A 40452-nucleotide genomic window follows, 5' to 3' on the forward strand; every position below is an offset into this window, starting at 1 on the left:
ACGAGCCCTGGGAGGGGCTGGACGCCGGCGCCCGCGAGCTGGTCCCGGCGGTGATCGACGAGGTGCTGGCCACCGGCGGCTCGGTGCTGGTCAGCGACCACCGCGGCGAGACCGTCCGGCTGCCCGGCGCGCGGCACTGGACGGTGGCCGACGGCACGGTCACCGAGGAGGCGTCGGTCGGCTCGGCGATGGCCGTGGTCGAGGTCGCGGTGCCCGCCGCGCGGGTCGCCGGCGCCGTCGCCCGGTTGCGCGCCGAGGGCCACCACGTCCTGCGGGTACGTCCCGCCGAGCCCGCGTCGTCCGGCCCCGGTGTCGACCAGCCCGCCGAGCCCACGTCGTCCGGCCCTGGTGTCGACCCGGCCGTCGAGCCCGGTACCGGGCCCGCGTCGCCCGGTTCGGGTGGCCCGGTCGGCTCCGGGCCGACGTCGTCCGGTCCGGCCGCGGGCCGGGCGGCGGAGCCGGCGCCCGCCGCGGGGGTGGCTGCCGAGGCCGGGCCGATCACCGGGGCGCCCCGATGATCGCGCTGGTCCGGCTGCGGCTGGCTGGCTTCCTGCGTACCGGCCGGGCGCTCGCCCCGGTGCTGGCCGGCCTGGTTGCGCTCGGCGTCCTGTACGGCGGCGGCCGCGCCCAGCCGGGGGAGGCGTACGGCGTCTCGGCGGCGGTGCTCTTCCCGGTGCTCGCCTGGCAGACCAAGGTGCTGCTGGACGTCGAGCCGGACGGCCAGCGCCGGCTGGCCCGGGTGGTGGCCGGGGTCCGGGGCGAGCAGGTGGCCGGGCTGTTGGCGGCCGGCGTGGCGGGGCTCGGCACGGTGGCCGTCGCGCTGGTCTTTCCGTGGCTGGTCGGCGGCGTCACCGGTCCGGTCGAGCCGGGGGACCACGCCGTGGTGATCGGCGTCACCCTCGGCGCTTGGGCGCACCTGCTGGTCGTACCGGCCGCGGTGGCGCTCGGCGCGCTGGCCAGCCGGGCCAGTACGGGCAGCGCGGGGTACGGCGTCGCGGTGCTGGCGGTCGGCGGGGTCGGCGCGGTTGTCCTCGGCCTGAGCGGCTCGGTCGCCCCTTGGCTGGCGCCGCCGGTGATGGCGACCGCCCGGGCGGTCGCCGGCGACCCGACCCTGCCGAGCGGCGCGCTGCTCACCGCGTGGGCGGCCGGCTGGAGCGCGGTCGCCCTCGCCGGCTACTCCTGGCGCCGCCGTTCCCGCCCCTGAGTGCCGGGCCCGCCGGCGCCGGGGCAGCCGGCCGGCCGGGGGAGTGAGCCGGGCCACCCGGGGGGCGATTTGGCGGCTGCCGGAGGCGTCGCGTAACCTTGGCCGCGAAGTTCCACCCAGAGACCGCTGGTCACCGTGCTCCGGCACGGTCGAAGGTCCCGCGACGACGGGCGACCCGCGCAGGGCGGCAAGCGAAAATCGGCAGTTCAGCATGGTCCGCCGACCGTGCCTGCGGCTGCCGGCCCTCGCCCCGTGCGCCCTGCGCCGGGGCTTTCCTCGTTGTCGTGTCGCCTCCGCCACCGTCGACAGCTCCGCTGCCCGACGGTGACCAGCCTCGAGCAACGAGAGAGGAGGGACATGGCGGACAAGCCGATCCGGGCCGACAAGGCCACGGCCGTCGCTGAGCTGACCGAGAGCTTCCGCACCGCGGGCGCCACGGTGCTGACCGAGTACCGCGGTCTGACGGTTTCCCAGCTCACCCAGCTGCGGCGCTCGCTCGGCAAGGAGACCACCTACACCGTCGCGAAGAACACGCTGGCCAAGCGTGCCGCGACGGACGCGGGCATCGCCGGCCTCGACGAGCTGTTCACCGGTCCTACCGCGCTGACTTTCGTTTCGGGCGACGTCGTCGAGGCGGCGAAGGGCCTTCGCGACTTCGCGAAGGCCAACCCGAAGCTCGTCATCAAGGGCGGTGTCTTCGAGGGCAAGGCCATTTCCGCGGCCGAGGTCACGAAGCTCGCCGACCTGGAGTCCCGTGAGGTGCTGCTGGCCAAGCTGGCCGGCGCGATGAAGGGCAACCTGAGCAAGGCCGCGGCCCTGTTCCAGGCTCCGCTCTCCAAGGCCGCCCGTGCGGCGGCCGCCCTGGCGGACAAGCGCGAGAAGGAGGGCGCCGAGGCGGCCTGAGGCCTCCCGGCGTACCCAGTTCAGTCTTAGTAGATCCAGTTGGAAAGGACGCCAGACATGGCGAAGCTCAGCACCGACGAGCTGCTCGACGCGTTCAAGGAGATGACGCTGATCGAGCTCTCCGAGTTCGTGAAGCAGTTCGAGGAGACCTTCGAGGTCACCGCCGCCGCCCCGGTCGCCGTGGCCGCGGGTGCCCCGGCCGCCGGTGGCGCCGCTGCCCCGGCCGAGGAGGAGAAGGACGAGTTCGACGTCATCCTCGAGGCTGACGGCGGCAAGAAGATCCAGGTCATCAAGGTCGTGCGCGAGCTGACCGGCCTGGGCCTCAAGGAGGCCAAGGACCTGGTCGAGGCCGCGCCGAAGCCGGTCCTGGAGAAGGCCAACAAGGAGACCGCCGAGAAGGCGAAGGCCAAGCTCGAGGGCGAGGGCGCCAAGGTCACCCTCAAGTGACCTGAGGTACGACCAGGCGCGCGTCCGGCTCACGTGAGCCGGGGCACACCGCGTCGCGGCGGGCGGTGATCCGGGACCGGATCGCCGCCCGCCGTGTTGGTGGACCCGGCCGGCAGCGGCGTGAGCAGGGCGTCCGTCGCCCGGTGCGGAGCGTGCGGCGACCCGGTGTCGGTAGTCCGTCGGTGGGAAAGACGCGCGACCCGGTTACCGGCCCTTGACGCGGCACCGGCCTGCCAGGCACGCTGACACCAGCAAGACCTTCCGCGCTTGCAACGGCCACCACTTGGGTAATGGCAGCGGCAGCACCACCGGCCGCGGCATCCCGAGCGGCCCGGCGGGAACGTCGCGTTCCGAGCGGCCCGGTCGACCCGGTTTCCAGGGTCCCGAGGCACGTTCCGCGACGACCTGCGGGGTGGGCTGGACAGCGGTTAGCCTCTCGGCTACACTGCTAGTTTGCGCTGCCTTCCGACTTGACCCCTGCTCGGAAATGTCCGTTTCCGGATATTTCTGGTGGGGTCATTGGAGTGCACGCGTACCAGCCGTTCTGCAGCACCGGTCCTCGGAAGGACGCATCTTGGCAGCTTCCCGCCCTGCGAAGACCAGTCGTACGTCGAGCGCTTTCGCTCCCCGCCGAGTTTCATTCGGCAGGATCACCGAACACCTCGAGGTCCCCAACCTCCTCGCCATCCAGAACGAGTCCTTCGACTGGCTCGTCGGCAACGAGGCTTGGCAGGGCCGGTCGGCGGACGACCCGCACGCACGCTCGGGTCTCGCGGAGATCCTCGACGAGATCAGTCCCATTGAGGACTTCTCCGGCACCATGTCGCTCTCCTTCTCGGCTCCGCGCTTCGACGAGGTGAAGGCCTCGATCGAGGAGTGCAAGGAGAAGGACCTCACCTACTGCGCGCCGCTCTTCGTGACCGCGGAGTTCACCAACAACACCACCGGCGAGATCAAGAGCCAGACGGTGTTCATGGGTGACTTCCCGATGATGACGCCGAAGGGCACCTTCATCATCAACGGCACCGAGCGCGTCGTGGTCAGCCAGCTCGTCCGGTCCCCGGGCGTCTACTTCGACAAGCAGCCGGACAAGACCTCCGACCGCGACCTCTCCAGCGTCAAGGTCATCCCGAGCCGGGGTGCCTGGCTGGAGTTCGACATCGACAAGCGCGACACGGTCGGCGTCCGCATCGACCGCAAGCGCCGGCAGGCCGTCACGGTCCTGCTCAAGGCCATCGGATGGTCGGCCGAGCAGATCCGTGAGCGGTTCGGCTGGTCCGAGCTGATGATGACCACGCTCGAGAAGGACCACATCGCCGGCCAGGACGAGGCGCTCCTCGACATCTACCGCAAGCTGCGCCCCGGCGAGCCGCCGACGCGCGAGAACGCCCAGACCCTGCTCGACAACCTCTTCTTCAACCCGAAGCGGTACGACGTCGCCAAGGTCGGTCGGTACAAGTTCAACAAGAAGCTCCAGCTGGACGTGCCGATCACCACCGGCACGCTGACCGAGGACGACATCGTCGCCACCGTGGAGTACCTCTGCCGGCTGCACGCCGGTGAGGAGGGCTACGAGGCCGACGACATCGACCACTTCGGCAACCGGCGCCTGCGTACCGTGGGCGAGCTCATCCAGAACCAGGTCCGGGTGGGCCTGTCCCGGATGGAGCGGGTCGTCCGGGAGCGGATGACCACCCAGGACGTCGAGGCGATCACGCCGCAGACCCTGATCAACATCCGCCCGGTGGTGGCGGCGATCAAGGAGTTCTTCGGCACCTCGCAGCTGTCCCAGTTCATGGACCAGACCAACCCGCTGGCGGGCCTGACCCACCGGCGCCGGCTGAGCGCGCTCGGCCCGGGTGGTCTGTCCCGGGAGCGGGCCGGCTTCGAGGTCCGTGACGTGCACCCGTCCCACTACGGCCGGATGTGCCCGATCGAGACGCCGGAAGGCCCGAACATCGGTCTGATCGGCGCGCTGTCCACCTTCGCCCGGGTCAACCCGTTCGGCTTCATCGAGACGCCGTACCGGAAGGTCGTCGACGGTCGGGTCACCGACCAGATCGACTACCTGACCGCGGACGAGGAGGACCGGTTCGTCAAGGCGCAGGCCAACGCGCCGCTGAAGGCGGACGGCTCGTTCGCCGAGGACCGCGTCCTGGTCCGCCGTAAGGGCGGCGAGACCGAGGACGTCCCGCCGGCGGCCGTGGACTACATGGACGTGTCGCCGCGGCAGATGACCTCGGTCGCGACCGCGATGATCCCGTTCCTCGAGCACGACGACGCCAACCGGGCGCTGATGGGCGCGAACATGCAGCGCCAGGCGGTGCCGCTGGTCAAGGCCGAGTCGCCGCTGGTCGGCACCGGCATGGAGTACCGGGCCGCGGTCGACGCCGGCGACGTGGTGGTCGCCGAGGTCGGCGGTGTGGTCGAGGACCTCTGCGCCGACTACATCACCGTGCACCAGGACGACGGCCACCGTCGTACCTACCTGCTGCACAAGTTCCGCCGCTCCAACGCCGGCTCCTGCGTCAACCAGAAGCCGGTGGTCTTCGAGGGCGACCGCGTCGAGGCCGGCCAGGTCATCGCCGACGGTCCGTGCACCGACGAGGGCGAGATGGCGCTCGGGCGCAACCTGCTCGTGGCGTTCATGACCTGGGAGGGGCACAACTACGAGGACGCGATCATCCTGTCGCAGCGCCTCGTGCAGCAGGACGTGCTCACCTCGATCCACATCGAGGAGCACGAGGTCGACGCCCGGGACACCAAGCTCGGCCCGGAGGAGATCACCCGCGACATCCCGAACGTCAGCGAGGAGATGCTCGCCGACCTCGACGAGCGCGGCATCATCCGGATCGGCGCCGAGGTCGTCCCCGGCGACATCCTGGTCGGCAAGGTCACGCCCAAGGGCGAGACCGAGCTGACCCCGGAGGAGCGGCTGCTCCGCGCGATCTTCGGTGAGAAGGCGCGCGAGGTCCGGGACACCTCGCTGAAGGTGCCGCACGGTGAGACCGGCACGGTCATCGGCGTGCGTACCTTCTCCCGGGAGGACGGCGACGAGCTGCCCCCGGGCGTCAACGAGCTGGTCCGGGTCTACGTCGCCCAGAAGCGGAAGATCCAGGACGGCGACAAGCTCGCCGGCCGGCACGGCAACAAGGGCGTCATCTCCAAGATCCTGCCGATCGAGGACATGCCGTTCCTGGAGGACGGCACCCCGGTCGACATCGTGCTCAACCCGCTCGGTGTGCCGAGCCGGATGAACATCGGCCAGGTGCTGGAGACGCACCTCGGCTGGGTGGCCAAGACCGGCTGGAGCGTCGACGGTGACGACGCCGAGTGGAAGCGCCAGCTCCGCTCGATCGAGGCGCACGAGTCCGAGCCGGACACCAACGTGGCCACGCCGGTCTTCGACGGTGCCCGCGAGGAGGAGATCTCCGGTCTGCTCGCGTCGACCCTGCCCAACCGGGACGGCAAGCAGCTGATCGGCTCCAGCGGCAAGGCGCAGCTGTTCGACGGTCGCTCCGGCGAGCCGCTGCCGGACCCGATCGCGGTCGGCTACATCTACATCCTGAAGCTCAACCACCTGGTCGACGACAAGATCCACGCCCGGTCGACCGGCCCGTACTCGATGATCACGCAGCAGCCGCTGGGTGGTAAGGCGCAGTTCGGTGGCCAGCGCTTCGGTGAGATGGAGTGCTGGGCGATGCAGGCCTACGGCGCCGCGTACGCGCTGCAGGAGCTGCTGACCATCAAGTCCGACGACGTCCTCGGCCGGGTCAAGGTCTACGAGGCCATCGTCAAGGGCGAGAACATCCCCGAGCCGGGCATCCCGGAGTCGTTCAAGGTGCTGCTCAAGGAGCTGCAGTCGCTGTGCCTCAACGTCGAGGTGCTCTCCAGCGACGGTGTGGCCCTGGAGATGCGCGAGACCGACGACGAGGTGTTCCGGGCCGCGGAGGAGCTGGGCATCGACCTGTCCCGGCGCGAGCCGAGCTCGGTCGAAGAGGTCTGAGGTGAGCGGTCGGGAGCCGGCTGGCCGGCTCCCGACCCCACCCACTAGCTAAGCAGTACAGACGACGACATAGGGGACATAGTGCTCGACGTCAACTTCTTCGACGAGCTGCGTATCGGCCTCGCCACCGCTGACGACATCCGTCAGTGGTCCCACGGCGAGGTCAAGAAGCCTGAGACGATCAACTACCGCACCCTGAAGCCGGAAAAGGACGGGCTCTTCTGCGAGAAGATCTTCGGTCCGCAGCGGGACTGGGAGTGCTACTGCGGTAAGTACAAGCGGGTCCGGTTCAAGGGCATCATCTGCGAGCGCTGCGGCGTCGAGGTGACCCGGTCCAAGGTCCGTCGTGAGCGGATGGGGCACATCGAGCTGGCCGCTCCGGTGACCCACATCTGGTACTTCAAGGGCGTGCCGAGCCGGCTGGGCTACCTGCTGGACCTCGCCCCCAAGGACCTCGAGAAGATCATCTACTTCGCCTCGTACGTCGTGACGAGCGTGGACGCCGAGGCGCGTCACCGCGACCTCTCGACCATCGAGAACGAGATCCTGGCCGAGAAGCGGCAGGCCGAGAACAGCCGCGATTCGGAGATCGAGAAGCGGGCCGCCAAGCTCGAGGCCGACCTGGCCGAGCTGGAGGCCGAGGGTGCCAAGGCGGACGTCCGGCGCAAGGTCAAGGAGGGCGGAGAGCGCGAGATGCGCCAGATCCGCGACCGGGCCCAGCGCGAGATCGACCGCCTGGACGAGGTGCTGGACACCTTCCGCAAGCTGGAGCCGAAGCAGCTGGTCACCGACGAGCTGCTCTACCGCGAGCTGCGGGACCGGTTCGGTGAGTACTTCACCGGCGGCATGGGCGCCGAGGCGATCAAGGCGCTGGTCCAGAACATGGACCTCGACGCCGAGGCCGAGAGCCTGCGGGAGACCATCCGCTCCGGCAAGGGCCAGCGGAAGATCCGTGCGCTCAAGCGGCTGAAGGTCGTGGCGGCGTTCCTCAACACCCGCAACTCGCCGCTCGGCATGGTGCTGGACTGCGTCCCGGTCATCCCGCCGGACCTGCGCCCGATGGTGCAGCTCGACGGTGGCCGCTTCGCGACCTCCGACCTGAACGACCTGTACCGCCGCGTGATCAACCGGAACAACCGGCTCAAGCGGCTGATCGACCTCGGCGCGCCCGAGATCATCGTGAACAACGAGAAGCGGATGCTGCAGGAGGCCGTTGACGCGCTGTTCGACAACGGCCGCCGCGGCCGGCCGGTCACCGGCCCGGGCAACCGTCCGCTGAAGTCGCTGTCCGACATGCTCAAGGGCAAGCAGGGCCGGTTCCGGCAGAACCTGCTGGGCAAGCGCGTCGACTACTCCGGCCGTTCGGTCATCGTGGTCGGCCCGAAGCTCAAGCTGCACCAGTGCGGCCTGCCCAAGCAGATGGCGCTGGAGCTGTTCAAGCCGTTCGTGATGAAGCGGCTGGTCGACCTCAACCACGCGCAGAACATCAAGTCCGCCAAGCGGATGGTCGAGCGGCAGCGGCCGGTCGTGTGGGACGTGCTGGAAGAGGTCATCGGCGAGCACCCGGTGCTGCTCAACCGGGCGCCGACCCTGCACCGTCTGGGCATCCAGGCCTTCGAGCCGCAGCTGGTCGAGGGCAAGGCCATCCAGATCCACCCGCTGGTCTGCACCGCGTTCAACGCCGACTTCGACGGTGACCAGATGGCGGTGCACGTGCCGCTGTCCGCCGAGGCCCAGGCCGAGGCGCGGATCCTGATGCTGTCGTCGAACAACATCCTCAAGCCGGCCGACGGCAAGCCGGTCACCATGCCCACCCAGGACATGGTCATCGGTCTCTACCACCTCACCCACCTCACGCCCGACGAGAAGGGTGCGGGCCGGGCGTTCAGCTCGGACGCCGAGGCGCGGATGGCGTACGACAACGGCGAGCTGCACCTGCAGGCTCCGGTGAAGATCCGGCTGCGCGGCGTGGTCGGGGTCGACAACGGCGCCGGCGCCGAGCCGTGGACCGCCCCGGAGGGCTGGGTCGAGGGTGACCCGCTGACCGTGGAGACCACCCTCGGCCGGGTGCTGTTCAACGAGACGCTGCCCCCGGGCTACCGCTTCGTGAACTACGAGATCCGCAAGGGTCAGCTCTCCGCGATCGTCAACGACCTCGCCGAGCGCTTCCCGAAGGTGGCCCTGGCGGCCACCCTGGACGGGCTCAAGGAGGCCGGCTTCCACTGGGCCACCTGGTCCGGCGTGACGATCGGCATGGAGGACGTCATTGCTCCGCCGCGCAAGGCGGAGATCCTGGAGCGGTACGAGAAGGAAGCCGACCGGATCGACAAGCAGTACCAGCGTGGTCTGATGACCGCCGAGGAGCGTCGCGGCGAGCTCATCGAGATCTGGACCAAGGCGACCAACGAGGTCGCCAAGGAGATGGACACCGCGCTGCCGCAGGAGAACCCGCTGTGGAAGATGATCAACTCGGGTGCCCGCGGTAACCTGCTCCAGCTCCGGCAGATCGCGGCGATCCGTGGTCTGGTGGCCAACCCGAAGGGTGAGATCATCCCGCGGCCGATCAAGGCCAGCTACCGGGAGGGTCTGTCCGTGCTGGAGTACTTCATCTCCACGCACGGTGCCCGTAAGGGTCTCGCCGACACCGCGCTGCGTACCGCCGACTCGGGTTACCTGACCCGTCGTCTGGTGGACGTCTCGCAGGACGTCATCATCCGCGAGGAGGACTGCGGCACCGACCGGGCGATCCCGATGCAGATTGGGCAGCGCACCGAGGACGGCCGGCTCGTCGTGCACGAGCACGCGGAGACCAGCGTGCACGCCCGTACCCTGGCCGACGACATCAAGGGGCCGGACGGCACCGTCGTCGCCGAGCGGGGCGCGGACATCAACTCGATCCTGGTCGACAAGATCGTCGCCGCCGGGGTGGAGTCGGTGCGGGTGCGCAGCGTGCTCACCTGCGAGTCGAAGCTGGGCGTCTGCGGTGCGTGCTACGGCCGCTCGCTGCCGACCGGCAAGACCGTGGACGTCGGCGAGGCGGTCGGCATCATCGCCGCCCAGTCGATCGGTGAGCCGGGTACGCAGCTGACGATGCGTACCTTCCACACCGGTGGTGTCGCGGGTGAGGACATCACCCAGGGTCTGCCGCGTGTCCAGGAGATCTTCGAGGCCCGGGTGCCGAAGGGTAAGGCGCCCATCGCCGACACCCCCGGCCGGATCCGGATCGAGGACGGCGAGCGGTCGCGGAAGATCATCGTGGTGCCGGACGACGGCAGCGACGAGATCGTCTACGACAAGATCTCCAAGCGGGTCCGGCTGCGGGCCCACGACGGCGATCACGTCGAGGTCGGCGAGAAGCTCACCGAGGGCACCATCGACCCGCACGAGCTGCTGCGCATCCTCGGCCCGCGCGCGGTCCAGGTCCACCTGACCCAGGAGGTCCAGGAGGTCTACCGCTCGCAGGGTGTGCTCATCCACGACAAGCACATCGAGATCATCATCCGCCAGATGCTCAAGCGGGTGACGGTCATCGACTCCGGCTCGACCGAGTTCCTGCCGGGCGTGCTGGTCGACCGGGCGCTGTTCGAGTCGGAGAACCGCCGGCTCGTCTCGGAGGGCGGCGAGCCCGCCGCCGGTCGCCCGGTGCTGATGGGTATCACCAAGGCCTCGCTGGCCACGGACTCCTGGCTGTCGGCGGCCTCCTTCCAGGAGACCACCCGGGTGCTGACGGACGCGGCGATCCACGCCCGCAGCGACTCGCTGATCGGCCTCAAGGAGAACGTGATCATCGGTAAGCTCATCCCGGCCGGTACCGGTATCAGCAAGTACCGCAACGTCCGGGTCGAGCCGACCGAGGAGGCGAAGGCCAAGGTCTACTCGATGACCGGCTACCCGGAGACCGACTACGGCTTCGGGCCGGCCAGCGGCCAGGCGGTGCCGCTGGACGACTTCGACTTCGGGTCGTACCGCTAATCGCACCAACGCACGAGGCCCCCGGCAGCCGCCGGGGGCCTCGTCGTGTCCGGGCCGGGAGTGCCTGCCGGTGGCGCGGGGCCGGGGCATGATGGTGGGCATGACGACAGCACCCGGGCAGGTGCCCGTCGCCCCGCAGCCGCTGCGCCACCCGCTCGACCCGGACCCGGCCCGGGCCACCAAGGCCAGGGCGGTCTTCGCGCTGGGGCTGATCGGCGCGCTCACCGGCCTGTTCCTGGGCGGGGTGGTGCCCGCCACGGTGGCGCTCCAACTGGCCCGGCAGGCGCGCCGGGAGGCGTACGCCTCGGGTGGTTTCCTGACCGGCGCGGCCTGGCTGCGGCGGGGTGAGCAGCTGGCCTGGACGGGCCTGGTGCTGGCAGCGGTCAGCCTGGTGGTCGCCGTGGTGGTCGGCGTGGTCCGGCTGGCCGACGCGCCCTTCGGCCAGGACTTCGCGCCGAACGTGGACTGACGCCGGCGAGGGACCCCGTCCCCGCCGGGCACGGCCGCCGTGCGTCGCGGCGGTAGCCTGGCCGGTGTCCGTCGCGCGGCGGTGGACGCCGACGGCCGACAGGAGGAGTTCGTGACGGATCCGGCGCGCCCCACGGGCGGTGACCCCGGGCAGCCCGCGTCTCCGGCGTCCCCCGCGTCTCCGGCGTCCCCGACGTCCGGTCCGTCCGAGTCGCGGGTCGGGGGACCGGGGGTGGCGCAGTCCGCAGCCGAGGGGGCCGGCAACCGGTCCGACCAGCCTCCCGCGAGCCCCTGGGGATCCCCGTCGGGCCAGCCGCCGGCGAGCCCGTGGAGTGCCTCGCCCAGCCAGGCGTCCGGAAACTCCTGGGGGGTGCCGTCCGGCCAGCCAGCAGCCAGCCCGTGGAGTGCTCCCCACGGTCAGCCGTCCGGGAGCCCGCCGGGCCACCAGCCGGCGAATCCGTGGGGAGCGCCGTCGGGCCAGCCGCCGGCGCACCCGTCGGGGCAGCCTGCGGTGGGTCCGTGGGGTGGCCCGGCCGGCCAGCCGGCGGGGGGCCAGCCGGCGCCGGGTGCGTGGGGGCCGCCCGCGCCCGGCTGGGGTGGGCCCCCGCCCGGCGGACCGGGGCTGCCCCCGCCACCCCGGGAGACGGCCCGCCCGAGCCGGGTAGACCCGGTGCCCGGTACGCCGTTCGCCGTGGTGCACCTCGACGTGCCGCCGGTCACCTCGGGCCTGGCGGTGGGCTCGCTGGTGGCCGGGGTGGCCGCGATCCTGGTCTCGGTGCTGGTCTTCTGCTTCGGGGCGACCGGGGCGTCCGCCGGCGGCGTCTGGGCCGCTGGCGCGTTCACCGTGCTGGGCGTGCTGGCCGGGGCCGGCGCCGTGGTGGCCGGCCTGCTCGCCCGGCGGCAGATCCGCCGCCCGGCGCCGCCGCCCGGGGTCCGGTTCACCGGTCGGGGCCTGGCCGTGGCGGGGATCAGCTGCGGCGGGGCGGGGCTGGGGCTCAGCCTGCTCGGGTTGGCGCTGGCGGTGCTGCTCTCGCTGAGCTGAGCGGCCGGGTCGCCGGCTGCCCGGGCCGACGTCCAGCAGGTGGGACCGGTCGGTCGGGGCCGACGGGCCGCGCCGCCGAGAAGCCGGTACACTTGTGTCTGTAGGTGCCCATCACGGCGGTCGGGTGCGATGGAGCGATCAACGGGCGGTCACACGTCCGGGTGAGCCACTCCGTTTTGACCTGCACGGCTGTGGTAGGTACTCTTTCCCCTTGTGCCCGGGCCAGCCCGGGCAACTCGTGCGTGCGCTGGTTCCGGTGAGTCCGGGCAGCGGCCGACAGGCACGACAGAGCCAGAAGACCCGGCGCGCGGAGAGTCGTGTGCCGGCGACAGACCCCGGTACGTGCGCGAGCGTCCGCACCGGGACCGTGATCTGGGCGACACGCCCGACCGCGGGTGCCGGGACTCCGCGAGGGGACCTGGTCGGAATGTAAGAGGGTCGATCACCAGATCGGCTACGGCAGACGGCGCGGCCGCACCACCTGCGGCCGAAGGGAGCGGAGAAACCCGGTGCCCACGATCCAGCAGCTGGTCCGAAAGGGCCGCCAGGCGAAGACGAGCAAGACCAAGACCCCGGCGCTGAAGGGTTCCCCTCAGCGGCGCGGCGTGTGCACCCGCGTGTACACCACCACCCCGAAGAAGCCGAACTCGGCGCTGCGCAAGGTCGCTCGTGTCAAGCTCAGCAGCCAGATCGAGGTGACCGCCTACATCCCGGGTGTCGGCCACAACCTGCAGGAGCACTCGATCGTGCTCGTCCGCGGCGGCCGGGTGAAGGACCTCCCCGGCGTGCGGTACAAGATCGTCCGCGGCTCGCTGGACACCCAGGGTGTCCGCAACCGCAAGCAGGCGCGCAGCCGTTACGGCGCGAAGAAGGAGAAGAGCTGACATGCCGCGTAAGGGACCCGCTCCGCGGCGGCCGCTGGTCGCTGACCCGGTGTACAACTCGCCGCTGGTCACCCAGTTGGTCAACAAGATCCTGCTGCGCGGCAAGCGCCAGCTCGCCGAGCGCATCGTGTACGCGGCCCTCGAGGGCTGCCGGGAGAAGTCCGGCACCGACCCGGTCGTCACCCTGAAGCGGGCGATGGACAACGTCAAGCCGACCCTCGAGGTGCGCAGCCGCCGGGTCGGTGGCGCCACCTACCAGGTGCCGGTCGAGGTCCGTCCGGCCCGGGCGACCACCCTGGGCCTGCGCTGGCTGGTCACCTACTCCCGCGCCCGGCGCGAGAAGACCATGGTCGAGCGGCTGATGAACGAGCTGCTGGACGCGAGCAACGGCCTCGGTGCCGCCGTCAAGCGGCGCGAGGACACGCACAAGATGGCCGAGTCCAACAAGGCCTTCGCGCACTACCGCTGGTAACACCCTGGTTCCGGCGCTCACGAGGCGCCGGAACCGCCACCAGTTGTGTCGAGACGACGATAAGTAGGGATTGAAGTGGCCGCCGCAGACGCGCTCGCCAACGTACGCAACATCGGCATCATGGCGCACATCGATGCCGGTAAGACCACTACCACCGAGCGGATCCTGTTCTACACCGGTATCACCTACAAGATCGGTGAGGTCCACGAGGGCGCTGCCGTCATGGACTGGATGGAGCAGGAGCAGGAGCGCGGTATCACCATCACTTCCGCCGCCACCAAGTGCGAGTGGAAGGGCCACACGATCCAGATCATCGACACGCCCGGCCACGTCGACTTCACGGTCGAGGTCGAGCGGTCGCTGCGGGTCCTGGACGGTGCGGTCGCGGTATACGACGGTGTCGCCGGCGTGGAGCCCCAGACGGAGAACGTCTGGCGGCAGGCGGACAAGTACAACGTGCCCCGGATGTGCTTCGTCAACAAGCTCGACCGGACCGGCGCGGACTTCTTCCGCTGCGTGCAGATGATGATCGACCGGCTCAACGCGACCCCGCTCGTCCTGCAGGTGCCGATCGGCGCCGAGTCCGACTTCGTCGGTGTCGTGGACCTCGTCGGCATGCGTGCCCTCACCTGGCGCGGGGAGACCCAGAAGGGTGAGGACTACGCGATCGAGGAGATCCCGGCCGAGCTGGCGGACACCGCCGCCGAGTGGCGCGAGAAGCTCCTGGAGACCCTGGCCGACGTCGACGACTCGGTGATGGAGAAGTACCTCGAGGGCGAGGAGATCTCCGTCGAGGACATCCAGACCGGTATCCGCCGCGCCACCATCGCGGGCAAGGCCAACCCGGTGCTGTGCGGCACCGCGTTCAAGAACAAGGGCATCCAGCCCATGCTCGACGCGGTCGTCGCCTACCTGCCGTCGCCGCTGGACATCCCGGCGATCGAGGGCACCGCGACCGACGGCGAGACCCCGATGCAGCGGAAGCCGTCGACCTCGGAGCCGTTCTCGGGCCTGGCCTTCAAGATCCAGACCGACAAGCACCTCGGCAAGCTCACCTACGTCCGGGTCTACTCCGGCGTGGTCGAGTCCGGGTCCCAGGTGGTCAACTCCACCAAGGACCGCAAGGAGCGGATCGGCAAGATCTACCAGATGCACGCCAACAAGCGGGAGGAGCGCAGCTCCGCCAAGGCTGGCGACATCATCGCGGTGCAGGGTCTCAAGCAGACCACCACCGGTGACACCCTGTGCGACCCGGCGAACCCGGTCATCCTGGAGTCGATGACCTTCCCGGAGCCGGTCATCGAGGTCGCCATCGAGCCGAAGACCAAGGCTGACCAGGAGAAGCTCAGCACCGCCATCCAGCGGCTGGCCGAGGAGGACCCGACCTTCCGCGTCAAGCTGGACGAGGAGACCGGCCAGACGGTCATCTCCGGCATGGGCGAGCTGCACCTGGACATCCTGGTCGACCGGATGCGCCGCGAGTTCAACGTCGAGGCGAACATCGGTAAGCCGCAGGTGGCGTACCGCGAGACCATCCGCCGCACGGTGGAGAAGGTCGAGTACACCCACAAGAAGCAGACCGGTGGTTCCGGCCAGTACGCCCGGGTGATCATCAGCCTGGAGCCGCTGCCGCTGGACAACGACTCGCCGACCTACGAGTTCGCCAACGCCGTCACCGGTGGCCGGATCCCCCGGGAGTTCATCCCGTCGGTGGACGCCGGCGCCCAGGACGCCATGCAGTACGGCATCCTCGCCGGCTTCCCGCTGGTGGGTGTCAAGCTGACCCTGGTGGACGGCCAGTACCACGAGGTCGACTCGTCCGAGATGGCGTTCAAGATCGCCGGCTCGATGGCGCTGAAGGAGGCGGCCCGCAAGGCCGACCCGGCGCTGCTCGAGCCGATGATGGCCGTTGAGGTCACCACTCCGGAGGAGAACATGGGTGACGTCATCGGCGACCTCAACTCCCGCCGTGGCATCATCCAGGCGATGGAGGAGCGCGGCGGTGCCCGCGTCGTCCGCGCCCTGGTGCCGTTGTCGGAGATGTTCGGCTACGTCGGCGACCTGCGGTCGAAGACCCAGGGCCGGGCTAGCTACAGCATGCAGTTCGACTCCTACGCCGAGGTTCCGGCCTCGGTGGCCAAGGAGATCATCGCCAAGGCGACTGGTGAGTGACGCTCGCCTGAGCTGATCCGATGAGCCGGGTCTGGTCGCGGGAGGGTTCTCCCGCCCGCGGCCACCTCGGTCGGAATGTGTGAATCCGGGCCTGTAGGCTTCATCGCCGCAGAACCCACAAAGGCTCTCCGGCCGTCAGGTCGGAAAGGCTGTCGACAGAGTCCTAAGCGCCGACCGGCGCACCGGGGCGAACGAACCAAGAAAGTCCACAGGAGGACACCAGTGGCGAAGGCGAAGTTCGAGCGGACTAAGCCGCACGTCAACATCGGCACCATTGGTCACATCGACCACGGTAAGACGACGCTGACGGCGGCCATCACCAAGGTCCTGCACGACCAGTACCCGGACCTGAACCCGTACACGCCGTTCGACGAGATCGACAAGGCGCCCGAGGAGAAGGCCCGCGGCATCACGATCTCGATCGCGCACGTCGAGTACCAGACCGAGGCGCGGCACTACGCGCACGTCGACTGCCCCGGTCACGCCGACTACATCAAGAACATGATCACCGGTGCCGCGCAGATGGACGGCGCGATCCTGGTGGTCGCGGCGACCGACGGCCCGATGCCGCAGACCCGCGAGCACGTGCTGCTGGCCCGCCAGGTCGGCGTGCCGTACATCGTCGTGGCGCTCAACAAGAGCGACATGGTCGACGACGAGGAGCTCCTGGAGCTCGTCGAGCTCGAGGTCCGTGAGCTGCTCTCGTCGCAGGAGTACCCGGGTGACGACCTGCCGGTCGTGCGGGTCTCGGCGCTGAAGGCCCTCGAGGGTGACCCCGAGTGGACCGGCAAGCTGATGGACCTGATGACCGCTGTCGACACCGCGATCCCGCAGCCGGAGCGCGAGACCGACAAGCCGTTCCTGATGCCGATCGAGGACGTCTTCACGATCACCGGTCGTGGCACCGTCGTCACCGGTCGCGCGGAGCGCGGCGTGCTCAAGCCGAACGAGGAGGTGGAGATCGTCGGCATTCGCGAGAAGTCGATCAAGACCACCTGCACCGGCATCGAGATGTTCCGCAAGCTGCTCGACGAGGCCCGCGCGGGTGAGAACGTCGGTCTGCTGCTGCGTGGCATCAAGCGCGAGGACGTCGAGCGCGGCATGGTCGTCATCAAGCCGGGCACCACGACCCCGCACACGGAGTTCGAGGCGACGGTCTACATCCTCTCCAAGGAGGAGGGCGGCCGGCACACCCCGTTCTTCCAGAACTACCGTCCGCAGTTCTACTTCCGGACCACGGACGTCACCGGTGTCGTCACGCTCCCCGAGGGCACCGAGATGGTCATGCCGGGTGACAACACCACCATGACGGTGAAGCTGATCCAGCCCATCGCCATGGAGGAGAACCTCAAGTTCGCGATCCGCGAGGGTGGCCGCACCGTCGGCGCCGGGTTCGTCACCAAGATCATCAAGTGAGCTGGGTAACCCCGATTAGACCCGCCGCCGGTCGTGCGGCATACTAGTCAGGTTGCGTAACGACAGTTCGTCGCTCGCGTTCGGCTTTCGCCGAACCTCCGGGCGGTAGGACAGTCGAGCGTAGGGTGGTTGGCGGCCCGTCCGCCAACCACCCTCGCGCGGCGTTCAGGTCGCGGTAGTGCGATCGGCGCCTTGACCCACCGCGCGGTCAGAATCGCTCCGGAGTCCCGGGGCGGAGCCTGGCCCGAGGGCGCGACACGCCCGACCGCGGGGGTCGGCGAAGTGGGCCTGTGCCAGCCGGTACAGGCGCCCGCAACACAGCGGCATCGAGAGAAGGAACAGAAGCCACCATGGCGGGACAGAAGATCCGCATCCGGCTCAAGGCCTATGACCACGAGGTCGTCGACTCCTCGGCTCGGAAGATCGTCGAGACGGTGACGCGCACCGGGGCGCAGGTCGCAGGCCCGGTGCCGCTGCCCACGGAGATCAACCGTTTCTGCGTTATCCGCTCGCCGCACAAGTACAAGGACTCGCGCGAGCACTTCGAGATGCGCACGCACAAGCGGCTGATCGACATCATCGACCCGACCCCGAAGACGGTCGACTCGCTCATGCGCCTCGACCTGCCGGCTGGCGTCGACATCGAGATCAAGCTGTAGGGACCGGACAAATGGACAGGCAAGTTAAGGGGATCCTGGGCGCGAAGCTCGGCATGACCCAGGTCTGGGACAACAACCGTGTTGTCCCGGTGACCGTGGTTCAGGCCGGCCCCTGCGTCATCAGCCAGGTTCGTGACGCCGACAAGGACGGTTACTCCGCGGTCCAGCTGGCGTACGGCACGATCGACCCGCGCAAGGTCAAGAAGCCGATCAGCGGGCACTACGCGAAGGCGGACGTGGCGCCGCGCCGGCACATCGTCGAGCTGCGCACCAGCGACGCCGGCGACTACTCGCTGGGCCAGGAGGTCACGGTCGAGCAGTTCCCGGCCGGCATGTCGGTCGACGTGACCGGCAAGACCAAGGGCAAGGGCTACGCCGGCCCGATGAAGCGGCACGGCTTCCACGGTCTGCGCGCCAGCCACGGTGTCGAGCGCAAGCACCGCTCGCCCGGCTCGATCGGCGCCTGCGCCACCCCGGGTCGCGTCTTCAAGGGCACCCGGATGGCGGGCCGGATGGGTGGCGTGCGCTTCACCGTCCAGAACCTGACCGTCCAGGCGGTCGACACCGAGAACAACCTCCTGCTCGTCCGTGGCGCCATCCCCGGCCCCAAGGGCGCGCTGGTCCTGGTCCGCAGCGCGGCCAAGACCAAGGCGAAGAAGGGCGGTGTGGCCAAGTGACCACCGTTGACGTCCTCACCGTCGAAGGCAACAAGGCGGGCTCCGTCGAGCTGCCGGCCGACATCTTCGACGCTCAGGCCAACGTCGCGCTGATGCACCAGGTCGTGGTGGCCCAGCTCGCGGCGGCCCGGCAGGGCACGCACAAGACCAAGACCCGCGGCGAGGTCGCCGGCGGCGGCAAGAAGCCGTACAAGCAGAAGGGCACCGGTCGCGCCCGGCAGGGCTCGATCCGCGCGCCGCAGTTCGCCGGCGGTGGCGTGGTGCACGGTCCCGTGCCGCGCGACTACAGCCAGCGGACCCCGAAGAAGATGAAGGCCGCCGCGCTGCGGGGCGCCCTCTCGGACCGGGCCCGCGCCGGGCAGGTGCACGTCGTCGAGGCGTTCGTCTCGGGCGAGAAGCCGTCGACCAAGGCGGCCCTGGCCACGCTGGCCAAGCTGACCGACGCCCGCCGGGTGCTGGTCGTGCTGAGCAGCACCGACGAGCTGAACTGGGTGTCGCTGCGCAACGAGCCGCGGGTGCACCTGATCGAGGCCGGCCAGCTCAACACGTACGACGTGCTGGTGGCCGACGACGTGGTCTTCACCAAGGACGCCCTGGACGAGTTCCTCGGTGTTCCCGCCGAGACCACCGAGGAGGGTGGCAAGTGAGCACGATCGCCGACCCGCGCGACATCATCGTGGCGCCGGTCGTCTCGGAGAAGAGCTACAGCGAGCTGAACCGCAACTGGTACACCTTCCTGGTGCACCCGGACGCGAACAAGACGGAGATCAAGATCGCTATCCAGCAGATCTTCAACGTCCGCGTCCTGACGGTCAACACGCTCAACCGCGAGGGCAAGCGCAAGCGGACCCGTACCGGGTTCGGCCAGCGCAAGGCCACCAAGCGGGCGATGGTGAAGCTGGCTGACGGTGACCGTATCGAGGCCTTCGGCGGCCCGGTCAGCTGAGGGGTGTAGACAATGGCTATCCGTAAGTACAAGCCGACGACGCCGGGCCGGCGTGGCTCGAGCGTCGCCGACTTCGCCGAGATCACCCGGTCGACGCCCGAGAAGTCGCTGCTGGCTCCGCTGCCCAAGAAGGGCGGTCGCAACGCCCACGGCCGGATCACCACGCGGCACCACGGCGGCGGCCACAAGCGGCAGTACCGTCTGATCGACTTCAAGCGGGTCGACAAGGACGGCGTGCCGGCGAAGGTCGCGCACATCGAGTACGACCCGAACCGCACCGCGCGGATCGCGCTGCTGCACTACGCCGACGGCGAGAAGCGGTACATCATCGCGCCGAAGGACCTGAAGCAGGGCGACACCGTCGAGTCGGGTCCGGGCGCGGACATCAAGCCGGGCAACAACCTGCCGCTGCGCAACATCCCGGTCGGTACCACGATCCACAACGTGGAGCTCCGTCCCGGTGGTGGCGCCAAGCTGGCCCGCTCGGCCGGCGTCGGCATCCAGCTGCTCGGCCGCGAGGGCGCGTACGCGACCCTGCGCATGCCGTCCGGCGAGATCCGGCGGGTCGACGTCCGCTGCCGCGCGAGCGTCGGCGAGATCGGCAACGCCGACCAGTCGAACATCAACTGGGGTAAGGCCGGCCGGATGCGGTGGAAGGGCAAGCGCCCGACCGTCCGTGGTGTCGCGATGAACCCGGTCGACCACCCGCACGGTGGTGGTGAGGGTAAGACCTCCGGTGGTCGCCACCCGGTCAACCCGCAGGGTAAGCCCGAGGGCCGCACCCGTCGTAAGGGCCAGCCGAGTGACCGGCTGATCGTCCGCCGCCGCTACGCCACGCGTAAGCGCGGCTGAGGGAGATAAGACATGCCTCGCAGCCTGAAGAAGGGCCCGTTCATCGACGACCACCTGCTCAAGAAGGTGGAGACGCAGAACGACAAGGGCTCGAAGAACGTCATCAAGACCTGGTCGCGGCGCTCGACGATCATCCCGGAGATGCTGGGTCACACGATCGCGGTGCACGACGGACGCAAGCACGTCCCGGTGTTCGTGACCGAGGCGATGGTCGGGCACAAGCTCGGCGAGTTCGCGCTGACCCGCACGTTCAAGGGTCACGAGAAGGACGACCGGAAGAGCCGTCGGCGCTGACGCCGCGGGCATACGGATAGAGGAACAAGGGGTTACAGCGATGCCAGGAAAGGGCGACGCTCCGGTGCTTCCGGGCGCGCGGGCGGTTGCGCGGCACGTGCGCATCTCGCCGATGAAGGCGCGCCGGGTGGTCAACCTCGTCCGCGGTTTGCCCGCGAAGGAGGCGCTCACGGTGCTGCAGTTCGCGCCGCAGGCCGCGAGCGAGCAGGTGTACAAGGTGCTCGCGAGCGCGATCGCCAACGCGGAGAACAACGAGCGGCTGGACCCCGACGCGCTGCTCGTCAGCGAGGCGTACGTGGACGAGGGCCCGACCATGAAGCGGTTCCAGCCGCGGGCGCAGGGCCGGGCGTACCGGATCCGGAAGCGCACCTGCCACATCACGGTGGCGGTCGAGGCCGTCGCGCCGGCCGCCCCGCGTAAGGCCGCGAAGAAGACGGCCCCGGCGAAGCAGGCCGCGCCGGCCGAGACGCAGAGCAACACGGAGGGCGCGGAGTAATGGGTCAGAAGGTTCACCCGCACGGGTTCCGGCTCGGTATCTCGACCGACTGGAAGTCCCGCTGGTTCGCGGACAAGCTCTACAAGGACTACATCGGCGAGGACGTCAAGATCCGCCGGATGATGTCCAAGGGCCTGGAGCGTGCCGGCATTTCCAAGGTCGACATCGAGCGCACCCGGGACCGGGTCCGGGTCGACATCCACACCGCCCGGCCGGGCATCGTCATCGGCCGTAAGGGTGCGGAGGCCGACCGGATCCGCGGCGAGCTGGAGAAGCTGACCGGCAAGCAGGTGCAGCTCAACATCATCGAGGTGAAGAGCCCCGAGTCGGACGCTCAGCTGGTCGCGCAGGGCGTGGCCGAGCAGCTGTCCAGCCGGGTCAGCTTCCGTCGGGCGATGCGCAAGGCCATGCAGTCGGCGATGAAGAACCCGGTCTGCAAGGGCATCCGGGTGCAGGTCTCGGGCCGCCTCGGCGGCGCCGAGATGAGCCGGACCGAGTTCTACCGCGAGGGCCGGGTCCCGCTGCACACGCTGCGGGCCAACATCGAGTACGGCTTCTTCGAGGCCCGTACCACCTTCGGCCGGATCGGCGTGAAGGTCTGGATCTACAAGGGCGACGCGGTGCCGGGTCGGGAGACCCCGGCCGAGGCTCCGTCGCGCCCGCGCCGTGAGCGCGGCGACCGCCCCGAGCGGCCGCGCCGTGGTCGGTCCGGCTCGTCCGGCACGACCGCCGGCGGCACCGAGGCCGGCCGGGCCGCCGCGACCACGCTCGCGCAGCAGGCCGAGACGCCGAGTGGTGACGCGGTGGACCCCGCCGCCGTCGCCGCCGCGGCAGAAACGCAGCAGGAGGGCTGACAGATGCTGATGCCGCGCAAGCCCCCGAAGGGCTTCCGCAAGCCGCACCACCCGGACCGCAGCGGCGCGTCCAAGGGCGGCAACCGGGTGGTGTTCGGCGAGTTCGGGATCCAGGCTCTCGAGCCGGCGTACGTGACGAACCGCCAGATCGAGTCGGCGCGTATCGCGATGACCCGCCACATCAAGCGTGGTGGCAAGGTCTGGATCACCATCTTCCCGGACCAGGCCCTCACCAAGAAGCCGGCCGAAACCCGGATGGGTTCCGGTAAGGGCTCGCCCGAGTGGTGGGTCGCCAACGTGAAGCCGGGGCGGGTGCTCTTCGAGATGTCCTTCCCCAACGAGCAGATCGCGCGAGAGGCGATGCGTCGCGCGATCCACAAGCTCCCGATGAAGTGCCGCATTGTGACGCGCGAAGTGGGTGAATCCTGATGGCAGCGGGCGTTAAGGCCGCCGAGCTGCGTGAGCTCTCCGAGGAGGAGCTGGTCACGCGGCTGCGCGAGGCCAAGGCGGAGCTGTTCAACCTCCGCGTGCAGGCCGCAACCGGGCAGCTGGACAACAACCGGCGGCTGCAGGTCATCCGTCGGGAGATCGCCCGGATCTACACGATCATGCGTGAGCGCGAGCTGGGGCTCTCGGCCGCGCCGACTGAGGTGACTGCATCATGAGCGAGAACACCACCGCCACCGCGCGGGCCCGCCGCAAGGTGCGTGAGGGCCTCGTGGTCAGCGACAAGATGGAAAAGACCGTCGTGGTCGAGGTCGAGGACCGGGTCAAGCACGCGCTGTACGGCAAGATCATGCGCCGGACCAGCAAGCTGAAGGTGCACGACGAGCAGAACTCGGCCGGCATCGGCGACCGGGTCCTGATCATGGAGACCCGGCCGCTCTCCGCGACCAAGCGGTGGCGGCTCGTGGAGATCCTCGAGAAGGCCAAGTAGCGAAGGCTCGAGCTCGGCCGGTCTCGGTCGGGCGCAGGTTCCGCCAGGCTCCGGCCGCCGCGGTGCGGCCGGAGAACCGGCAGACATAGGAGATAGACGTGATTCAGCAGGAGTCGCGACTGCGCGTCGCCGACAACACGGGTGCCCGGGAGATCCTGTGCATCCGGGTTCTCGGTGGCTCCGGTCGGCGCTACGCGAGCATCGGCGACGTCATCGTGGCCACCGTCAAGGACGCGATCCCGGGTGCCGGTGTGAAGAAGGGCGACGTCGTCAAGGCGGTCGTCGTTCGCACCGCCAAGGAGAAGCGGCGCCCGGACGGCTCGTACATCCGCTTCGACGAGAACGCCGCCGTCATCATCAAGGACGGCGGGGACCCGCGCGGCACCCGTATCTTCGGCCCGGTGGGCCGGGAGCTGCGGGACAAGCGGTTCATGAAGATCATTTCTCTCGCGCCGGAGGTGTTGTGACCGTGAAGGTCAAGAAGGGCGACACGGTCGTCGTCATCGCCGGCAAGGACAAGGGTGCCAAGGGCAAGGTCATCGCGGCCTACCCGCGGCAGGACAAGGTCCTGGTCGAGGGCGTGAACCGGGTCAAGAAGCACACCCGCATCAGCACCACTCAGCGTGGCGCCAAGACCGGTGGCATCGTCACCCAGGAGGCCCCGATCCACGTCTCGAACGTGCAGGTCCTGGACTCCGACGGGAAGCCGACCCGCGTCGGCTACCGGATCGACGAGAACGGCCAGAAGGTCCGCATCGCGCGTAGCACCGGTAAGGACCTGTGATGAGCACGGCTACCGAAACCAAGACCATGCCGCGTCTCAAGGAGCGGTACCGCAACGAGATCGTGGCCCAGCTGCGCGAGCAGTACAACTACGGCAACCCGATGCAGGTGCCGCGGCTGGTCAAGATCGTCGTCAACATGGGTGTCGGCGAGGCCGCCCGGGACGCCAAGCTGATCGACGGCGCCGTCCGCGACCTGGCCACGATCACCGGTCAGAAGCCGCAGGTGCGGCGGGCGACCAAGTCCATCGCGCAGTTCAAGCTGCGGGAGGGCATGCCGATCGGCGCGAAGGTGACCCTGCGCGGCGACCGGATGTGGGAGTTCCTGGACCGGCTGCTGTCCATCGCGCTGCCGCGTATCCGTGACTTCCGCGGTCTGGACGGGCGCAAGCTCGACGGGCACGGCAACTACACGTTCGGTCTGACCGAGCAGTCGGTGTTCCACGAGATCGACCAGGACAAGATCGATCGACAGCGGGGCATGGACATCACGGTGGTCACCACCGCCACGACCGACGACGAGGGCCGGGCGCTGCTCAAGCTCCTGGGCTTCCCGTTCAAGGAGAACTGAGATGGCCAAGAAGGCGCTGATCCTCAAGGCGGCCGCGAAGCCGAAGTTCTCGGTTCGCGCGTACACCCGCTGCCAGCGGTGCGGGCGTCCGAAGGCGGTCTACCGCAAGTTCGGTCTCTGCCGGGTGTGCATCCGGGAGATGGCCCACCGCGGTGAGCTGCCCGGCGTGTCCAAGGCTTCCTGGTAATAGCCCGGCGCGCTTCGCGCGTCAGCTGAACTGTCTCTTCGCCGTAGGCCCCGGGCCGTGCCCGGGGAACCCCGGCGAGAAAGGTTGACGAATTTCATGACGATGACCGACCCGATCGCAGACATGCTCACGCGTCTGCGTAACGCCAACCAGGCGTACCACGACCGGGTGACGATGCCGTACTCCAAGATCAAGGCGAACATCGCCGAGGTCCTGAAGTCCGAGGGCTACATCTCCACCTGGTCGGTCGAGGAGCCCGAGGAGGGCGCCGTCGGCAAGCGACTGGTCGTCGAGCTGAAGTACGGCCAGAACCGGGAGCGGAGCCTGGCCGGCATCAAGCGTGTGTCCAAGCCCGGTCTCCGGGTGTACGCCAAGTCGGACGGGCTCCCGCGGGTGCTCGGCGGGCTGGGCGTGGCGATCATTTCGACGTCCCAGGGGCTGCTCACCGACCGGCAGGCCCGCAAGCGGAGCGTTGGCGGGGAAGTCCTCGCCTTCGTCTGGTAACGGGAGACAGGTAGAAATGTCGCGTATTGGACGTAAGTCGATCCCGGTACCGTCCGGTGTCGATATCACCATCGACGGCCAGACCGTCAAGGTCAAGGGCCCGAAGGGCGAGCTGTCGCACACCCTGGCCGAGCCGATCACCATCGAGCGGGCCGAGGACGGGCAGCTGAACGTCAACCGCCCGAACGACGAGCGCAAGGCCAAGGAACTGCACGGCCTGAGCCGGACCCTGGTCGCCAACATGATCGTCGGCGTCACCGAGGGCTACCGTAAGAGCCTGGAGATCGCCGGCACCGGTTACCGGGTCACGGCCAAGGGCAAGGACCTCGAGTTCGCGCTCGGGTTCTCGCACCCGGTCACCGTGCAGGCGCCGGACGGCATCACCTTCACGGTGGAGAAGCCGACCCTGTTCCACGTGGCCGGCATCGACAAGCAGCTGGTCGGCGAGGTCGCCGCCAACATCCGGAAGATCCGTCCGCCGGAGCCCTACAAGGGCAAGGGTGTCAAGTACCAGGGCGAGGTCATCCGCCGCAAGGCTGGAAAGGCAGGTAAGAAGTGAGCGCCACGCTGCTCAAGCGCCGCCGCGGCGTTGCCGCCAAGCGCGCCGTCGGGCGTGCGCGTCGGCACTTCCGGGTCCGCAAGAACATCAGCGGCACCGCCGAGCGTCCCCGCCTCGTGGTCACCCGTTCGCTGCGGCACATCGTCGCCCAGATCGTCGACGACACCAAGGGTCACACCCTGGCGTCGGCCTCGACCCTGGACGCGTCGCTGCGCGGTGCGGAGGGCGACAAGAGCGCCCTGGCCGGCAAGGTCGGTGCCCTGCTCGCCGAGCGGGCCAAGGCCGCCGGTATCTCCAAGGTCGTCTTCGACCGCGGTGGCAACCGGTACGCGGGGCGGGTCGCCGCGCTGGCCGATGCCGCCCGCGAAGCCGGGCTCGAGTTCTAACAACCCCGTCACGAGAGAGAAGGAAGGCTGCTGATGCCAGGTCAACAGCGCCGTGGCGGCGGGTCCGGTGGCAACGAGGGTGGTCGCCGCGACAACCGCCGTGAGGGCGGCCGCGGAAACGCGCCCGTCGAGAAGACCCCGCACCTCGAGCGGGTCGTCGCGATCAACCGCGTCGCCAAGGTCGTGAAGGGTGGTCGTCGCTTCAGCTTCACCGCCCTGGTGATCGTGGGCGACGGCGACGGCACCGTCGGCGTGGGCTACGGAAAGGCCAAGGAGGTGCCCGCGGCGATCGCCAAGGGTGTCGAGGAGGCCAAGAAGCACTTCTTCAAGGTGCCGCGGATCGGTCAGTCGATCCCGCACCCGGTCCAGGGCGAGGACGCCGCCGGCGTCGTGCTGCTCAAGCCGGCCTCCGCCGGTACCGGTGTCATCGCCGGTGGTCCGGTGCGTGCCGTGCTGGAGTGCGCGGGCATCCACGACGTGCTCTCCAAGAGCCTCGGGTCGTCCAACCCGATCAACATCGTGCACGCCACCGTGGCGGCGCTGAAGGGGCTGGAATCCCCCGAGGCGGTCGCGCAGCGTCGTGGCCTGCCGGTGGAGGACGTCGCGCCGGCCGCCATGCTGGCGTCGCGGGCGGGGGTGGCTTCCTGATGGCACGTCTCAAGGTCACCCAGGTCCGGTCCGAGATCGGGACCAAGCAGAACCAGCGTGACTCGCTGCGTTCGCTCGGTCTCAAGCGGATCAACGACGTGGTGGTCAAGGAGGACCGGCCCGAGATCCGCGGCATGATCTTCACTGTGAACCACCTCGTGAAGGTCGAGGAGGTCGAGTAATGACGATCAAGGTCCACCACCTGCGTCCGGCGCCGGGGGCCAAGACCGCGAAGACCCGCGTGGGTCGCGGTGAGGGCTCCAAGGGCAAGACCGCCGGTCGCGGTACCAAGGGTTCGAAGGCCCGCAAGAACATCTCGGCGGCGTTCGAGGGTGGGCAGATGCCCATCCACATGCGCCTGCCGAAGATGAAGGGCTTCAAGAACAAGTTCAAGGTGGTCTTCCAGGTGGTCAACCTGGACCGGCTCGCCGAGCTGTTCCCGAACGGTGGCCAGGTCGGCCCGCTGGAGCTGGTCGAGGCCGGCGCGGTCCGCAAGGGCCAGCCGGTCAAGGTGCTCGGAACGGGCGACCTCGGTGGCGTGGCTCTCCAGGTGTCGGCGCACGCGTTCAGCGCGTCGGCCAAGGAGAAGATCACCGCTGCCGGCGGCTCGGTCACCGAGCTGTAAGGACTGCACGACCCGTGGCGTCCGTCCAGTTGCCCGTAACTGGCGGGCGCCACGGTCTACCTGGGCCGTGTGCGCCGGGTAACATCAAACTCGGTTTATGTAGCCGGGCACATCTGCCCGGACCGGGATCGGGCTGTTAGAGTCCCTTCCCAGCTATGGATATCGGGCACTCGCCCGGCACCCACCCCGACCCGCCAGGGATCACCGGCGGCCCGCCTCGCGCAGGAGGAAGAAGTTGCTGTCCGCCTTTCTCAGTGCGTTCCGTACGCCTGACCTGCGCAAGAAGCTGCTGTTCACAGTAGGCATCATCGCGATCTACCGGCTCGGCGCCACGCTGCCCAGCCCGGGCGTGTCCTACGGCAACGTGCAGAAGTGCCTCGACACCATCCAGGGCGACTCCACGAGCGTCCTGAACCTGCTGAACCTCTTCTCCGGCGGCGCGCTGCTGCAGCTCTCGGTCTTCGCGCTGGGCATCATGCCCTACATCACCGCGTCGATCATCCTGCAGCTGCTGACCGTCGTGATCCCGCGGCTGGAGCAGCTCCGCAAGGAGGGCCAGGCCGGCCAGGCGAAGATCACCCAGTACACCCGTTACCTGACCCTGGGCCTCGGTGTCCTGCAGGCCTCGGCGTTCGTCGCGCTGGCCCGCTCCGGGCAGCTGTTCAACAACCAGTGCGACCAGTTCCCGATCATCCCCGAGGGCACCGGCATCCCGGACTGGCTGACGCTGTCCATCCTGGTGATGACGATGACCGCCGGCACCGGCCTGGTCATGTGGCTCGGTGAGCTGATCACCGACCGGGGCGTCGGCAACGGCATGTCCGTGCTGATCTTCACCTCGATCGCCGCCCGGCTCCCCAGCGAGGGCTGGCAGATCAAGCAGAGCCAGGGCTGGTGGAAGTTCATCCTGGTCCTCGCGCTGGTCCTGGTGGTCATCACCGCGGTCACCTTCATCGAGCAGGCGCAGCGCCGGATCCCGGTGCAGTACGCCAAGCGGATGATCGGCCGGCGGATGTACGGCGGCACCTCGACCTACATCCCGCTGAAGGTCAACCAGGCGGGTGTCATCCCGGTCATCTTCGGCTCGTCGCTGCTCTACCTGCCGCAGCTGGCGCTCCAGTTCTTCGACCAGACCAACCCGGGCAAGACCCAGGCGTGGATCCAGAACAACCTGGTCGACCCGACCAGCCCGATCTACATCGCGGTCTACTTCCTGCTGATCATCTTCTTCACGTACTTCTACGTCTCGATCACGTTCAACCCGACCGAGGTCGCGGACAACATGAAGAAGTACGGCGGCTTCGTGCCGGGCATCCGCCCCGGCAAGCCGACCGCCGACTACCTGGACTTCATCCTCAGCCGCATCACCCTGCCGGGCTCGCTCTACCTGGGCATCATCTCGATCCTGCCGAACTTCTTCTTCATCTGGCTGGACAAGCAGCAGTACATGAACTTCCCGTTCGGCGGTGTCGCTGTGCTGATCATGGTTGGCGTCGGTCTGGAGACCGCCAAGCAGATCGAGAGCCAACTGATGCAGCGGAACTACGAAGGGTTCCTGCGGTAGATGAGACTCGTTCTGGTTGGCCCGCCGGGCGCGGGCAAGGGCACGCAGGCCGAGTTCATCGCCGCGCACCTCTCGGTGCCGAAGATCTCGACCGGGGACATCTTCCGGGCCAACGTGTCCCAGGGGACCGAACTCGGCGTCGAGGCGAAGCGCTACATGGACGCCGGCAAGCTGGTGCCGGACGAGGTGACCATCAACATGGTCCGGGACCGGCTCGCCGAGCCGGACGCCAGCGAGGGCTTCCTGCTCGACGGCTTCCCCCGGACGACGCCGCAGGCCGCCGCGCTCGACAAGCTCCTCGCCGACCTGGGCACCGCGCTCGACCTGGTGCTGGAACTGGTCGTCGACGACGACGAGGTGATCCGCCGGCTCTCCGGCCGGCGGACCTGCCGGGGCTGCGGCAAGATCTGGCACGTCGAGTTCGACCCGACCACCCGGGACGGCATCTGCGACCGTTGCGGCGCCGAGCTGTTCCAGCGGGACGACGACAAGCCGGAGACCATCGCCGCCCGGCTGCGGGAGTACGCGGAGAAGACCGCGCCGCTGGTCGACTACTACGGCGCCCAGGGCAAGCTGGTGGGCATCGACGCCACCGGCCCGGTGGAGGACGTCACCGTCCGGGCCATCGACGCCCTGCGCTCGTACGGCGGCTGACGTCCCGGCCACGGCGGATAGAGTGCGAACAGCGGGGTACGCCCGGCGTGCCCCGCTGTTCGGCAACGAAAGGTAACGGCTCCATGCGTCGTCCCCAGCTGGACATCCAGCTGAAGACCCCCGACCAGATCGAGAAGATGCGCGCCGCCGGTCTGGTGGTCGCCGAGGCGCTGCGCCGGATGCGCGAGGCGGTCGCCCCCGGGGTCAGCACCGCCGACCTGGACGCCGTCGCCGAGTCGACCATCCGCGAGGCCGGCGCCGTCCCCTCGTTCAAGGGCTACCACGGCTTCCCCGCCTCGATCTGCTCCTCGGTCAACGAGCAGGTGGTGCACGCGATCCCGGCGTCCGAGCAGGTGCTCCGTGAGGGTGACCTGATTTCGATCGACTGCGGCGCGGTGCTGAACGGCTGGCACGGCGACGCCGCCATCACCGTCGGCGTGGGCGAGGTCGACCCGGCCCTGCTGAAGATGGCCACGGTGGCCGAGGACGCCATGTGGGCCGGTATCGCCGCGGCGGCGCGGGGAGCGGCCAGCGGCAAGGGCCGACTCACCGACATCTCGCACGCGGTGGAGGACGCGGTCCGCCGGGGTGGCCGGTACGGCATCGTCGACGGCTACGGCGGGCACGGCATCGGCACCGAGATGCACCAGGACCCGCACGTGCTCAACCACGGCCGGCCGGGCAAGGGCCCCCGCCTGGTGCCCGGCATGGCGCTGGCGATCGAGCCGATGATCACGATGGGTTCGCCGCGCACCGTCGAACTGGCGGACGGCTGGACGGTGGTGACCCGGGACGGGTCGATCGCAGCGCACGTCGAGCACACCATGGCGCTGCTGCCCGACGGGGTCTGGGTGCTGACCGCCGAGGACGGCGGCCGCGCCCGCCTCGGCGAGCTGGTCACCGCCCGCCAACCCGCCCCGACCCCCTGACCCAGCCCTCAACCCACCCAGCGGGCAGCCCTCCCAGCGGGCGGCCCCCACGCAGCCCTGGCCCACCCGGCCCCGGTTCTCCCGGCCCCGGTCCTCCCAGCCCCGGTCCTCCCGGCGGGCGGCTCACCCGGCCGGCAGCCCTATCCGGCAGGCGGTCCCCCCGGCGTCGTCCGGCCCCGGCGGCGGCACTCTTGATCAAGAGCCGTTCGTCATCCAGGGGCCGTATCGTGACGCGAACCACTTGATCACCAGCTCCGGCCGCACCGGTTCCTCTGGCCCCGCGCCCGGGGCAGTCGCCCAAGGGTTCGCCTCGCCCAGTGCCCGCCCCCGGGACACCAACCCCATGATCACCTGGCCCCCGGCCGGCGCCGGCGCCTGGAGCCGGGGCGTGATCAAGGGGTTTGCGTCATGAGGGGCGGTGGTCGCTGACGTTAATCCCTTATCACGCAGGAGGGGTGGGTGGTTCGGGGGAGTCGTCGGGGTGGTGGGGTGGTGGCATGCTTGCGGGCATGGAGGGGCGGGACGGGATGCGGGCCGCCGATGCCGACCGCGCGGCGGTGGCCGACCGGCTGCGGGCGGCGCTCGACGAGGGCCGGCTGAACCTGTACGAGTACGACGAGCGGTTGCAGCAGGCCTATGCCGCCCGCACGTACGCCGAGCTGGACGCGCTGGTGCGGGATCTGCCGGCGGTGGCGCCCCCGCCCGCGGCCGCGCTCGCGGAGCCGGTGGAGACCACCCCGGCCCGGCCGGCGACCGCCCGCTGGCTGGCCGAGGTGTGGATGCCGTACCTCCAGGTGGTGCCGATCGTCGTGGCGATCTGGGCGATTTCCTCCCTGTTCGCGCGCGATCTGCTCTATTTCTGGCCGGGCTGGGTGGCCGGGCCGTGGGGCGCGGTGCTGCTGGTGCGTACCGTCACCGGCCTGGCCGGGGGTGAGCCACGGCGGTGGGAGGCCGAGCGGGAGCGCCGCCGGCGGCGGAAGCTGGCGAAGCGGGCCCGCCGGCGGGCGCTGGAAGCCGGCGGCCCGGACGACTAGCGGCCCCTGGCCCCCGTGACCGGGGCGGTTCGGTCACCAGCCGGCGACCGGGCCGAGCGCCGCGTGCGGCGCGGCCGGTGAGCGGAGCGGGCGGCGCCTGGCGGAGCGGGCGCCCGGCGTGCGGGTCGGGGCTGGCCTGATGCCGGATTTGCCCGGTACGGTGAATCCGCTGGTGGCCGGTTTGGCGACGGCGCGCAGGCGCGCGTACACTGACTGATCGGCGCACAGCGTCCACTCCGGCATGCCCACCAAGCGCTTCGGTGGGACTCGGAGCCGCGGCTGGCGCGGGCTTTCTGATCATGGTCAGTCACCCGTGTAAGACGTTGTGGGCCGTCCGGAGCAACCGACGTCAGGACAGCGGAGGACATGCCGAAAAAAGACGGAGCCATCGAGATCGAGGGTCGGGTGATCGAGCCCCTGCCGAACGCCATGTTCCGGGTGGAGCTCGCGAACGGCCACAAGGTGCTGGCTCACATCAGCGGCAAGATGCGGCAGCACTACATCCGCATCCTGCCGGAGGACCGGGTCGTCGTCGAACTCTCGCCGTACGACCTGACCCGCGGGCGCATCGTCTACCGCTACAAGTAAGCCTGACGACGGCCGGGCCGTCCCGTGTCCGTCTTCGACGTCCGGGTCGCACCTCGCGACTCCGGGCCAGATGGGAAGTAAGGCAACCGTGAAGGTCAAGCCGAGCGTCAAGAGGATCTGCAACAAGTGCCGGGTGATCCGCCGGCACGGCCGGGTCATGGTCATCTGCACCGACCCGCGCCACAAGCAGCGCCAGGGCTGAGCCAGTCCCACCGGTCGTGACACGGCCGGTCGGATCGGTCCGGGCCGCAGATCCAGACAACACATCATCGAGCTCGTCCCAGCCGCGAGCGGTACGCAGCGCGTACTCCCTCGTGGTTGACCCCCGGTCGGAGGCCGGGGCCCGCTCGGGCAGCGGCCGATCCCGGTCGCCGGCGCGGAAGGCGCCGGAAGGACGGGACGGTCGGTAGCGGGGTGGGACGGGTCCACACCTCCGCCAGAACACCACGAGGAGTACGCCCGCACATGGCACGTCTAGTCGGCGTCGACCTCCCCCGCGAGAAGCGGATGGAGATCGCGCTCACCTACATCTTCGGCGTGGGTCGCACCCGCGCCCTGGAGACGCTCGCCGCCACCGGCATCTCGCCGGACAAGCGCGCCCGGGACCTCACGGACGAGGAGCTGGTCCAGCTCCGCGACCACATCGAGGCCAACTACAAGGTTGAAGGCGACCTGCGCCGCGAGGTCGCCGCTGACATCCGCCGCAAGGTCGAGATCGGCTGCTACGCCGGCATCCGGCACCGCCGGGGCCTGCCCGTGCGTGGTCAGCGGACGCGTACCAACGCCCGCACCCGCAAGGGCCCGAAGCGGACCGTCGCCGGCAAGAAGAAGCCCGGCAAGAAGTAACTAGGAGCGCACAGACTTATGCCACCGAAGGCTCGTGCCGGAGCCGCTGTCAAGAAGGTCCGGCGCAAGGAACGCAAGAACGTCGCCCACGGGCAGGCGCACATCAAGAGCACCTTCAACAACACCATCGTGTCCATCACGGACCCGACCGGTGCGGTCATCTCCTGGGCCTCCGCGGGCCAGGTTGGCTTCAAGGGCTCGCGCAAGTCGACCCCGTTCGCCGCGCAGCTGGCCGCCGAGGCCGCCGCGCGCCGGGCGATGGAGCACGGCATGCGCAAGGTCGACGTGTTCGTCAAGGGCCCCGGCTCCGGCCGGGAGACCGCCATCCGTTCGCTGCAGGCCGTGGGCCTGGAGGTCGGTCAGATCTCCGACGTGACCCCGCAGCCGCACAACGGGTGCCGTCCGCCGAAGCGTCGCCGGGTCTGAGAGGTAGAGAGAGATGGCTCGTTACACCGGTGCTGACTGCCGCCGTTGCCGGCGGGAGAAGATGAAGCTGTTCCTCAAGGGCAGCAAGTGCGATGGCCCGAAGTGCCCGTTCGAGTCCCGGCCGTTCCCGCCCGGGCAGCACGGCCGCGGCCGCACCAAGGAGACGGAGTACCTGCTCCAGCTCCGCGAGAAGCAGAAGGCCCGCCGGGTCTACGGCGTGCTGGAGAAGCAGTTCCGCGGTTACTACGAGGAGGCCGTGGCCAAGCAGGCCAAGACCGGTGAGGTCCTCCTGCAGATCCTCGAGTCGCGGCTGGACAACGTGGTCTACCGGGCCGGCTACGCCAAGTCCCGGGACATGGCCCGTCAGCTGGTCAAGCACGGTCACTTCACGGTGAACGGCAAGAAGGTCGACATCCCGTCGTACCGCGTCAAGGAGCACGACATCATCGAGGTGCGGGGCAAGAGCAAGGAGCTCACCCCGTTCCTGGTCGCGCAGGCCGAGGCCGGTTCGCGGAGTGTTCCGGCCTGGCTGGAGGCGATCCCCAGCCAGATGAAGATCCTCGTGCACTCGCTCCCGGCCCGGCAGGTCATCGACACCCAGGTCCAGGAGCAGCTGATCGTCGAGCTCTACTCCAAGTAAGAGCTCGTTGCGGTGGCCCGCCCCAGCCGGGGCGGGCCGCCGGAACGGTTTGTGTCGTGGGCGTCATATGGCGGGCGCCCCGGAAGAGAAGAGAAGACATGCTCATCAGCCAGCGACCGACTCTCTCCGAGGAGTCGATCAACGAGACCCGGTCCCGGTTCACCATCGAGCCGCTGGAGCCGGGCTTCGGCTACACCCTGGGCAACTCGCTGCGGCGCACGCTGCTGTCGTCGATCCCGGGTGCGGCGGTGACCTCGATCAAGATCGACGGTGTGCTGCACGAGTTCACCACGATCCCCGGGGTCAAGGAGGACGTGGTCGAGCTCGTCATGAACATCAAGGAGCTCAACGTCAGCTCCGAGCACGACGAGCCGGTCAGCATGTACCTGCGCAAGCAGGGCCCGGGCGACGTGACCGCTGGTGACATCCAGCCGCCGGCCGGCGTCTCGGTGCACAACCCGGACCTGAAGCTCGCCACCCTGAACGGCAAGGGCCGGCTCGACATGGAGCTGACCGTCGAGCGGGGCCGGGGCTACGTCACGGCGGCGCAGAACAAGCAGGCCGGCGCCGAGATCGGCCGGATCCCGGTCGACTCGATCTACTCGCCGGTGCTCAAGGTCACCTACCGGGTCGAGGCGACCCGGGTCGAGCAGCGGACCGACTTCGACCGGCTGATCATCGACGTCGAGACCAAGCCGTCGATGGGTCCGCGCACCGCGCTGGCCTCCGCCGGTTCGACGCTGGTGGAGCTCTTCGGGCTGGCCCGGGAGCTGGACGAGACCGCCGAGGGCATCGACATCGGGCCGTCCCCGCAGGACGCCCAGCTGGCGGCGGACCTGGCCCTGCCGATCGAGGAGCTGGACCTGACCGTCCGCTCCTACAACTGCCTCAAGCGCGAGGGCATCAACACCGTTGGTGAGCTCATCGGGCGTACCGAGGCCGACCTCCTCGACATCCGCAACTTCGGCCAGAAGTCGATCGACGAGGTCAAGATGAAGCTCGCCGGGATGGGGCTGGGGCTGAAGGACTCGGCTCCGAACTTCGATCCGGCGCACGTCGTGGACGCCTTCGGCGAGGCCGACTACGACACCGACGACTACCGCGAGACCGAGCAGCTCTAGTCCGCGCTGCCGCCACACCTGAGGAGCACCAAGCATGCCCACGCCCACCAAGGGCCCCCGCCTCGGCGGCAGCCCCGCGCACGAGCGGCTGATGCTGGCCAACCTGGCCACCGCGCTGTTCCAGCACGGCAAGATCCAGACCACCGAGACGAAGGCCCGGCGGCTGCGTCCGCTGGCCGAGCAGCTCATCACCAAGGCCAAGCGCGGCGACCTGGCGTCCCGCCGGCGGGTGCTGGGTGTCGTCAAGGACAAGGACGTGGTCTACGCCCTGTTCGACCAGATCGCGCCCCGGTACGCCAACCGCAACGGTGGCTACACCCGGATCGTGAAGACCGGTCCGCGCAAGGGTGACGCCGCGCCGATGGCGATCATCGAGCTGGTCGAGGAGCTGCAGGTCGCCGAGCCGAAGGCGAACAAGAAGACCGCCGCCCGCAAGGCGGCCCAGCAGGACAAGGTCGAGGCGCTCGCCCCGGCGGAGGAGACCCCGAAGTCGAACTCGGGTGACCAGGACGCCGAGCCTCCGGTCTCGGCCAGTGGCGACACCCCCCAGGCGCGCGAGGACGACGACGAGGCCAACGAGAACAAGGCCTGAGCCAGGCCACCATCGGGCCCGGCATCCCTCACGGGGTGCCGGGCCCGACCCATGAGGCGGAGGTACGAGTGGACGAGCGGACCCGGCTGCGGTTGGACGTCGCGTACGACGGCACCGACTTCTCCGGCTGGGCCGCCCAGCCGACCCGGCGCACGGTGGCCGGGGTGCTCGTGCAGACCCTCGACCTGGTGCTCGGCGCGGGCGTCGCGACCGGGCTGACCGTGGCCGGCCGGACCGACGCCGGGGTGCACGCCACCGGCCAGGTCTGCCACCTCGACCTGCCCACCGCGGTCTGGCGGGAGCGGGCGGGGAGGCTGCTGCGCCGGCTGGCCCGGCTGCTCCCCACCGACGTGCGGGTACGGGCGATGACCGAGGTGCCGGCCGACTTCGACGCCCGGTTCTCGGCCACCTTCCGCCGCTACGAGTACCGGGTCACCGACGCCCCGTACGGCGCGGAGCCGCTGCGCCGGCACGAGATCCTGGCCTGGCCGAAGCCGCTCGACCTGGCCGCGCTGAACGCCGCGGCGGCCGGACTGGTCGGCGAGCACGACTTCGCCGCGTACTGCCGGCGGAAGGAGAACGCCACCACGCTGCGCGAGGTGACCCGGCTGGACTGGCGGCGCGACCCGGACGGGGTGCTGGTCGCCACCGTGCAGGCGGACGCGTTCTGCCAGGCGATGGTGCGCAGCCTGGTCGGCGCGATGCTGGTGGCCGGGGACGGCCGCCGGCCGGTGGACTGGCCGGCGGGCCTGCTGACCCGGCGGGCGCGGTCCAGCGAGGTGACCGTCGCGCCGGCGCACGGGCTCACCCTGGTGGCGGTCGGCTACCCCGCCGACCCGGCCGAGTACGCCCACCGCGCCGAACTCACCCGCCGGCTCCGGGTGCCGACCGAATCCTGACCGCTGGCCGCCGCACCATCCCGCACAGGCGACGGGTGCGCGGCCGGTGTGGCCGCGCACCCGTTGCTCGTCGGAGCGGTCAGTTGCCCGAGCCTTCGTCATCCTCCGGGCGGCCGTTGTCGGCGCCGGTGCCGTCGTCGGTCCGGCCCGCCGTCGGCTGGCCGGCCACGCCGCCGTCGGCCCGCCGTTCCAGCACCCCCTGGTTCAGGTGCAGCTCGATCATGTCGAAGAGGATCTCGCGGACTGCGGTGTCACCGGACCTGATGGTCTCGCCGTCGGCCCGGGCGACCACCGCGTAGGCGAGGTAGTGGCCGCGTACCTGCCAGCCCACCCGGGCGGGGGCGGTGGCCATCGCCTCCGTACCGGCGTCGGCGGCCATGCCCCGGAACCGGCCCTGCCGCTCGTCGAGCAGTTGCCGGATCCGGTCCCGGGCCCGCTCGGCGCTGGCCCGGTCGGTCAGGTTGAACAGGCCGGCGGTGACCAGGTGGTCGCGGTCCGGGGTGCGCAGGGTGGCCCGTACCACCTGGCTGCAGCCGAGCCGGACCAGCAGGTCGGCGACCTCGTCGGTGGCCGCCACCGCGCAGCTGGCGCTGGACTGGGTCTTCAGCACCTGGTAGGCGGGCTGCCCGTCGGTGACCGTCAGCTGCTTGCCGGGGAAGACCTCCTTGCCGGTGAGCGGCGCCTGGTCGGTGTCCCGGGAGTCGAGGTAGTCGGCCTCGGGGGCGGCGGACTGGGCGACGCCCGGCTGGGTGGTGGGCTCGGACGTCGTCGGGTTGCCGGTGCGGTCCATCAGCAGGGCGGCGGCGCCGAGACCGCAGAGGGCGAGCAGCACGAGGACGGCTGCGCCGCCGATGAGCACCTGCCACATGCGACCGCCGCCGCGGCGGGGCGGCAGCGGCTCGGCCGGCCCGGCGGTGGCGTAGCCGCCCGGCGACTCGGTCGGCGGTGGGGCGTACCGCTCGGCCCGGGGCGACTCGGCCGGCGGGGCGGCGGAGGTCGTCGCGGGGGACAGCTCCACCGGTGGCGGCGGGGAGTAGGGCTCCGCGATGGACTCCACCGGCGGAGGTGCGGCGTAGGCCGCGGCGCGGGGCGGTTCGCCCGGCGGCACCAGGTCCCGCGGCGGCACCGGGTCCCGTGGCGGCACCGGGTCCCGTGGCGGCGCCGGGTCCCGTGGCGGCGCCGGTTCGTCGGCGGGCGGCAGCGCCACCCGGGTGGCCCGGGGCAACGACGGGGTCGGGAAGCGAGACGGGGAGGGCCCGGCCGGTGGTGGCGGACCGGCGCCGAGCACCGACCGGTCGGACCCGGACCCCGGGTACTCCACGTATGCGTCCTCATCGGACTCGTACCGATACACCATGTCGCCCAGAGTAGGAGTGATTGTCCCTTTAGGGGGTAATAATGGGAAATTGTCGTGCGCGGCGTTTCGTGTCGTGCTGCACCCGCGGCCAGGACGGCCCCGGCCGGCCCCGCCCACCGGCGGTGCGAGAATTGCCGGCGTGACCGGCGACCACTACTTCACCGCTGAACCCGCGACCGCAGCCGCGCCGCGCGAGGTCGAGTTCTCCGTCGCCGGCCGCGACTACACGCTGACCTCCGCCGGCGGCGTCTTCTCCGCCGACCGGCTCGACCCCGGCACCGCCGTGCTGCTGCGCAAGGCCGACCTGCCGGCCCCCGGCACCACCGGTGACCTGCTCGACCTCGGCTGTGGCTTCGGGCCGATCACCTGCGTGCTGGCCGACACGGCGCCGGCGGCGACGGTCTGGGCGGTCGACGTCAACGAGCGGGCCCGGGCGCTCACCGCCGCCAACGCGGCGCGCACCGGCGCCGCCGACCGGGTACGCGTCACCGCTCCGGACGACGTACCCGACTCGGTGACCTTCGCCCAGCTCTGGTCCAACCCGCCGATCCGGATCGGCAAGGACGAGCTGCACCGGCTGCTGCTGCGCTGGCTGCCCCGGCTCGCCCCGGATGGGGTCGCCTGGCTGGTGGTCGCCCGGCACCTGGGCGGCGACTCGCTGCACCGCTGGCTGGTCGAGCAGGGCTGGCAGGTCGAGCGGCGGGCCAGCCAGAAGGGCTACCGGGTGCTGCGCGTCACCCGGTAATTGGTTGGGCCGCCCGGCGGGTGCTCGGGCAGGATGCCGGCGTGGGATACGTGGACGTGGCAGCGGTCGGGCACACCCTCCCCGACGGCCGGGAACTCTTCGCCGACGTGTCGTTCCGGGTCGGCGAGGGCGCCAAGGTCGCGCTGGTCGGGCCGAACGGCGCCGGCAAGACCACCCTGCTGCGGATGGTCGCCGGTGACCTGCCGGTGAAGACCGGCGCGATCGCGCGTACCGGGGGGCTGGGCGTGATGCGCCAGTTCATCGGGATGATCGGCGACGAGTCGACGCTGGCTGACCTGGCGCTCTCGCTCGCCCCGCCGGCGTTGCGCGACGCCGGGCACCGGCTCGCCGCGACCGAGGCGGCCATGCGGGCGGCCGAGGTGCGCGGCAAGTACAGCACCGCCGCCGGCAAGGCCCAGCTGGCGTATGCGGACGCGCTCGCCGCCTGGGGCGAGGCCGGCGGGTACGACGCCGAGGTGCTCTTCGACACCGTCGCCACCATCGTGCTCGACCTGCCCTGGGACGCCGCCCGGGAGCGTCCGGTGCGCACCCTCTCCGGCGGCCAGCAGAAGCGCTTCGCGCTGGAACTGCTGCTGCGCGGCCCGGACGAGGTGCTGCTGCTGGACGAGCCGGACAACTTCCTCGACGTGCCCGGCAAACGCTGGCTGGAGGGGCGGCTGCGCGAGTCCGGCAAGTCGGTGCTCTACGTCTCGCACGACCGGGAACTGCTGGCGCACACCGCCGACCGGGTGGTCGCGGTGGAGGGCGGCAGCGCCTGGGTGCACCCGGGCGGCTTCGCCAGCTGGCACGAGGCTCGAGTGGCGCGGCACGCCCGGCTCGACGAGCTGCGCCGGCGCTGGGACGAGGAGCACCAGAAGCTCAAGGACCTGGTGCTGATGTACAAGCAGAAGGCCGCGTACAACGACGGGATGGCCTCGCGCTACCAGGCCGCGCAGACCCGGCTGCGCAAGTTCGAGGAGGCCGGGCCGCCGCCCGTACCGCCGAAGGACCAGGACATCCGGATGCGGCTGACCGGCGGGCGGACCGGCAAGCGCTCGGTGATCTGCGACAAGCTGGAGCTGGACGGCCTGACCTACCCGTTCGACCTGGAGATCTGGTACGGCGACCGGGTGGCGGTGCTCGGCGCCAACGGCACCGGCAAGTCGCACTTCCTGCGGCTGCTGGCCCGCGGCGGCACCGACCCGGACCCGGCCAACGGCCCGGTCGACGGCGCTGCGGCGCTCGCCCCGGTGGCGCACGACGGGGTGGCCCGCCTCGGCGCCCGGGTGCGGCCCGGCCACTTCTCGCAGACCCACGACCGGCCGGAGCTGATGGCGAAGACCCTCGTGGAGATTCTCTGGCGGGGCGACGACCACCGGGCCGGGATGGACCGGCACGCGGCGATGGCGGCGCTGTCCCGCTACGAGCTGGCCGGGCAGGGCGACCAGCGGTTCGGCACCCTCTCCGGCGGCCAGCAGGCGCGCTTCCTGGTGCTGCTGCTGGAGCTCTCCGGGGCGACCCTGCTGCTGCTCGACGAGCCCACCGACAACCTGGATCTGGCCAGCGCGGAGCCCTCGAAGCCGGGCTGGCCGCGTTCGAGGGCACGGTGGTCGCGGTGACCCACGACCGGTGGTTCACCCGCTCGTTCGACCGGTTCGTGCTCTTCCGGGCGACGGCGAGGTGGTGGAGACGCCCGAACCGGTCTGGGACGTCGGCTGAGCCGTCCGCCGGGTGGCGGAACGCCCGGCCGGCATAGGGTTGATCTCGTGACTGAGATGACCTACCGCCGGCTGGGCGACTCCGGGCTCGTGGTGTCCGTGGTCGGCATCGGCTGCAACAACTTCGGCCGGAAGCTCGACCTCGACGGCACCCGGGCGGTGGTCGACGCCGCGCTGGACGCCGGGATCAACTTCTTCGACACCGCCGACATCTACGGCGAGCCGCAGGGCGGCTCGGAGGAACTGCTGGGCCAGGCGCTCAAGGGCCGCCGGGACGACGTGGTGGTGGCCACCAAGTTCGGCATGGACATGCACGGCATGAACGGGCCGGACTTCGGCGCCCGGGGCGCCCCGCCGCTACATCGCGCGGGCGGTG

General features: G+C 70.1%; 47 protein-coding genes and 2 pseudogenes (1 of these 49 running past the window's edge). 48 read left to right on the forward strand and 1 reads right to left on the reverse strand.

Features of this window, described 5'->3' with window-relative positions; genetic code table 11:
* The 45 genes from GA0070609_RS32765 to truA all read left to right on the forward strand — a co-directional run.
* Positions 1–518, forward strand: the 3' portion of a protein-coding gene (locus tag GA0070609_RS32765) for an ABC transporter ATP-binding protein (RefSeq protein WP_088997363.1). 439 nt of this gene lie to the left of the window's left edge; the window shows 518 of its 957 coding nt (coding positions 440–957); the start codon falls outside the window, past its left edge; its stop codon occupies positions 516–518.
* Entirely contained in the window at positions 515–1204 is a 690-nt protein-coding gene (locus GA0070609_RS32770; RefSeq protein WP_088997364.1) for a hypothetical protein, read from the forward strand. Before GA0070609_RS32765 ends, GA0070609_RS32770 begins: the two co-directional genes overlap by 4 nt.
* Before the next feature lie 357 nt (positions 1205–1561).
* On the forward strand, positions 1562–2107 hold the full coding sequence (rplJ, locus tag GA0070609_RS32775) for a 50S ribosomal protein L10 (protein ID WP_088997365.1): 546 nt from the start codon (positions 1562–1564) through the stop codon (positions 2105–2107).
* A 57-nt stretch (positions 2108–2164) separates the two neighbouring features.
* Positions 2165–2554 (forward strand): 50S ribosomal protein L7/L12, encoded by a 390-nt coding sequence (rplL, locus tag GA0070609_RS32780; RefSeq protein WP_088997366.1) that lies wholly within the window; start codon positions 2165–2167, stop codon positions 2552–2554.
* 574 nt (positions 2555–3128) lie between these two features.
* The gene (rpoB, locus tag GA0070609_RS32785; RefSeq protein WP_088997367.1) at positions 3129–6560 is read left to right on the forward strand and encodes a DNA-directed RNA polymerase subunit beta; all 3432 of its coding nucleotides are present in this window, start codon (positions 3129–3131) and stop codon (positions 6558–6560) included.
* Positions 6561–6641: 81 nt separating this feature from the next.
* Complete coding sequence (locus GA0070609_RS32790) at positions 6642–10532, forward strand: DNA-directed RNA polymerase subunit beta' (protein WP_088997368.1); 3891 nt, start codon at positions 6642–6644, stop codon at positions 10530–10532.
* Positions 10533–10632: 100 nt separating this feature from the next.
* Positions 10633–11001, forward strand: coding sequence for a hypothetical protein (locus GA0070609_RS32795; protein WP_088997369.1), 369 nt, complete (start codon positions 10633–10635; stop codon positions 10999–11001).
* Between the two features lie 669 nt (positions 11002–11670).
* On the forward strand, positions 11671–12042 hold the full coding sequence (locus GA0070609_RS32800; RefSeq protein WP_088997370.1) for a phage holin family protein: 372 nt from the start codon (positions 11671–11673) through the stop codon (positions 12040–12042).
* Positions 12043–12551: 509 nt separating this feature from the next.
* Positions 12552–12926 carry a 30S ribosomal protein S12 gene (gene rpsL, locus GA0070609_RS32805; RefSeq protein ID WP_014440718.1) on the forward strand — a complete coding sequence of 125 codons (375 nt, stop codon included), beginning with the start codon at positions 12552–12554 and terminating at the stop codon, positions 12924–12926.
* A 1-nt stretch (position 12927) separates the two neighbouring features.
* Complete coding sequence (rpsG, locus tag GA0070609_RS32810) at positions 12928–13398, forward strand: 30S ribosomal protein S7 (protein ID WP_046567226.1); 471 nt, start codon at positions 12928–12930, stop codon at positions 13396–13398.
* A 75-nt stretch (positions 13399–13473) separates the two neighbouring features.
* Entirely contained in the window at positions 13474–15570 is a 2097-nt protein-coding gene (gene fusA / locus GA0070609_RS32815; RefSeq protein ID WP_088997371.1) for an elongation factor G, read from the forward strand.
* A 222-nt stretch (positions 15571–15792) separates the two neighbouring features.
* Complete coding sequence (gene tuf / locus GA0070609_RS32820; protein WP_088997372.1) at positions 15793–16986, forward strand: elongation factor Tu; 1194 nt, start codon at positions 15793–15795, stop codon at positions 16984–16986.
* Between the two features lie 350 nt (positions 16987–17336).
* Positions 17337–17645: a 30S ribosomal protein S10 gene (gene rpsJ / locus GA0070609_RS32825; protein WP_007073037.1), complete on the forward strand. Its 309-nt coding sequence runs from the start codon at positions 17337–17339 to the stop codon at positions 17643–17645.
* A gap of 11 nt (positions 17646–17656) precedes the next feature.
* Positions 17657–18322 carry a 50S ribosomal protein L3 gene (gene rplC, locus GA0070609_RS32830; RefSeq protein WP_088997373.1) on the forward strand — a complete coding sequence of 222 codons (666 nt, stop codon included), beginning with the start codon at positions 17657–17659 and terminating at the stop codon, positions 18320–18322.
* Complete coding sequence (gene rplD / locus GA0070609_RS32835) at positions 18319–18969, forward strand: 50S ribosomal protein L4 (RefSeq protein ID WP_088997374.1); 651 nt, start codon at positions 18319–18321, stop codon at positions 18967–18969. Before rplC ends, rplD begins: the two co-directional genes overlap by 4 nt.
* Entirely contained in the window at positions 18966–19268 is a 303-nt protein-coding gene (gene rplW, locus GA0070609_RS32840; protein WP_088997375.1) for a 50S ribosomal protein L23, read from the forward strand. The genes rplD and rplW overlap by 4 nt, the downstream gene beginning before the upstream one ends.
* Before the next feature lie 12 nt (positions 19269–19280).
* On the forward strand, positions 19281–20120 hold the full coding sequence (gene rplB, locus GA0070609_RS32845; protein WP_088997376.1) for a 50S ribosomal protein L2: 840 nt from the start codon (positions 19281–19283) through the stop codon (positions 20118–20120).
* 12 nt (positions 20121–20132) lie between these two features.
* Positions 20133–20414 carry a 30S ribosomal protein S19 gene (rpsS, locus tag GA0070609_RS32850; RefSeq protein WP_088647003.1) on the forward strand — a complete coding sequence of 94 codons (282 nt, stop codon included), beginning with the start codon at positions 20133–20135 and terminating at the stop codon, positions 20412–20414.
* 40 nt (positions 20415–20454) lie between these two features.
* Positions 20455–20910 (forward strand): 50S ribosomal protein L22, encoded by a 456-nt coding sequence (rplV, locus tag GA0070609_RS32855; RefSeq protein ID WP_088997377.1) that lies wholly within the window; start codon positions 20455–20457, stop codon positions 20908–20910.
* Entirely contained in the window at positions 20910–21764 is an 855-nt protein-coding gene (gene rpsC / locus GA0070609_RS32860) for a 30S ribosomal protein S3 (RefSeq protein ID WP_088997378.1), read from the forward strand. Before rplV ends, rpsC begins: the two co-directional genes overlap by 1 nt.
* Positions 21765–21767: 3 nt before the next feature.
* Positions 21768–22193: a 50S ribosomal protein L16 gene (gene rplP, locus GA0070609_RS32865; protein WP_007465292.1), complete on the forward strand. Its 426-nt coding sequence runs from the start codon at positions 21768–21770 to the stop codon at positions 22191–22193.
* A complete protein-coding gene (gene rpmC, locus GA0070609_RS32870) occupies positions 22193–22429 on the forward strand; it encodes a 50S ribosomal protein L29 (RefSeq protein WP_088991888.1) in 237 nt (78 codons plus the stop codon). The genes rplP and rpmC overlap by 1 nt, the downstream gene beginning before the upstream one ends.
* The gene (gene rpsQ, locus GA0070609_RS32875) at positions 22426–22701 is read left to right on the forward strand and encodes a 30S ribosomal protein S17 (protein WP_088991889.1); all 276 of its coding nucleotides are present in this window, start codon (positions 22426–22428) and stop codon (positions 22699–22701) included. The genes rpmC and rpsQ overlap by 4 nt, the downstream gene beginning before the upstream one ends.
* 98 nt (positions 22702–22799) lie before the next feature.
* The gene (rplN, locus tag GA0070609_RS32880; RefSeq protein ID WP_007073026.1) at positions 22800–23168 is read left to right on the forward strand and encodes a 50S ribosomal protein L14; all 369 of its coding nucleotides are present in this window, start codon (positions 22800–22802) and stop codon (positions 23166–23168) included.
* Positions 23165–23485: a 50S ribosomal protein L24 gene (gene rplX / locus GA0070609_RS32885; RefSeq protein ID WP_172896341.1), complete on the forward strand. Its 321-nt coding sequence runs from the start codon at positions 23165–23167 to the stop codon at positions 23483–23485. Before rplN ends, rplX begins: the two co-directional genes overlap by 4 nt.
* On the forward strand, positions 23485–24054 hold the full coding sequence (rplE, locus tag GA0070609_RS32890; RefSeq protein ID WP_088997379.1) for a 50S ribosomal protein L5: 570 nt from the start codon (positions 23485–23487) through the stop codon (positions 24052–24054). Before rplX ends, rplE begins: the two co-directional genes overlap by 1 nt.
* Before the next feature lies 1 nt (position 24055).
* Positions 24056–24241 (forward strand): type Z 30S ribosomal protein S14, encoded by a 186-nt coding sequence (locus GA0070609_RS32895; RefSeq protein ID WP_007073023.1) that lies wholly within the window; start codon positions 24056–24058, stop codon positions 24239–24241.
* A 96-nt stretch (positions 24242–24337) separates the two neighbouring features.
* The gene (gene rpsH, locus GA0070609_RS32900; RefSeq protein ID WP_088997380.1) at positions 24338–24745 is read left to right on the forward strand and encodes a 30S ribosomal protein S8; all 408 of its coding nucleotides are present in this window, start codon (positions 24338–24340) and stop codon (positions 24743–24745) included.
* A gap of 16 nt (positions 24746–24761) precedes the next feature.
* Positions 24762–25304 carry a 50S ribosomal protein L6 gene (rplF, locus tag GA0070609_RS32905; RefSeq protein WP_088991890.1) on the forward strand — a complete coding sequence of 181 codons (543 nt, stop codon included), beginning with the start codon at positions 24762–24764 and terminating at the stop codon, positions 25302–25304.
* Entirely contained in the window at positions 25301–25690 is a 390-nt protein-coding gene (gene rplR, locus GA0070609_RS32910; RefSeq protein WP_073834923.1) for a 50S ribosomal protein L18, read from the forward strand. The genes rplF and rplR overlap by 4 nt, the downstream gene beginning before the upstream one ends.
* Before the next feature lie 33 nt (positions 25691–25723).
* A complete protein-coding gene (rpsE, locus tag GA0070609_RS32915; protein WP_088997381.1) occupies positions 25724–26338 on the forward strand; it encodes a 30S ribosomal protein S5 in 615 nt (204 codons plus the stop codon).
* A complete protein-coding gene (rpmD, locus tag GA0070609_RS32920; RefSeq protein WP_012015110.1) occupies positions 26338–26520 on the forward strand; it encodes a 50S ribosomal protein L30 in 183 nt (60 codons plus the stop codon). The genes rpsE and rpmD overlap by 1 nt, the downstream gene beginning before the upstream one ends.
* Positions 26520–26963, forward strand: coding sequence for a 50S ribosomal protein L15 (rplO, locus tag GA0070609_RS32925; protein ID WP_088991891.1), 444 nt, complete (start codon positions 26520–26522; stop codon positions 26961–26963). The genes rpmD and rplO overlap by 1 nt, the downstream gene beginning before the upstream one ends.
* A gap of 235 nt (positions 26964–27198) precedes the next feature.
* Complete coding sequence (secY, locus tag GA0070609_RS32930) at positions 27199–28527, forward strand: preprotein translocase subunit SecY (RefSeq protein ID WP_088997382.1); 1329 nt, start codon at positions 27199–27201, stop codon at positions 28525–28527.
* Positions 28528–29181 (forward strand): adenylate kinase, encoded by a 654-nt coding sequence (locus GA0070609_RS32935; protein WP_088997383.1) that lies wholly within the window; start codon positions 28528–28530, stop codon positions 29179–29181.
* An 83-nt stretch (positions 29182–29264) separates the two neighbouring features.
* The gene (gene map, locus GA0070609_RS32940; RefSeq protein ID WP_088997384.1) at positions 29265–30110 is read left to right on the forward strand and encodes a type I methionyl aminopeptidase; all 846 of its coding nucleotides are present in this window, start codon (positions 29265–29267) and stop codon (positions 30108–30110) included.
* Between the two features lie 527 nt (positions 30111–30637).
* Positions 30638–31144 carry a DUF1707 SHOCT-like domain-containing protein gene (locus GA0070609_RS32945; protein WP_088997385.1) on the forward strand — a complete coding sequence of 169 codons (507 nt, stop codon included), beginning with the start codon at positions 30638–30640 and terminating at the stop codon, positions 31142–31144.
* Between the two features lie 366 nt (positions 31145–31510).
* On the forward strand, positions 31511–31732 hold the full coding sequence (gene infA / locus GA0070609_RS32950) for a translation initiation factor IF-1 (protein ID WP_007073013.1): 222 nt from the start codon (positions 31511–31513) through the stop codon (positions 31730–31732).
* A gap of 88 nt (positions 31733–31820) precedes the next feature.
* Positions 31821–31934, forward strand: a complete 114-nt coding sequence (gene rpmJ, locus GA0070609_RS32955) for a 50S ribosomal protein L36 (protein WP_012184307.1) — start codon at positions 31821–31823, stop codon at positions 31932–31934.
* A gap of 263 nt (positions 31935–32197) precedes the next feature.
* Complete coding sequence (rpsM, locus tag GA0070609_RS32960) at positions 32198–32578, forward strand: 30S ribosomal protein S13 (RefSeq protein WP_007073012.1); 381 nt, start codon at positions 32198–32200, stop codon at positions 32576–32578.
* Between the two features lie 18 nt (positions 32579–32596).
* Positions 32597–33004, forward strand: a complete 408-nt coding sequence (rpsK, locus tag GA0070609_RS32965) for a 30S ribosomal protein S11 (protein ID WP_007073011.1) — start codon at positions 32597–32599, stop codon at positions 33002–33004.
* A 13-nt stretch (positions 33005–33017) separates the two neighbouring features.
* The gene (gene rpsD, locus GA0070609_RS32970; protein ID WP_088991892.1) at positions 33018–33644 is read left to right on the forward strand and encodes a 30S ribosomal protein S4; all 627 of its coding nucleotides are present in this window, start codon (positions 33018–33020) and stop codon (positions 33642–33644) included.
* Between the two features lie 98 nt (positions 33645–33742).
* A complete protein-coding gene (locus GA0070609_RS32975; protein ID WP_088991893.1) occupies positions 33743–34765 on the forward strand; it encodes a DNA-directed RNA polymerase subunit alpha in 1023 nt (340 codons plus the stop codon).
* A 34-nt stretch (positions 34766–34799) separates the two neighbouring features.
* Positions 34800–35357, forward strand: coding sequence for a 50S ribosomal protein L17 (gene rplQ, locus GA0070609_RS32980; protein WP_088991894.1), 558 nt, complete (start codon positions 34800–34802; stop codon positions 35355–35357).
* 68 nt (positions 35358–35425) lie between these two features.
* Positions 35426–36256, forward strand: coding sequence for a tRNA pseudouridine(38-40) synthase TruA (truA, locus tag GA0070609_RS32985; protein WP_088991895.1), 831 nt, complete (start codon positions 35426–35428; stop codon positions 36254–36256).
* Positions 36257–36335: 79 nt separating this feature from the next.
* On the opposite strand, the gene GA0070609_RS33990 is transcribed toward truA, so the two are convergent.
* Positions 36336–37613 carry a hypothetical protein gene (locus GA0070609_RS33990; RefSeq protein ID WP_197700203.1) on the reverse strand — a complete coding sequence of 426 codons (1278 nt, stop codon included), beginning with the start codon at positions 37611–37613 and terminating at the stop codon, positions 36336–36338.
* 139 nt (positions 37614–37752) lie between these two features.
* Between GA0070609_RS33990 and GA0070609_RS32995 the strand changes: the two genes are divergently transcribed.
* From GA0070609_RS32995 to GA0070609_RS33005, 3 genes and pseudogenes are all read left to right on the forward strand, one after another.
* Positions 37753–38358, forward strand: coding sequence for a class I SAM-dependent methyltransferase (locus GA0070609_RS32995; protein ID WP_088991896.1), 606 nt, complete (start codon positions 37753–37755; stop codon positions 38356–38358).
* Positions 38359–38399: 41 nt separating this feature from the next.
* Positions 38400–40077, forward strand: a pseudogene (locus GA0070609_RS33000) (ABC-F family ATP-binding cassette domain-containing protein).
* Between the two features lie 56 nt (positions 40078–40133).
* Positions 40134–40452 (forward strand): annotated as a pseudogene (locus GA0070609_RS33005) (aldo/keto reductase); the annotation flags it as partial.

The organism is Micromonospora echinaurantiaca, from assembly GCF_900090235.1.
GTDB lineage: Bacteria > Actinomycetota > Actinomycetes > Mycobacteriales > Micromonosporaceae > Micromonospora > Micromonospora echinaurantiaca.

Excerpts from the sequence above, each read along its gene's own strand:
- rpsD (WP_088991892.1), top strand. The coding sequence starts at position 33,018 with ATGGCTCGTTACACCGGTGCTGACTGCCGCCGTTGCCGGCGGGAGAAG.
- rplQ (WP_088991894.1), top strand. The coding sequence starts at position 34,800 with ATGCCCACGCCCACCAAGGGCCCCCGCCTCGGCGGCAGCCCCGCGCAC.
- rpsG (WP_046567226.1), top strand. The coding sequence starts at position 12,928 with ATGCCGCGTAAGGGACCCGCTCCGCGGCGGCCGCTGGTCGCTGACCCG.
- GA0070609_RS32935 (WP_088997383.1), top strand. The coding sequence starts at position 28,528 with ATGAGACTCGTTCTGGTTGGCCCGCCGGGCGCGGGCAAGGGCACGCAG.
- rpsS (WP_088647003.1), top strand. The coding sequence starts at position 20,133 with ATGCCTCGCAGCCTGAAGAAGGGCCCGTTCATCGACGACCACCTGCTC.
- GA0070609_RS32895 (WP_007073023.1), top strand. The coding sequence starts at position 24,056 with ATGGCCAAGAAGGCGCTGATCCTCAAGGCGGCCGCGAAGCCGAAGTTC.
- GA0070609_RS32975 (WP_088991893.1), top strand. The coding sequence starts at position 33,743 with ATGCTCATCAGCCAGCGACCGACTCTCTCCGAGGAGTCGATCAACGAG.
- rplV (WP_088997377.1), top strand. The coding sequence starts at position 20,455 with ATGCCAGGAAAGGGCGACGCTCCGGTGCTTCCGGGCGCGCGGGCGGTT.
- GA0070609_RS32945 (WP_088997385.1), top strand. The coding sequence starts at position 30,638 with ATGCGGGCCGCCGATGCCGACCGCGCGGCGGTGGCCGACCGGCTGCGG.
- GA0070609_RS32795 (WP_088997369.1), top strand. The coding sequence starts at position 10,633 with ATGACGACAGCACCCGGGCAGGTGCCCGTCGCCCCGCAGCCGCTGCGC.
- rpsM (WP_007073012.1), top strand. The coding sequence starts at position 32,198 with ATGGCACGTCTAGTCGGCGTCGACCTCCCCCGCGAGAAGCGGATGGAG.
- rplP (WP_007465292.1), top strand. The coding sequence starts at position 21,768 with ATGCTGATGCCGCGCAAGCCCCCGAAGGGCTTCCGCAAGCCGCACCAC.
- rpsK (WP_007073011.1), top strand. The coding sequence starts at position 32,597 with ATGCCACCGAAGGCTCGTGCCGGAGCCGCTGTCAAGAAGGTCCGGCGC.
- rplJ (WP_088997365.1), top strand. The coding sequence starts at position 1,562 with ATGGCGGACAAGCCGATCCGGGCCGACAAGGCCACGGCCGTCGCTGAG.
- rpsH (WP_088997380.1), top strand. The coding sequence starts at position 24,338 with ATGACGATGACCGACCCGATCGCAGACATGCTCACGCGTCTGCGTAAC.
- rpsE (WP_088997381.1), top strand. The coding sequence starts at position 25,724 with ATGCCAGGTCAACAGCGCCGTGGCGGCGGGTCCGGTGGCAACGAGGGT.
- infA (WP_007073013.1), top strand. The coding sequence starts at position 31,511 with ATGCCGAAAAAAGACGGAGCCATCGAGATCGAGGGTCGGGTGATCGAG.
- rpsJ (WP_007073037.1), top strand. The coding sequence starts at position 17,337 with ATGGCGGGACAGAAGATCCGCATCCGGCTCAAGGCCTATGACCACGAG.
- rpsC (WP_088997378.1), top strand. The coding sequence starts at position 20,910 with ATGGGTCAGAAGGTTCACCCGCACGGGTTCCGGCTCGGTATCTCGACC.
- rplO (WP_088991891.1), top strand. The coding sequence starts at position 26,520 with ATGACGATCAAGGTCCACCACCTGCGTCCGGCGCCGGGGGCCAAGACC.
- rplC (WP_088997373.1), top strand. The coding sequence starts at position 17,657 with ATGGACAGGCAAGTTAAGGGGATCCTGGGCGCGAAGCTCGGCATGACC.
- rplB (WP_088997376.1), top strand. The coding sequence starts at position 19,281 with ATGGCTATCCGTAAGTACAAGCCGACGACGCCGGGCCGGCGTGGCTCG.
- rplE (WP_088997379.1), top strand. The coding sequence starts at position 23,485 with ATGAGCACGGCTACCGAAACCAAGACCATGCCGCGTCTCAAGGAGCGG.
- rpmC (WP_088991888.1), top strand. The coding sequence starts at position 22,193 with ATGGCAGCGGGCGTTAAGGCCGCCGAGCTGCGTGAGCTCTCCGAGGAG.
- map (WP_088997384.1), top strand. The coding sequence starts at position 29,265 with ATGCGTCGTCCCCAGCTGGACATCCAGCTGAAGACCCCCGACCAGATC.
- rpmD (WP_012015110.1), top strand. The coding sequence starts at position 26,338 with ATGGCACGTCTCAAGGTCACCCAGGTCCGGTCCGAGATCGGGACCAAG.
- rplF (WP_088991890.1), top strand. The coding sequence starts at position 24,762 with ATGTCGCGTATTGGACGTAAGTCGATCCCGGTACCGTCCGGTGTCGAT.
- GA0070609_RS32770 (WP_088997364.1), top strand. The coding sequence starts at position 515 with ATGATCGCGCTGGTCCGGCTGCGGCTGGCTGGCTTCCTGCGTACCGGC.
- rplL (WP_088997366.1), top strand. The coding sequence starts at position 2,165 with ATGGCGAAGCTCAGCACCGACGAGCTGCTCGACGCGTTCAAGGAGATG.
- GA0070609_RS33990 (WP_197700203.1), bottom strand. The coding sequence starts at position 37,613 with ATGGTGTATCGGTACGAGTCCGATGAGGACGCATACGTGGAGTACCCG.
- rpsQ (WP_088991889.1), top strand. The coding sequence starts at position 22,426 with ATGAGCGAGAACACCACCGCCACCGCGCGGGCCCGCCGCAAGGTGCGT.